A 54,978-nucleotide genomic window follows, 5' to 3' on the forward strand; every position below is an offset into this window, starting at 1 on the left:
GAGCTCGCCCGCGTCCAGGCCGAGCCCTCCGGGGCCGAGCGCGGTGGGGACTCTGGCGGCGGTGGCGCGGTCGGGTGCGCCGAAGTACTTGTACGTCACCCCCACGCGTCCCTCACCCCGCCTCTCGCCACCGCGACCGCCACGCCCCGTACCCGCTCCCGTACCCCCGCGTGCGGCCTCGGCGGGGCGGCGGGGGCCACCCGCGGCCTCGTCGTAGCCGTCCTGCGCCTCGGACACTCGGACCATCCTCACCGGAATTCGCCGGAATCGACAGACCCCCGCACGTCCGGCGTCCCACCGGTCGTGCTCCTTACCCGTCATGCGCCGCCGTACCCAGTCATGGCACGCGGCAGTCCTCTTCACACCCCTGAAACACCGGAGCTTGCGCACACCCGGAGTACACAGTCTGACTGGTCCGTGCGGCCGGGGTCGCCAGGACCCCCGTTGTACGGATAACCGTACAGACTTCGTCACCCGGATCATCGTTCCAGATGATGAGGTCCGACATGCAGAGGTGAAGGACACGATTTGAGACCATGTCTCCCGTGAGCTACCCCTACGAAGCCCCCCAGTCCCAGTCGCTCTTCGACCGCGCCTCGGTCGTCACGCCCGGCGGCGTGAACTCCCCGGTGCGCGCCTTCCGCGCGGTCGGCGGTACGCCGCGCTTCATGGTGTCCGGCAGCGGCCCCTACCTCACCGACGCGGACGGCCGCGAGTACGTCGACCTGGTGTGCTCGTGGGGCCCGATGATCCTCGGCCACGCGCACCCCGCGGTGATCGACGCCGTGCAGCGGGCCGTCGCGCACGGCACCTCCTTCGGCACGCCCGGCCAGGGCGAGGTCGAGCTGGCGGAGGAGATCGTCGCCCGGATCGCCCCGGTCGAGCAGGTCCGGCTGGTCTCCTCGGGCACCGAGGCGACCATGTCCGCGATCCGGCTGGCCCGCGGCTTCACCGGCCGGGCCAAGATCGTGAAGTTCGCCGGCTGCTACCACGGTCACGTGGACGCGCTGCTGGCCGCCGCCGGGTCCGGCGTCGCGACCTTCGGCCTGCCGGACACCCCGGGCGTCACCGGCGCCCAGGCCGGCGACACCATCGTGCTGCCGTACAACGACCTGGCCGCGGTCGAGCAGGCCTTCCGGGCGCACCCGGGCGAGATCGCCTGCGTGATCACCGAGGCCTCGCCCGGCAACATGGGCGTCGTCCCGCCGCTGCCCGGCTTCAACGGCGGTCTGGCCCGGCTCTGCCGGGAGAACGGCGCGCTGTTCATCTCGGACGAGGTGATGACGGGCTTCCGCGTCTCCAAGGCGGGCTGGTACGGCCTGGAGGCGGCGCACGAGGGCTGGGCGCCGGACCTCCTCACCTTCGGCAAGGTGATGGGCGGCGGCTTCCCGGCGGCGGCCTTCGGCGGCCGCGCGGACGTCATGGGCCACCTGGCCCCGGCCGGCCCGGTCTACCAGGCCGGTACCCTCTCCGGGAACCCGATCGCCACCGCGGCGGGCCTGGCCCAGCTGCGCGGCTGCACCGACGAGGTGTACGCCACGGTGGACCGGGTGGCCGCCGAGCTGTCGGCGATGGTCTCCGGCGCGCTGGCCAAGGAGGGCGTGGCGCACCGGCTGCAGACCGCCGGGAACATGTTCTCGGTGTTCTTCACCGAGGCCGCGGTGACCAACTACGACGAGGCGAGGACCCAGGAGGCGTTCCGCTTCAACGCCTTCTTCCACGCGATGCTCGCCGAGGGCGTCTACCTGCCGCCGTCCGCCTTCGAGTCCTGGTTCGTCTCGGCGTCCCACGACGAGCGGGCGATCGAGCGGATCGCCGCCGCACTGCCGGCCGCCGCCCGCGCGGCCGCCGAGGCCCAGCCCGCGTAGCCGCGGCCGACCACCAGGAGTACTGAGAAGTGAGCACCAACGACACCACCGTCGTCCACCTGATGCGACACGGCGAGGTGCACAACCCGGAGGGCGTCCTGTACGGCCGCCTGCCCGGCTACCGGCTGTCCGAGCTGGGCCGGCAGATGGCCGACCGGGTCGCCGAGGACCTGGCCGGCCGGGACATCACCCACGTGGTGGCGTCCCCGCTGGAGCGGGCGCAGGAGACCGCCGAGCCGATCGCCAAGTCGCACGGCCTGGACCTCGCGGTCGACGAGCGGCTGATCGAGGCCGACAACATCTTCCAGGGCAAGACCTTCGGGGTCGGCGACGGCTCGCTGAAGAACCCGGGCTACTGGAAGTACCTGACCAACCCGTTCAAGCCGTCCTGGGGCGAGCCGTACCTGGAGCAGGCGGTGCGGATGATGGGCGCGCTGGCCGCCGCCCGGGACGCCGCGCGCGGCCACGAGGCGGTCTGCGTCAGCCACCAGCTGCCGATCTGGATCGTGCGTTCCTTCGTGGAGCGCCGCCGGCTCTGGCACGACCCGCGCAACCGGCAGTGCTCGCTGGCCTCGCTGACCAGCTTCACCTACGAGGGAGACCGGATCGTGTCGGTCGGCTACCGCGAGCCGGCCCGCGACCTGCTGCCCGCGCACCTGGTCGGCAAGGGCGGGAAGAGCAAGCCGGTGGGTAAGAGCTTCGGCGCCTGACCGCCGTCGGGTGGTCCGGCCCAGCCGCAGGTCAGAGGGGGTTCGACACGGAATGTCGGACCCCCCCGAACCTGCCCGGCACTCCATGCGAAACTTTTCACATGTCTGGCATGACGCGCCCCCGTCCCCGTGTCGCCGCAGCGGCCGCCGCCACCGCCGCCGCTGCCGCGCTCGCCCTCAGCGGCTGCAGCTCCTCAGGTTCGTCGGCCAGCGGTGATGGCCAGATCGGCTTCGTCTCGGCCAAGGGCAGCAACATCTCCAAGGCCGCGGTGGGGCACCGCCAGGACGCGCCGGACCTCTCCGGCACCACCCTGGAGGGCACCCCGGTCAAGCTCTCCGACTACCGGGGCAAGGTCGTCGTCCTCAACGTCTGGGGCTCCTGGTGCGGGCCCTGCCGGGCCGAGGCGGACGACCTCCAGCGGATCTGGGACAAGTACAAGGACCAGGGCGTCCAGTTCCTCGGCATCAACACCCGGGACCCGGAGATCACCAACGCCGTCCGCTTCGAGCAGGAGCGGGGCGTCACCTACCCGAGCCTCTACGACCCGGCCGGGACGCAGCTGCTGAAGTTCCCCAAGGGCAGCCTCAACCCGCAGTCCGTGCCGACCACCATCGTGGTCGACCGGGAGGGCAGGCTCGCCGTGCGGGCCGTCGGCGGCCAGCTGGACGACGGCCTGGAGTCGATGCTCCAGCCGGTCCTCGCGGAGCAGCAGCAGTGAGTGCCGCGGCCCAACTCGCCGACACCACCGGGACCATCCAGAGCGGGGCGCTGCTGGTGGCCGCGCCGATCGCGCTGGTGGCCGGTCTGGCGTCGTTCTTCTCGCCGTGCGTGCTGCCGCTGGTGCCCGGCTACCTCTCCTACGTCACCGGCTTCTCGGCCGCCGACCTCGCCGACGCGCGCGGGGCCCGGCGCGGCCGGATGCTGCTCGGGGTGCTGCTGTTCATCCTCGGCTTCACCGCCGTCTTCGTCTCCACCGGCGCGCTGTTCGGCTTCTTCGGCTCGACCCTCCAGGAGCACCGGCGGGTCATCTCGATCGTGTTCGGCGCGCTGACCATCGTGATGGGCCTCGCCTTCATGGGCCTGGTGCCCGGGCTGAGCATGCGCGAGGTGCGCTCGCACCGCCGCCCGGCGGTCGGCCTGCTCGGCGCGCCGATGCTGGGCGTGGTCTTCGGCGTCGGCTGGACGCCCTGCCTCGGCCCGACCCTGGCCGCCGTCCAGAACCTGGCGCTCAACGAGGCCGACGCCGGCCGCGCCGCGCTGCTGATGACGGCCTACTGCCTGGGCCTGGGCGTACCGTTCGTCGTGGCCGCGGTGGCCTTCCGCCGGGCCCTGGGCGCCTTCGGCTGGGTCAAGCGGCACTACCCGCTCGTCATGCGGATCGGCGGCGGCATGCTCGTCGCGGTCGGTCTGCTGCTCGTCACCGGGGTCTGGGACTCGATGGTGAACGAACTGCAGTCCTGGACCGCCGACTTCCAGATCGGAATCTGACCGTGAGCAAGACCACGACCGATACCGAGCTGCCCCCCCAGGCGGTCGAGGACGCGGCCGAGCGGCTGACCAGCGCCCCGGTCGAGTCGGACGGCCCCGGTGGGATAGGGGCGTTCGGCTGGCTGCGCTGGATGTGGCGCCAGCTGACCTCGATGCGGGTCGCGCTGATCCTGCTCTTCCTGCTGTCGCTGGCCGCCATCCCGGGTTCGCTGATCCCGCAGAGCGGCCAGAACGAGTTCAAGGTCGAGACCTGGAAGGCCCGGCACACCACGGTCGCGCCGATCTACCAGAAGCTCCAGCTGTTCGACGTCTACAGCTCGGTCTGGTTCTCGGCGATCTACATCCTGCTGTTCGTCTCGCTGGCCGGCTGCATCGTCCCGCGCACCTGGCAGTTCGTCGGCGTGCTGCGCGCCCAGCCGCCGGCCGCGCCGCGCAACCTGACCCGGATGCCGGTCTACGCGGCCTGGCGCACCGAGGCGGACGCCTGGGAGGTGAACGCCGCCGCGCACCGGCTGCTGCGGCGCCGCCGGTTCCGGGCGAACCTGGCCGGCGGCGCGGTGGCCGCCGAGAAGGGCTACCTGCGCGAGGTCGGCAACCTGGTCTTCCACCTGTCGCTGTTCGCGCTGCTCGGCGGCTTCGCCTGGGCGAGCCTGGCCAGCGGCACCGGCGGCAAGCTGATGGTCGCCGGCGAGGGCTACTCCAACACGATCACCCAGCTCGACGACTTCACCGGCTCGCGGTTCTACGGCTCCCAGGACCTCGACCCGTTCTACCTGAAGCTCAACGACTTCACCTCGCGCTTCCAGACCAAGGGCGACCAGATCGGCGCCGCCCGGGAGTTCACCGCGAACGTCGAGTACTACTCCGGCAGCGACGCGTCGAAGCTGAAGCAGGGCTCGATCGAGGTCAACCACCCGCTGGAGATCGGCGGCAGCAAGGTCTACCTGATCGGCCACGGCTACGCCCCGGTGGTCACCGTGCGCAACGCCGCCGGAACGGTGGTCTACACCGGTGCGACGCCGTTCCTGCCGCAGGACCCCAACCTGACCTCCACCGGCGTCATCAAGGTCTCCGACTACGGCGAGAAGGACGGCAAGCGGACCCAGATGGGCTTCTCCGGCTTCTTCCTGCCGACCGCCCCGGTGGCCTTCGACGCCAACACCGGTCCGCGCTCGCTCTTCCCCGGCGACGCCGACCCGGCGCTGGTGCTGAACGCCTTCGCGGGCGACCTCGGCACCGACTCCGGCCTGCCGCAGAACGTCTACCAGCTCAACACCAAGAACCTGACGCAGCTGCAGCAGGACGGCAAGATCGCCAAGGTCCGGCTGAAGCCGGGCCAGGCGTGGGACCTGCCGGACGGCTACGGCAGCGTCACCTTCGAGGGCTACAAGCAGTGGGCCAGCTTCAACGTCTCGCACCGCCCGGGCAACGCGATCGCCCTGACCGGCGGCGTGCTGGCGATCCTCGGCCTGATCGGCTCGCTCTTCGTGCAGCGCCGGCGGATCTGGGTGCGCGCGGTGGCGCTGCCCGGCGGCGGCACCCTGGTCGAGCTGGCCGGGCTGGGCCGCAGCGAGTCGGCGAAGACCGCCGAGGAGCTGGCCGAGCTGGCGGTCGACCTCCAGGACGACGCTCCGGCGGCCGACGAGCCGGACTCCGGCGCGACCGGTCCCCACCGGCCGGATCAACCCGCCGAGGCCGCCGAGGCCGCCGAGGCCGCCGAGCCCGATCAACCCGCCGAGCCCGACGGGGCCGCAGCGCCCCCCGGGCCCTCGGCACCCGCAGACCCCGCAGTCCCTGCCGACCAGAACTCCAAGGAGTAGACGGTGCATCTCGCCTCGGCGGTCGACCCACAGCTGGCCGACCTGTCCAACAAGCTGATCTACTCGGCCATGGCCGTCTACCTGATCGCCATGTTCGCGTACATGTTCGAGTGGACGTTCGGTTCCAAGGGAGCCGTCGCCGTCCGTTCGTCCGCGCAGGCGGGCCTGGCCGAGACCGTCGCCGAGGCCGCGCCCGCGGCCGGGAGCGGCAAGAAGGTGACCGTCACGGTCGCCTCGGCCGGCGGCGGCACCACCACGCTCACCCGCACCGCGCTGGCGGGCGAGGGCGCGACGGTGGTCACCAGCGGGCGCGGCGACGGCGAGGTCGACGGCCCCGGCGCGGCCGGCACCAGCGAGAAGGCCGACCTGTCGGGCCGGATCGCGATCTCGCTCACGGTGCTCGGCGCCATGCTGCACGCGGGCGGCGTGGTCACCCGCGGCCTCTCGGTCTCACGCTGGCCGTGGGGCAACATGTACGAGTTCTCCTGCGCCTTCGCGCTCGCCATGACGGTGGCCTTCCTCGGCCTGCTGCTCACGAAGAAGCCGGTCCGCTGGCTCGGCCTGCCGGTCACCCTGGCGGTGCTGCTGACCCTCGGCATCGCCGTCTCGGTGCTGTACACCGAGTCCGAGCAGCTCGTCCCGGCGCTCCACTCGTACTGGCTGGCGATCCACGTCTCCACCGCGATCATCTGCGGCGGCGCCCTGTACGCGGCGTTCATCGCGACCCTGCTGTACCTCGGCAAGGGCTCCTTCGACAAGCGGATGGCGGCCGGCCTGGCCAGGGGCCCGCTCGGCACCTCGCCGTCGATCTGGCGCCGGCTGCCCGCCGCCTCCACGCTCGACAAGCTGTCCTACCGGATCAACGCCCTGGTCTTCCCGCTCTGGACCTTCACCATCATCGCGGGCGCGATCTGGGCCGAGGCCGCCTGGGGCAAGTACTGGGAGTGGGACCCGAAGGAGACCTGGTCGTTCATCACCTGGGTCGCCTACGCCTGCTACCTGCACGCCCGCGCCACGGCGGGCTGGCGGGGCCGCAAGGCCGCGTACCTCGCGGTGCTGGCCTTCGCCTGCTACCTGTTCAACTACTACGGCGTGAACATCTTCGTCACCGGCAAGCACTCGTACGCGGGGCTCTGACCGGGGCTGCACCACCCACCGGCCCGGCGCTCCGACCAAGGAAGCCGGGCCGTGGTGCGACAGGGGTAGTTCGTGCCGGCCACCCGGTCCGGCACGGGGAGGAACCGAGGAGGAAATCGCGCAATGGAGTGCGACGAGGTCATGCTGACCGTCCGAATCACCGCCGCCGAGCGCACGCTGCTCCGCAGACTCGCCCAGGGGCACCGCAGCGACGTGTCCGAGGTCGTGGCCGACGGCCTGCTGGACATCATTCCGACGCTCAGCTCGCAGGCGGACGCCTACCGGCTGCTGGGCGCCCTGACGGCCCCCGCGCCGTGCGCGCTGACCGTCTGGCTGCCGACGCCGCTGGCCGATCTGCTGGTGCCGGGGGCGGCCCGGATCGCCCAGGTGACGCAGGTGCGGATCGGCTCGGCCAGCGCCATGCTGGGCGCCGCGCTGCGGCTCTGGCTGGCCCAGGACCCGACCAGGCTGGCCGCCAACCTCAGCGTGATGCACGCCGGCCGCCCCGCGGCCCTGGTGGCCGCCTGAGGGTGCGGACGAGGGGCCTGCCGGCCGCCCGCCGGCCCCGGACACCGGTCCGGGGTCAGCTGGCGAGCGGCAGGCCCCTCGCGCGTCCGGAGCCGGCGGGGCGGGTGTCCCGGGCCTCCTGCCGGGCCGGCTCGGTCAGCAGCCGGCACTCGGCCGCCGTCCGGCCGTCCTGGACCAGCTGGACCCGGACCGGTACCCGCCGGCCGTCCGCGCCGCTCTCCCGGACGGCCCGCACCAGGCAGGGCCGGTCCAGCTCGATGAAGCGGTCGAACGAGGACAGCAGCTCGACCGGCACCACCGGCTCGGGGTGCCGCAGCCGCTGGGCGGCCTGCCGGGCGGCCTCCAGCACCAGCATCCCGGGGACGTGGTCGGCCGCCGGGTCGAACAGCACCGGGTGGCCGGGGTCCACCCGCAGCAGCCAGCTGTCCGGCGCGGGGGACGCGCCGAGCACCACGTCGGCGGACCGCTCGCGGCCGACGAGTTCGGGCGCGGTCGGCGCGGACAGCGCCGCGGCCCGCATCGAGGGCGCGCCGGACAGCCGGGGAGGCACCGCCCGGGGCCCCGGACCGCGCAGCCGGGCGTAGGCGGCGGGGGAGTGCACTCGTAGCTCTCCGGAGCCGTGGCCGACCGGACGGCCGTCCCGCTCGACCTCGACGTGCACCCGCAGCGAGGCCGGTCGGCCGTGCCGCATCCGGACGTCCTGGCAGCCGACCTTGAGCATCAGCGAAGCCGGTCCGGCGCCCACGGCGAGCCCGTCCAGCCCGGCCGGGCCGAGCGTGAAGCAGAGTTCGTCCAGCGTGAAGTGGTGGCCGCGCGGCACGCCGAAGCCGACGTGGCCGATCAGCAGACCGGCCTGGCGGACGGTCTCGGCCATCAGCAGCGGGTCGTGGTGCCGGTCGTCCGGCAGCCGGTAGAAGCCGTGCAGTCGCGGCCATTGGGCGCCCAGCAGGAAGTCGTAGGGGCCGGCCGACTGCCAGCCCGTGATGAGGACGTCGGAGACGCAGGAGCGGTGGACCAGGTGCCGGGAGACGGTCCGCTCGTGGAAGTCGTAGCCGGGACCGGGGTGGGCATAGGGGATGCCGGCGTCCGGATCTACGATCAATGGCATGACTGGCCCCACTCCCGGGTCTCGGCCGACCGGCCGCGCAGACGGCCTCGGTAAAACATACAGACCACCCGGTTTGCGCACTACTGGCGGGGTCGTCGCTGCCGAGCACTCCGCGTGACCACGGTACCCGCGGGCTGGACTGCGGGAACGTGCCGAGGGGAGAAGTCCGCGGCCCGGACGGGCGCCGATCCCCCCTGGACGGCGGCGTCGAGCGAGGGGCTAGATTAGATACCAACCATGCGGTTTGGGATGGCCCGTCCGCATGCGAGGCGTCGCACCATCGACGACGACGCCCTGAGAGCAGCCGGGCGAGCCGCGATCTCGCCGGCGCCGAGGCCGGAGGGGCCGAGTGGTCAAGCAGGAACGCGCGGGTCGGACCAGGCAGGCCGTCCTGCTCGCCGCGGCGGTCACCTTCGCGGACGCGGGGTTCGAGTCCGCCAGCCTGATCGACATCAGCCGCCGGGCGGGCGTCAGCAAGGGCGCGCTCTACTTCCACTTCGTCTCCAAGCAGGCACTCGCCGACGGCGTCCGGGCCGCGGCCGGGCGCGAGATCGGCTCGGCCGCGCTCCGCGCCCTGCGCGGTGGCGGACCGGCCCTCCAGGGCCTGATCGACTTCTCGCACGAACTGGCCCGGCTGCTCCGCGAGGACGTCGTCGTCCGGGCCGGAGTCCAGCTCGGCCAGGGCGCCCGGGGCGGCTCGGACGCCTGGCACAGCCTGACCGCCGTGGTCCGGCGGCTGCTGGAGCGCGCGGCGGCGGCCGGCGAGCTGCGCCCGGGGCTGGACCCGCGCCCGGCCGCCGAACTGCTCACCACCCTGGCGGCGGGGCTGGTGCTGCTCGCCCCCGAGGACGCCGACCGGCTCCGCCCGGAGGCGGTGCGGAGCCTGTGGGGAGCGGCGCTGCCCGCGCTGGTCCCGGGGGACCGCTGCGCCGCCTACCGGACCTGCGCGCCGTAGTGCCGCACCCCGCGGTCGGCGGCCGCCGCCGGATCAGCCGCCGCCCGCGCCCCGCTCGGCCACGCTGAGCCGGGCGAGCGCGTGCGGCTGGACCAGGCCCGGCAGCAGCAGCGTCCAGAGGTCGGTCATCCGCTGGAGGAGGTCCCGGCGGCCGGCCAGCACCTGGGAGCTCAGCTGGATCCCGGTCACCGCCCCGGTGATCACCCCGGCCGCCGCCGCGACGTCCAGGCCCGGGTGCAGGTCGCCGGCCTCCCGGGCCTGCTCCAGCAGCGCGCGTGCCGCGTCCGACCAGCCCTGGTAGGCCTCGATCTGCGGCTGGGTGAAGCTGCCGTGCTCGATCGTCAGCCGGATGCTGCCGCGCACCAGCGGATCGTCCAGCAGGGCGTGGGCGAAGGCGTACCCCAGGTCGATCAGGGTCTGCACCGGGCTGTCGGAGGTCGGCCGCCAGGTGGCGAGCCAGTCGGCCTGGCCCTCGATCACGGCCAGCGCCAGCTCCTCCTTGGAGTGGAAGTGGAAGTACAGCGCCCCCTTGGTGACGCCGGCCCGCTCCAGGATGTCCGCCATGGTGGCCGCGGCGTAGCCGCGTTCGTCGAAGACTTCGGCCGCGGCGAGGAGCACCGCCTGGCGGGTCGCCAGTGCCCGGGCCTGCCTGGCCATCGCAGCCTCCCTGGGTAGTTCGCACGCTCCGGCAGCGGCTGATCCTAGGGCCGCGACGGCGCGGAGATCACATACCGTCCAGTAGGTATTCTACCGAGCCGCCCCGGGCCCGACCGGGACCGTCCGGGGCCGGGGCGGGTCCGTCCGGGCCGGGACGCCCGGGGAGCGGGGCCCCGGTACGCCGACGGCCGGCCACCCGGGAGGGTGACCGGCCGTCGGGCGGGCGTGTCGGGCCGTCAGGCGGCCTGCTGCCAGCTGACCGGCGAGTAGTACGCCGGGCGGCGCTCCAGGCGCTGCCAGCTGGCGATCGGCTCGATCGGGGCGGCGGCGGCCGCGGCCTGCTGGGCGGCCGCGGCGCGGGCCAGCAGGACGGCGGTCAGGGCGGCGAGTTCCTCGTCGTCGAGGGAGCCGCGGACGATACGGACGAGAGGTTCGGCGGAAGCGGTCATGATTCGGTTTCTCCCCCGGCGCAAGTGTGGTGTGTGGTCGGTGGCGTGGTAACCGCGGTGCTACATCGGCGGGTTGCCGTGCTTGCGGGACGGCAGGTCCGCGTGCTTCGTCCGCAGCATGGCCAGCGAGGAGGCCAGGACCTGGCGGGTCTCGGCCGGGTCGATGACGTCGTCCACGAGGCCGCGCTCGGCCGCGTAGTACGGGTGCATCAGTTCGTTCTTGTATTCCTTGATCTTCTGCGCCCGCATCGCCTCGGGGTCCTCGGCACCGTTGATGTCCCGGCGGAAGATCACGTTGGCGGCGCCCTCGGCGCCCATGACGGCGATCTCGTTGGTCGGCCAGGCGAACGAGAGGTCCGCGCCGATCGAGCGGGAGTCCATCACGATGTACGCGCCGCCGTAGGCCTTGCGCAGGATGAGCTGGATGCGCGGCACGGTGGCGTTGCAGTAGGCGTAGAGGAGCTTGGCGCCGTGCCGGATGATGCCGTCGTGCTCCTGGTCGACGCCGGGCAGGAAGCCGGGCACGTCGAGCATGGTGACCAGCGGGATGTTGAAGGCGTCGCACATCTGGACGAAGCGCGCGGCCTTCTCGCTCGCGTTGATGTCCAGCACGCCGGCCAGCGACTGGGGCTGGTTGGCGATGATGCCGGTGACGTGGCCGTCGATCCGGGCGAGCACGCAGAGCACGTTGGTGGCCCAGCGCTCGTGGACCTCCAGGTACTCGCCGTGGTCGACGATCTCCTCGATCACCTTGCGCATGTCGTACGGGCGGTTGCCGTCGGCCGGCACCAGGTCGAGCAGCACGTCGTTGCGGCGGTCCACCGGGTCGTCGCTGACGACCGTCGGCGGCATCTCGCGGTTGTTCTGCGGCAGCAGCGAGAGGAGGTAGCGGACCTCCTCGATGCAGGACTGCTCGTCGTCGTACGCGAAGTGCGAGACGCCGGAGACCGCGGAGTGGACGTCGGCGCCGCCGAGGCCGTTCTGGGTGATCTTCTCGCCGGTCACCGCCTGGACCACGTCCGGGCCGGTGATGAACATCTGCGAGGTCTCGCGGACCATGAAGATGAAGTCGGTCAGGGCCGGGGAGTACGCGGCGCCGCCGGCGCACGGGCCGAGCATCACCGAGATCTGCGGGATGACCCCGGAGGCCCGGGTGTTGCGCTGGAAGATGCCGCCGTAGCCGGCCAGGGCGGTGACGCCCTCCTGGATGCGGGCGCCGGCGCCGTCGTTCAGCGAGACCAGCGGGGCACCGGCCGCGATGGCCATGTCCATGATCTTGTGGATCTTCTGCGCGTGGGCCTCGCCCAGGGCGCCGCCGAAGATCCGGAAGTCGTGGGCGTAGGTGAAGACGGTCCGTCCGTGCACGGTGCCCCAGCCGACGACCACGCCGTCGGTGTGCGGCTTCTTGGCCTCCAGGCCGAAGCCCTGGGCGCGGTGCCGGCGCAGCGGCTCCACCTCGCGGAACGAGCCCTCGTCGAGCAGCAGCTCGATGCGCTCGCGTGCGGTCAGCTTGCCCTTGGCGTGCTGGGCCTCGGTGGCCTTCTCGCTCGGGCCGCGGCGGACCTGGTCGCGCAGTTCGTGCAGCTCGGCGACCCGCCCGTGGGCGTCGGCCGCGATCTCGGGGATCTCGTCGCCGACCGGCGCCTCATGCACAACCGTCATCTCGAACCACTCCAAGGGTGAGGGAACTGTCCGACAGCCAACGTCTGCTGTGCCCCCGGCTGCGAATCACTTTCTTCACTTATGACTGTACGAGGGGCCGCACGCTGGTTTCGGCGTCGATTCCGTACAAGGTCGGGTCCGTTTAGATGTCAGGGCTGCACAGAAACCGGTCGGTGGGACTGCGTACGGTCGGTGTCCGTTCGATTACCCGAAGCTGTCGTCACGGCTTCCGGAAGATGATCTGAACATGAGGGAACGTGCAGGTCAGGGGCGTGCGCCGAGGGGCCGGGCGGGGCGCTCCGCAGAGGGCCGCCGACGGCCGCCGGGCGGTCGCGGCGGGCGCGGCGCAGCGGGTCGGGGCGTCCGCCACTCGTAGGGATGCGCCAAAAACACCGCAGCCCATCCGGAACCGGTCCGGCTGGGCTGTCCGGGGTAGCCGGGTCAGCTCTTCCGGCCGTCCTCCGGCTCGTCCTTGCCGCGCAGCTCCTCCTCGCGGCGGCGCAGATCGGCCTCCCACCGCTTGAGCATGTCCTCGTGCTTCTTGTCGTCCTTCTTCAACGAGGCGAGGAACTCGGGGTCGTCGTCCGGCGCGAGCGGCCGGCCGCCGCGCGGGCGCTCGTACTCCGGGGAGCCGCCGGGGCCGCCGGCCACCGCCGCGCCGCGCCGCTTGCCGGCCACCAGCCAGGCGATCGAGCCGACCAGCGGGAAGAGCAGCACGATGATCACCCAGACCACCTTGGGCAGGTGCTTCACCTCGTCCTCGGGCGTGGTCAGGCAGTCGATGAACGCCCACACCCAGAGGGCGAGCGGGAGTACGAAGGTCAGGATCCTCAGCACGGCGGCGATCTCCCCCGGCGACGGCGGTTTGCGGCGGGCGGCCCGGAAGCGGTGGACGGCTTCACGGGGGCCCTTGACCGAGCCAGGCTATCGGGTGGCGGATACTGGCTGGCATGGCATACGACGATCTCCGCTCGTTTCTGCGGGCCCTCGACCGCGAGGGCGATCTCAAGCGCATCAAGGCCGAGGTGGACCCCCATCTGGAGATCGGCGAGATCGTCGACCGGGTCCAGAAGGCCAAGGGCCCGGCCCTGCTGTTCGAGAACGTCAAGGGCTCGTCGATGCCACTGGCGATGAACGTCTTCGGCACCGAGGCCCGGCTCGCCAAGTCGCTCGGCCTCAAGGGGCCCGAGGACATCGCCGAGAAGATCGCGGGGCTGCTCAAGCCGGAGCTGCCGCAGGGCTTCACCGGCTTCCGCGACGCCTTCGGCAAGCTCGCCTCGATGGCCCACGTGCCGCCGAAGAACGTCAAGGACGCCCCGGTCCAGGAGGTCGTGCTCACCGGCGACGATGTCGACCTGGACGCCCTGCCGGCCCTGTTCACCTGGCCGCTGGACGGCGGCTCCTTCTTCAACCTGGGCCTGACCCACACCAAGGACCCGGACAGCGGCGTGCGCAACCTGGGCCTCTACCGGCTCCAGCGGCACGACCGGCGGACCATCGGCATGCACTGGCAGATCCACAAGGACAGCCGCAACCACTACGCGGTGGCCGCGAAGCGCGGCGAGCGGCTGCCGGTCGCGATCGCCTTCGGCTGCCCGCCGGCCGTCACCTACGCCGCCACCGCGCCGCTGCCCGGTGACATCGACGAGTACCTGTTCGCCGGCTTCGTGGCGGGGGAGCGGGTGCGGATGGTCGACTGCAAGACCGTCCCGCTGCAGGTCCCGGCCGACGCCGAGGTGGTGCTGGAGGGCTGGCTGGAGCCCGGCGAGATGCTGCCCGAGGGTCCGTTCGGCGACCACACCGGCTTCTACACGCCGCAGGAGCCCTTCCCGGCGCTGACGATCGACTGCGTGACGATGCGCCGCCGGCCGATCCTGCAGTCCATCGTGGTCGGCCGGCCGCCGACCGAGGACGGCCCGCTGGGCAAGTTCACCGAGCGGTTCTTCCTGCCGCTGCTGAAGATCATCATCCCGGACATCGTCGACTACGACCTGCCCGAGGCCGGCGGCTTCCACAACTGCGTGATCGTCTCGATCGACAAGAAGTACCCCAAGCACGCCCAGAAGACGATGCACGCCATCTGGGGCGCCCACATGATGTCGCTGACCAAGCTGATCATCGTGGTGGACTCCGACTGCGACGTGCACGACTACCAGGAAGTCGCCTGGCGGGCCTTCGGCAACGTCGACTACAGCCGGGACCTCACCGTCGTGGAGGGCCCGGTCGACCACCTCGACCACGCCTCCTACCAGCAGTTCTGGGGCGGCAAGGCCGGTATCGACGCGACCCGGAAGCTGCCCGAGGAGGGCTACACGCGCGACGGCGGCTGGCCGGAGATGGTCTCCTCCGACCCGGCCACCGCCGCCCTGGTGGACCGCCGCTGGAAGGAGTACGGGCTCTGATGAGTACCGCCGCCGCCCTCCCCGACGTCCCGCCCGGCAAGGTCAAGGCGTTCCTGCGGCTAGTGATGATCGAGCACTCGGTCTTCGCCCTGCCCTTCGCCTACATCGCCGCGCTGACGGCCATGTTCCTCGCCGACGAGCGGGTGCACTGGGCCGAACTGTTCATCGTCACGGTCTGCATGGTCGGTCTGCGGACCTTCGCGATGGCCGCCAACCGGATCATCGACCGCGAGATCGACGCCCGCAACCCGCGCACCGCCGGGCGTGAACTGGTCACCGGCGCGGTGTCGGTGAAGACGGCGTACATCGGCTCGGCGGTCGCGCTGGTGGTCTTCCTCGGCGCCGCCGCGCTGCTCAACCCGCTCTGCCTGGCGCTGGCGCCGGTCGCCGTCGTGCCGATGGTGGTCTACCCGTACGGCAAGCGGTTCACCGACTTCCCGCAGGCGATCCTCGGCCTGGCCCAGGCGATGGGCCCGGTCGGCGCCTGGCTCGCCGTCACCGGCTCCTGGTCCTGGGACGCGGTCGTGCTCGGCGTGGCGGTGGGCATCTGGATCGGCGGCTTCGACCTGATCTACGCCTGCCAGGACGTCGCCTCCGACCGGTCGGGGGGCGTGCGTTCGGTACCGGCGCGCTTCGGCGTCCCGGCGGCGATCCGCGGCGCCCGCGCCTGCCACGCGCTGACCACGCTGCTGCTCGGCTGGTACGCCGTGCTGACCGACGCCGGTCCGGCGTTCTGGGTCGGCCTGCTCGTGGTGGCCGGGGCGTTCGTCTACGAGCACACCATCGTGAAGCCCCACGACCTGTCGAAGCTGAACCGGGCGTTCTTCCAGACCAACGGCTTCGTCGGCATCTCGCTGTTCTTCTTCGCCCTGGTGGACCTGCTCCTGCGCGGTCTGGGGACCTGACCCGGATCCGCTCGTACCCGGCCGGGGCCCGGACGCCCCGGCCGGGCCCCGCCCGTCCTACCGGCCGGCGTCCTCGTCGAGGGTGTGCTTCACCAGGGCGTTGGCGTGGCCGTGGCCCAGACCGTGCTCGGACTTGAGCCAGCCGACCAGTTCGCCGTGCCTGGTCAGCGGCGAGGAGCGGATCAGCTCCTTCCAGTGCGCGACCGGCCGGCCGTACGTCTTCTCGATCGACGGGAAGTAGCTGGCGGGGCCCTTCACGGACGCGGTCACGGGAGTCTCCTGTCGGGGTGTTCGGTCGCCTTCGCGCGGTGCTTACGAGAGTTGGACCGGAGCGGACCGCCGAACTCATCGGTCCGCCGGAGTGACCCGCGTCACAGAGGTGCCCGGTACGCGCTCGGCCCGGCGCAGGACGCCCTCCGGGCCGCCATCGGCGCCGAGCTCGACGCGCTGCGCTGACGGCCCCCGGTATTCCCCCGTGGCCGCGCGATCACTCCATCCCGTGAACCCGGCCGCGCGGCCGACCGGCCCGGGCGGGGCCGCCGTTACGCTGCGCCCATGGACATCGTGATCCCGCTCTTCGACCGTTTCGAGCCGCTCGACGCGATCGGGCCGTACGAGATCCTCGGCCATGTCCCGGGCGCCGAGGTGCGCTTCGTCGCGCCCGAGCCGGGGCGGGTCACCGATGCGCTGGGGGCGCTGACGGTCGACGTCCCCACCCGGTACTCGGAGATCGGGTCCTGCGACGTGTTGCTCGTCCCCGGCGGCGCCGGGGCCCGGGCGCTGGTCGCCGACGAGGACTTCCTGGACTGGGTCCGGGCGGTGCACGGGGAGAGCGGGTTCACCACCTCGGTCTGCACCGGCGCGCTGGTGCTCGGCGCGGCCGGGCTGCTCAAGGGCCTCACCGCCACCACCCACTGGGCGGCGGTCGCCGAGCTGGAGGTTCACGGCGCCACCTACACCGCCGAGCGGGTCGTCCGCCACGACCGGATCATCACCTCGGCCGGGGTCTCCGCCGGCATCGACATGGCCCTGCGGCTCGCCGCCCTGCTCACCGACGACCTCACCGCCCAGGCCATCCAGCTCTGCACCGAGTACGACCCGCAACCCCCGTTCGACACCGGCTCGGTGGCCAAGGCCCCGGCCGCCGTCCTGGAGCGCACCCGCACCCTCGGCTGAGGAGCCGCCGCTACCGCGGGGCGTCGAGGCCGCGCCGGTACCGCAGACCGGGGCGGCTGTCGACGACGGTCTCCCCGGTCACGGTGAACCCGGTCCGCCGCAGCACCGCCCGCGACGCCGGGTTGTCGAGCGTGGTGACGGCGGTGAGCCCGGTCAGGCCGTACGCCGCGGCGGCCAGGCGGCACACCTCCTCGACGCCCGCCGTCGCCGCGCCCCGGCCGGCGGCCCGCTCGCCGATCCGGTAGCCGAGTTCGGCGCTCCCGGCCGCCGCGTCCACCAGGTTGACCCGGCCGAGCAGCTCGCCGCGCTCGTCGACCAGGAGGTGGAAGTGGCAGGCCCCGGCGTCCTGTTCGGCGAGCAGCGCGCGGTGCCGGTCGGCGAACGCCGCGAAGTAGTCGTCCCCGCGGTCGGGGACGGAGCGGGCGAAGTACTCCCGGTTCTCCCGTTCGAAGGCCAGCAGGGCCGGCGCGTGGTCGGCCCGCAACCGCTCCAGTCTCATCGTCATGCCCCGAGGCTAGGAGCGGCGTGGACCGGCCGTCCGCCCGGGGCCACGGGTTCGGCCCGCCGGCTCGCCGCTCCCTAGACTCGGAAGATCGTCGACCGGCGGGACGGGAGAGCACGCATGGGTACTGCCAGGATCGCGGTCGTCACCGCCACCGCCGCCGCGGAGTACGACGCCGACCTGCCGCTGATCGTGGACGCGCTGCGGGCGGGCGGTCTGGCGGCCGAGGCGGTGCCCTGGGACGCGGCCGCCCCGGGGTGGGGGGAGTTCGACCTGGCGGTGGTCCGGTCGACCTGGGACTACGCGGAACGCCTCGACGAGTTCCTGGCCTGGGCCGACACGACGGCCCGCGCCACCCGGCTGCGCAACCCGGCCCCGGTGGTGCGCTGGAACAGCGACAAGCGCTATCTGTCGGTGCTCGCCGAGCGCGGCGTCCCGGCCGTGCCGACACGGTTCGTCGCCCCCGGCGACCGCTGCGACGAGGCGGACTTCGACCTGGCCCCGGGGGTGGTGGTCAAGCCCGCCGTCTCGGCCGGGGCGCAGGACACCGCCCGCTACGAGCCCGGCCGGGCCGCCGACGCGCTCCGCCACGCCCGGATGCTGCTGGAGCGGGGGCGGACGGTGATGGTGCAGCCGTACCTGCCGCTGGTGGAGGAGGGGGAGCGCGCGCTGGTCTTCATCGCGGGAGCCTTCAGCCACGCGATCCGCAAGGGGCCCGTGCTGACCGAGCCCGGGGTGATCGACAACGACCGGATGCCCCACCCCGGCGTCACCCCGTACCTGCCGACCGAGGCGGAACTGCGCACCGCCCGAGCGGCGTTGGCGGCCGTCCCGGCCCCGGACGCCCTGCTGTTCGCGCGGGTGGACCTGGCGCTGAACGACGCCCGCGAGCCGGTGGTGATGGAACTGGAGCTGATCGAGCCGAACCTGTTCCTGCGGAGCGCCCCGCAGGGGCTGGCACGCCTGGTCGACGCGGTGGCCGTTCACTCGCAGGAGTGAGTCCCACCCTCCGGCCCGCGGAGGACAATGGCGGCTAACCGCCCGTCCGCCACCAGGGAGCGCCGTGATCGGCACACTGCAGTGCATCGTCCTCGACTGCCCGGAGCCGGCCGTGCTGGCCCGGTTCTACGCGGCTCTGCTCGGCGGCGAGGTGGACCGGCCGGACCCCCGGTGGTCGCTGGACGGCGCGTGGTCGACCCTGCACGTCGGGGGCGGCCCGGTGCTCTGCTTCCAGGGCGTGGCCGACCACCGGCCGCCGCGCTGGCCCGACCCGGCCCACCCGCAGCAGGCGCACCTGGACATCGACGTGCCGGACCTCGACCGGGCCGAGCGGGAGGTTCTCGCCCTCGGCGCCACCCGGCTGGGCGACGCCGGTGGTTGGAGGATCTACGCCGATCCCGCCGGCCATCCGTTCTGCCTGCTCCCGGCGGCCTCCGGGAGTGGCCCGCGGGCCTGACGGGAGCGGCCGGACTCAGCCGAGTGACAGCTCGTCACCGACGCTCAGGCGCCCGGGAGCCACCACCTCGGCGAGGGCGTCCAGCCGGCCGTCGTGGGCCTGGACGATGGCCTTGAGGATCTCCGGGGCGTGCGGCAGGCCGGGCTGGGCGACGGTGGTCATGGCGCAGCGCTCGCTGGCCCGGACGAAGGAGAGCCGGGCACCGGTGCCGGCGCCGCCCTCGCGGCCGAACCAGCCGTCCTCGACGAACGGCGGGGTGCCGGGCGGCGTCCGCAGCAGGATGTTGGGCCGGAACCGCCGCACGTCCACGACGACGGAGGGCGCGGCCCCGCAGACCCAGTCCAGGGTCGCGGTGGTGAGCACGCTGACCGGCAGCTGGTCGAAGTGCGAGACGGCGTCCTCGCGGGCGAGCGCGACGTCCGGGCGCTGGAGGTAGGCGCGCAGGAAGGCGGTGGGATCGGCGACCGGCCGGCCCAACGGGTCGAACAGCTCGGGGCCGTCGAGCCGGCGGCCGAGCCGGGAGGAGAGCCGCAGCAGGCCGTCCATCCGGCGGAAGCGCCGGGTGTTCTTGCCGGAGCCCAGCTTCCCGGCGCCGTCGCGCACCGCGTAGAGGCGGTCGCCGGCCAGGCCGCGCTCGTCCAGCTCGACGGAGTCGAGCCGCTCGCCGCCGGTGGACTTCACGGGGTAGCGCCAGAGCTGCTCGATCACTCCGATGATCTCTGCCATGGCGCGCAAGCGTAGCGGCGCCCGCCGGGGATGGTCTAGACCAAGTGCCGACGAGCGTCAGCCCAGTCGCGCCACCGCCCGGACGGGCGCGCCGTCGGCGGCCACCAGACGCAGCGGGAACAGCGACACCTCGACCGGCCGGCCGGCCTGCTGGGCGTCCAGCAGCGCCCGCAGATCGGTCAGGTTCTCGGCGATCACGCCCCCGCCGGAGGCCCCGAGCAGCACCCGGTGCGCGGCCAGCGTGGGCTCCGGGGCGGCGGGTTGGTCGTGCTCGTCGGTCAGGTCGGCCAGCAGCGCGGCGACCGCCGGGTCGCCCGGGCCCGGGTCGGGGGTGGGGTCGACGCTGAGCGCGTCCACCCCCACCGTCCGCACCCCGGCGGCGACGATCGCCTCGGCCGCCGCCGCGCTCAGGCTGGGATGGGCCAGGTAGACGTCGGTGCCCCAGTGCCGGGCCCAGCCGGTGGCCAGCAGCAGCACGGTGCCCTCGCCCGCCCGCTCCAGCGCCGGGGCGAGCTGCTCCGGCGTCACCTCGGCCCGCGGCTCCAGCCCCCGCAGGTCGGCGACGACGGCCGGCCCGGTGAACCGCTCCAGCGGGAGTCCGTCCAGGGTGGGCCAGGTGACGTCCACGTGGTACGGCGCGTCCACATGGGTGCCGGACTGCGAGCCGAGGTGCACGGCCAGCACGTTCACCCCGGCGGTGGCGGTGGTGAGCACGGGCGTCAGGACGACGGCCGGATCGCCGGGGTAGACCGGCATCGCGGTGGTCACCTGATGGGTGAGGTCGACGAGGGTCGCTGCCATGGCGCCCATCCTCGCAGGGGTGAACGCGGATGGGCCCGCCCCGGGGGCCGCCGTATAGAAAGGGGCCATGGGAACAGAAACGCGTCAGCCATGGGTGGTCGGGGTCTCGGGCGCCTCCGGTACGCCGTACGCCGCCTCGGTGATCCGGGCGCTGCTCGCCGCCGGGGAGCCGGTGGACCTCGTGGTCAGCCGGGCCGCCCGGCTGACCATCCTGGACGAGACCGGCATCTCCTTCCGGGACGCGCACTGGCGCGCCGACCTCGCGGCCTGGCTGGGCGGCGACGAGGGCCTCGACGACGTCCGGTACTGGTCGTCCGGGGACTTCGCGGCCGGGCCCTCCAGCGGCTCCTACCCGGCGAAGGGCATGCTGGTCGTCCCCGCGACCACCGGCGCGGTGGCCGGGATCGCGCTCGGCCTGAGCAAGGACCTGCTCCAGCGGGCCGCCAGCGTCACCCTCAAGGAGCGCCGGCCGCTGGTGGTCTGCGTCCGGGAGGCGCCGCTCAACGGGGTGACCCTGAAGCACCTGGTCGAGCTGGACGCGCAGGGCGCCGTCGTGCTCCCCGCCTCGCCCGGTTTCTACGCCGGCGGCTCCACCGTCCGCGAACTGGTCGATTTCGTGGCCGGCCGGGTCCTGGACGCCGTCGGCGTCCCGCACACGCTGTACCGGCGCTGGGAGGGCGAGTTGGGCGCGGCCGCCCGCCCGGCAGGCCAGGGCGGGTGAAGGCCGGGCCCGGGGGGAGTGGGCGGCCCCGGGGCAGGAGAGTATGTTCTCTGCGATATCCGGGTTGTTCCGCGCACGGCGCCTTTGAATCCGGATAATGATCTGTGGGTCTGGTGAGGTTCGGAAGGACGCGGACGGTATATGGACACGGTGGACAGACAGCTCATCCAGGCGCTCCGGGAGAACGGCCGCGCGTCCTACGCCGAGCTGGGCCGACTGGTGGGCCTCTCCGGCCCGAGCGTCACGGACCGGATCAACCGCCTGGAGCAGGCCGGGGTCATCACCGGCTACCGCGCGACGGTCAATCCGGCGTCGCTCGGCTTCGGCGTCACGGCCCTGATCGGCCTTCAGCTCACCGACGCGGCCGACCACGAGGACGTCGCGTTCCGGTTGAAGGACCTCGGCGAGGTCGAGGACTGCTGGTTCATCGCCGGGGACGACTCGTACATGCTCAAGGTCCGGGTCTCCGACGTGGAGGGCCTGGAATCGGTGGTCAAGCGGATCTCCGGCACGAAAGGCGTGGCCCGGACCCGTACGACCGTCGTACTCTCCACGAAGTGGGAGAACCGGGTGAGCGAACTCCCGATGGTCGAAGGCGAGTAACACGATGGCACTGGTCGGTCTGGAGGAGCTGCGCGCGGCTCGGCAGCGGATCGCCGGGGTGGCGGTCCGCACCCCGTTGGTCCCCGCCCCCTGGGCGGGCGCCGGCGAGCGCCGGCTCTGGCTCAAGCCGGAGAACCTCCAGCCGACCGGCGCCTTCAAGACCCGCGGTGCCTACAACCGCCTCGCCGCGCTCGACGACGAGGAGCGGGCCCGCGGTGTGGTCGCCCAGTCCAGCGGCAACCACGCCCAGGCGGTGGCGTACGCGGCCGGGCTGCTCGGCATCAAGGCCGTGATCGTGATGCCGGACACCTCTCCGGCGGTCAAGGTCGAGGGCACCCGCTCGTTCGGCGCCGAGGTGCTGCTGGTCTCGCCGGAGGAGCGGGACACCGTGCCCGGCGAGCTGGCCGAGCGGCACGGCTACGTCTGGGTGCCGCCCTACGACGACCCGTACATCATCGCGGGCCAGGGCACGGTCGGCCTGGAGATCGCCGAGGACGCCCCGGCCGAGCTGGACACCGTGCTGGTGCCGGTCAGCGGCGGCGGCCTGATCTCCGGCGTCGCGGCCGCCCTCAAGCTCACCCGCCCGGGCATCCGGGTGGTCGGCGTCGAGCCCGAGCTGGCCGCCGACGCCCAGGCCAGCCTGCGGGCCGGCGAGCGGCTGGCCTGGCCGGTCGCCGACACCTACCGGACCATCGCGGACGGGCTGCGCACCCCCTCCGTCGGCGAGCTGCCGTTCCAGCACCTCACCGCGTACGTGGACGACATCGTCACCGTCACCGAGGACGAGATCCGCGCCACGGTGGCCGTGCTGGCCCGGCGCGGCCGGCTGGTCGCGGAGCCCTCCGGCGCGGTCGCCCCGGCGGCGTACTTCCACCGCGCGGGCGAGATCGGTGGCCGCGCGGTGGCCGCCGTGGTCAGCGGCGGGAACATCGATCCGGCGCTGCTCGCGGAGCTGCTCGCGGCGTGACGCCGGCATAGGCGTACGCTCGTTCCGGCAACGATTCGAAGTCGGAGGAGGCGGGGCACCGCATGGACGCAGGGCTCAAGCGCGAGCTGGAGGCGAAGGTCTACGCGGGTGAGCGGCTGACCCGCGAGGACGGGATCACGCTCTACGAGAGCGACGACCTGGCCTGGCTGGGCGGTCTGGCCCACCACGTGCGGACGCGGAAGAACGGCGATGTCGTCCACTTCAACGTCAACCGCCACCTCAACATGACCAATGTGTGCAACGCGTCCTGCGCGTACTGCTCGTTCCAGCGCAAGCCGGGCGAGAAGGACGCGTACACGATGCGCATCGAGGAGGCCGTCCGCCTCGCCAAGGCGATGGAGGTCGACTCCCTCACCGAGCTGCACATCGTCAACGGGCTGCACCCGACCCTGCCGTGGCGCTACTACCCGCGCTCGCTGCGGGAGCTGAAGGCGGCCCTGCCGAACGTCTCGCTGAAGGCCTTCACCGCCACCGAGATCCACTGGTTCGAGAAGATCAGCGGCCTGCCGGCCGACGAGATCCTGGACGAGCTGATCGACGCCGGCCTGGAGTCGCTGACCGGCGGCGGCGCGGAGATCTTCGACTGGGAGGTCCGCCAGCACATCGTCGACCACGACACCCACTGGGAGGACTGGTCGCGGATCCACCGCCTCGCGCACAGCAAGGGCCTCAAGACGCCCTCCACCATGCTGTACGGCCACATCGAGGAGCCCCGCCACCGGGTCGACCACGTGCTGCGGCTGCGTGAGCTGCAGGACGAGACCGGCGGTTTCCAGGTCTTCATCCCGTTGCGCTACCAGCACGACTTCCACGACTCCAAGGACGGCGTCGTGCGCAACAAGCTGATGGCGCGCACCGAGATGGCCACCGGCGCCGAGGCGCTGAAGACCTTCGCCGTCTCCCGGCTGCTGTTCGACAACGTGCCGCACGTCAAGGTCTTCTGGGTGATGCACGGCGTCACCACCGCGCAGCTGGCGCTCAGCCACGGCGCGGACGACATGGACGGCTCGGTCGTCGAGTACAAGATCACCCACGACGCGGACAACTTCGGCACGCCGAACAAGCTCGGCCGCGACGACCTGCTCGGGCTGATCCGGGACGCCGGGTTCCGCCCGGTGGAGCGCAACACCCGCTACGAGGTCATCCGGGAGTACGACGGCCCGGACCTGACGCGCCGGGAGACCCCGCAGGCGATGCGCCTCTGACCGGTCCCCGACCGGCTTCCACCGCCTCCCGGGCCGCCCGTCGGCCCGGGAGGCGGTGTTCTTCACCGGGTCCGCACAGGCCCCCGGGTTTCCCAACCGGGTCCGGGTTTGGCAGGATCAGCGCCATGTCCGGTTCCCATCGCGCCACCGCGTACCCGTCGTACGAGCCGATGCACGAGCCGGTGTACGAGGTGCCGCAGCAGTCCTACGGGGTCTACGAGCAGCAGTCCCACCAGGGCTGGGACGCTCCCGCGCAGGCCGTGGCCGACCCGAACCAGCCGTTCCACGACGGCTGGAACGGCTACCCGCAGCAGGACCACTGGAACCACCAGGCCCACCAGGACCACTCAAACCACCAGGCGGTCTACGTCCCGCAGGCCACCGCCGCCGAGGGCTACGACGCCTACGACCGGCCGTTCCAGCCCCAGCCCGTCGAGCCGGCGGCGCCGCTCGCCGCCGCACCGGTCCGGCCCCGGGGCCAGGCACCCGCGGCCGACCCGGCCGCCGCCGGTCCCCGGGCGGCCGCCCGCGGCCACCGCCGCAAGCCCAAGAAGAAGCGCGGGGGCAAGGCCGTGACCGCCGGCACCGCGATGCTGCTCGCGGCCGCCGCGGGCTGGTACACCGTCGGCCAGGACTCCGGCCACCCGGGCGTGACCGCCGCCGACGGCCCCGGTCCGGAGGGCGTCTCCGCCCCGGACCAGCCCTCCCCGGCCGCCGCCGCGCCGGCCGCCCAGGCCGCGAGCGACCGGCACACCGGGGCCCCCGCCGCCGACCGCAGCGAGTCCCGCCCGGACGGCTCGGTGGCCGCGATACCCGGTCTGGGGGCCGCCTTCACCGCGCGGATACCCGCCGAGACCACCCAGGTCGTGCTCGCCTCCGGTCAGGACAAGGACGCCAACCGGACCGCCGTCACGCTCTGGACCCGCACCGCCGAGGGCCGCTGGCTGGCCGGCGAGACCTGGCAGGGGCACAACGCCAACAAGGGCTGGACCACCGACCACAACGAGGGCGACCTGCGCAGCCCGATCGGGGTCTTCTCGCTCACCGACGCGGGCGGCCGCAACGCCGACCCCGGCAGCCGCCTCCCGTACGACAAGGACGCCAACTTCGTGGTCTCCGGGAAGGGCTTCGCGGGCGAGTCGCTGGCCGGCTCCTTCGACTACGTGATCGCGATCAACTACAACCGGGTGCCCGGCAACTCGCCGCTCGACCCGCGGCGCCCCAGCGGCTCCTCCAAGGGCGGCGGCATCTGGATCCACGTCGACCACGGCGGCCCGACGCACGGCTGCGTCTCGGTGCCCGAGGACAAGATGGCCCAGCTGATCCGCACCCTCGATCCGGCGGCCCATCCGGTGATCGTGATGGGTGACTCGGCCTCACTGGCCGCCTGAACCGGCCGTCGGGGCCGCCGCCACTCCCCAGGCGCCGCAACGGCCCTTGTCGGCCTCCTACAGCTTCCGGGGGCGGATCCTGTAGCCGGTCGCGCCCCGCTGACCAGCGGGTAACCCGGTTGAGTGGCTGTATGAGCGGTTCGCGCATTGTGGCACTCGGCCACTACCAGCCCCCCAAGGTCCTCACCAACGACGACCTGGCGGTGCTGGTCGACACCGACGACGAGTGGATCCGCAGCCGGGTGGGGATCCGGACCCGCCACATCGCCGAGGGTGAGACCCTGGTCGACCTGGCCACCGAGGCGGCCCAGAAGGCGCTGGCCAACAGCGGCCGCTCGGCCGCCGAGATCGACCTGGTCGTGGTCGCCACCTGTACCGCGGTCGAGCGCAGCCCCAACACGGCCGCCGCCGTCGCCGCCCGCCTCGGCGTGCGCGCGCCCGCCGCCTACGACATCAACACGGTCTGCTCGGGCTTCTCCTACGCGCTGGCCACGGCCGACCACGCGATCCGGGCCGGTGCGGCCACCCGCGCGCTGGTGATCGGCGCCGAGCGGATGTCGGACACCCTCGACTGGACCGACCGGACCACCTGCGTGATCTTCGGGGACGGTGCCGGCGCGGCGGTGGTGGAGGCCCAGGAGGAGGGCGCCGAGCCGGGCATCGGCCCGGTGGTCTGGGGCTCGGAGCCGGAGAAGAGCGACGCCGTGGTGATCACCGGCTGGGATCCGGTGATCAGCCAGCAGGGCCAGTCGGTGTTCCGCTGGGCCACCACCCAGATCGCCCCGCTGGCCCGGAAGACCTGCGAGAAGGCCGGCATCGACCCGTCCGAGCTCAAGGGCTTCGTGCCGCACCAGGCGAACCTGCGGATCATCGACGCGATCGCCGCCAAGCTGGGCGCGCCCGACGCGGTGGTCGCCCGGGACGTCGTGGTCTCCGGCAACACCTCGGCCGCGTCCATTCCGCTGGCCTTCTCCAAGATGGTCGAACGCGGCGAGCTGTCGCCCGGCGACCCGGTGCTGCTGTTCGGCTTCGGCGGCGGCCTGGCGTACGCCGGTCAGGTCGTCCGCTGCCCCTAGCGGCCCCCGGAGCACCCCAGGGCACCCCAGGGCGCCCCTGGGTGCCCGCCGCGGCCCCTCCGGGCCCCGGGCGTCCCCGGGAGGCCCGGAAGCCCCCTCTCACACGCACATGCCGGTGGGCGGGCACCCTGCACGGGTGCCCGCCCACCGGCATGTCTGGCACGCTGCGGCACGTCGGCGGACCTCCCCCGAGGACACGGCCGCCGTCCGTCGTTCCCCGGACAGGAGGCCGGGGCTGCGTGCGGAGCGGATGGGTGGGTAGGCGGGATCGGTCTACTTGGGCGGCTTCTTGCCGGTGACACCCAGGTACACCAGGGGAGCGAGGTTGGGCTTCAGGTCCTTGACCTTGACGCCCCACGAGGTGAACGCCTTCTGGTGCTCGGCCGCCGAGGCGAGCAGCGAGACCAGCGAGCCGGCGACGGCGGCCGGGTCGAGCGACTTGTCGGCCTGGCCCTTCGTCTGGAGCTCCTTGACGGCCTCCGTGAGGGGCTTGGCGACCGCGTTGAGGACCGTCATGCGGATCTTGAAGAACCGCTTGTCCCCTTCGGCGGCACCGAGCGTGACCACTCGGAGAATGGCGTCGTTCTTGCGCCAGAAGGCGAGGAATCCGTCGACCAGTTCTTCCGAAGTGGTCGTGCCGGACTTCCCTGCCCAGGACTTTCCGGCCACCAGCTCTTTGAGGGTGTCGGAGTCCTTGGCCATTTCCTCGGCGATTTCGAGGACTGCGCCCTCGACATCCGGGAAGTACTGGTAGAAGGTCGCGGGGGAGGTACCCGCCATACGGGCGACGTCGATGACCTTGACGTCCCGATAGGGCGACGTGCTGAGCATCTCGCGGAGGCAGTCGAGCAGCTTCTGCCGCGTCTCCTGTCCGCGTCGCCCGGCGACGCGACCGTCGACGGTGCGAACTTGTCCTGTCATGCCGTCAGCTTACCGTGGCACGATCTTGGCGCGATTCGGTGATGCGACTATTACTCCGCACGGGGGGTTGCTATAGGGGGCGTGAACGACTTCGGACGGATATTCATCGGGCTCCGGAGGCGCCTGTTGAAGCCCCCCCGTGTGCTTATGACCCCACAGCGTGACGGACCCTCCGCTGAGGGGTGGTCGAGTGACAGAGCGTGACGACCGCGGCCGGATCCGAGGTGCCCGAAAAAGAGTTGCGGGCATCTCGTGTGCAAGCCGCAGGCGGAGCGGGCGTCAGAATCCGGCCGTTCCGGCGGCACTGACCGGACGGTGAGCCGGAGGGGCCTCTGGGCGGGGGAGGTTGGAGTTGACCGGGGCGGCATTGGAGAATCGGCTGCGGCACCCCGTGGCGGGTGCGGAAGACGGGGAGGTGGCAGCGGAGTGGACCAGCTGACGGCGCACGATCCGAGGCGGATCGGGCCCTTCGAGGTGCTGGGGCGGCTCGGCGCGGGCGGGATGGGCCTGGTCTACCTGGCGCGCTCCGCGTCCGGCCGGCGAGTGGCCATCAAGACCGTCCGGGGGGAGCTGGCCGAGGACGAGCTGTTCCGGGTCCGTTTCGCCCGGGAGATCGCGGCCGCCAAGACGGTGGGCGGGTTCTACACCGCCGCCGTGGTCGACGCCGACGCCGACGCCCGGGTGCCCTGGCTGGCCACCGCGTACGTGCCGGCGCCGTCCCTGGAGGACCTGGTCACCGAGTGCGGGCCGCTGCCCGCGGGGGCGGTGCGCTGGCTGGTGGCGGGCATCGCGGAGGCGCTCCAGTCCATCCACGCGGCCGGGCTGGTCCACCGTGACCTCAAGCCCTCCAACGTGCTGGTGGTCGAGGACGGTCCGCGGGTGATCGACTTCGGCATCGCCGCCGGCGTCTCCAGCACCCGGCTCACCATGACCAACGTCGCGGTCGGCACCCCGGCGTACATGTCGCCGGAGCAGGCCCGGGACAGCCGTGGCGTCACCGGGGCCAGCGACGTCTTCTCGCTCGGGTCGCTGCTGGTCTTCTGCGCCACCGGGCACCCGCCGTACCGGGGCGCCAACCCGGTCGAGACGGTCTTCCAGCTGCTGCGCGACCAGCCCGACCTCTCCGGCCTGCCGGCCGAGCTGGTGGACCTGGTGCGCGCCTGCATGCGGCCCTCCCCGGAGCACCGGCCCTCGCCGGCGCAGATCCAGGCCGAGCTGGCCCCGCACCTGTTCTCCCGTGACGACGCCTCGGGCGAGGCGGGGGACTGGCTGCCGGCCAACGCGCTGGAGCTGATCGAACGCAAGCGCGGCCGCCGCCCGGCCCCGGCGCCCGCCCCCGCTCCGGCGCCCGCGCCGGTGCCGCCGCAGCCGGCCCCGCCGCCCCACCAGCACCAGGCGCTGCCGCCCCAGCGCCCCGCGCAGGACGACCCGCGCACCCGGCACCCCGCCGAGCGGTACGCGCCGCCCGCGCCCGGGCCGGTGCACGCGCTGCCCGGGCCGGACACCGAGGCCGCCACCGAGAAGCTCGCCGCCCCCCGCCGCCACCGGGCCCCGGTCGCCGGGGAGAGCGCCGCCGAGGTCCGGCTGCCCGGGGCCTCGGTCCGGATAGGCCCGGGTCCGCGCGCCGAGCAGGCCGGGCCGGGGGCCGCGCCCGCCGAGACGGACTGGGTCCGCCGGGCCACGCCGCCGCCGGTCCAGGCCGCCCGCTGGCGCCCCTGGCGGTTCCGGATGTCCAACGACGTCTGGGGCACCCCGGTGGTCGCCGACGGCACGCTCTTCGTCTCCAGCTTCGAGGTGCACGCCCTGGACGTCGCCTCCGGCCAGCGCCGCTACAAGACCCGGGACGTCGCCTGGGCGCTCGCGGTGGACGCCGGCCGGGTGCACGCCGCCGACGGCCCGCACCTGTACACGGTGGACGTCGCGGACGGCACCGAGCGCTGGCGCAACTCGCTGGACGGCTGGGTCTACTCGCTGGACGCCGCCGACGGCGTGCTCTGCTGCGGCGTCCGGGGCGGCGGGGTGCAGCTGCGCTCGGCGGCCGGCGGCGCCGAGCTGTGGCGCGCCGACGACGCCCAGCAGGACTACGAGAACCCGCAGTCCGGGCCGGCCCTGGTGGGCGGCGCCGCGTACTACTACGGCGGCGGGCGGCTGCGCTGCGTCGATCCGCGCGGTGCGGGCCTGCGCTGGTCCTTCCCGGTGGGCGAGGACGTGCCGTCGCGCCCCGCCGAGCGGGCCGGCGTGCTGTACGTGACGGCCGGCACCCGGGTGTACGCCCTGGACGCGGCCAGCGGCGCCGAGCGCTGGCGCTTCGAGGCGCCGGTGGTGCTCTTCACCCCGCCGACGCTGGACGCGGACGCGGTCTACGTCGCCGACTACCTCGGCACGGTCTACGCGCTCGACGCGGCGACCGGCCGGGACCGCTGGCGCGCCGCCACCGGCAACCGGCAGGGCGCCGAGCCGGTGGTCGTCGGGGACGGCATGGTGCTGGTCGGCAGCGGGGACGTGCTCTACGCGTTCGAGGCGGCCACCGGCCGGGAGCGCTGGCGCTACACCGCGCGGGGCGAGATCGTCGGCTCGCCGGCGGTCGCCGACGGCCTGGTCCACCTGGGCAGCCGCGACCACTCGCTGCACACCCTGGACCTGGTGAGCGGTCAGCTGCGGTGGGAGCTCGGCACCAAGGGCGAGCTGACCGGCTCGCCGGTGGCGGTCGGCGGGCGGGTCTTCGTCGGCAGCAAGGACCGCTGCGTGTACGCGCTGGACGCCTTCTACGGCACGGCGGTGCCCTCGCACTGAGCCGCTGTCCCGAACGCCCCGCAGGCGGGACCCGGAGGGCCGGCCCTACCGCCTGCGGGCCCCCGGGTGCCGGGCGCACCAGCCCTCCCAGGCCGAGGTCACCATCTCCTCGACCCCGTGGCGGGCCGTCCAGCCCAGCTCGCGGTGGATCAGCTCGGCGGAGGCGACCACCCGGGCCGGGTCGCCGGCGCGGCGCGGGGTGACCTCGCCGGTGGTGTCGTAGCCGGTGACCCGGGCGATCACGTCCAGCATCTCCCGGACGCTGACGCCCTCGCCGCGGCCGATGTTGAGGACCAGCGAGGTCTCGCCGGGCGGGTCGGCGGCGAGCCGCCGGGCGGCCGCCACATGGGCCGAGGCGATGTCCCGGACGTCGATGAAGTCGCGGACGCAGGTGCCGTCCGGGGTGGGGTAGTCGGCGCCGAAGATCAGTGGGGCGCGCCCGGCGGTGAGCCGTTCGAAGACCATCGGGATCAGGTTGTAGGCGCCCTCGTCGGAGAGCTCGGGCGAGGCGGCGCCGGCCACGTTGAAGTAGCGCAGCGAGACGGTGGAGATGCCGTGCGCCCGGCCGACCGCGGACACCAGCCACTCGCCGGCCAGTTTGGTCTCGCCGTAGGGGTTCATCGGGGCGCAGGGGGCCGTCTCGGTGACCAGCTCGACGTCGGGCATGCCGTAGACGGCGGCGGAGGAGGAGAAGAGGAAGCGCGGCACCCCGGCCTCGGCGACGGCCTCCAGCACGTTCTGCAGGCCGGTGAGGTTCTCCCGGTAGTAGAAGAACGGCCGCTCCACCGACTCGCCGACGCGCTTCTTCGCCGCGAAGTGCAGCACGCCCGCGATGTCCTGGGAGCGCAGGGCGGTGTCCAGCGCGACGCGGTCCAGGGTGGAGCCCTCGATCAGGGTGACTCCCCGCGGCAGCCGGGCGCGGTCGCCGGTGCTGAGGTCGTCCAGTACCGCCACCCGCTCGCCGGCCTCGACCAGCTGGTGCACCACGTGCCTGCCGATGTACCCGGCACCACCGGTGATCAACCAAGTCATGGCGTGAATCCTAGGGCTTGTCCGCCTTGCCCCAGGTCGTGCCCGGTGACGGGCGCGTCGGGGCAATGATTCGGACATATCGGTGAAATGCTGACAAAGATCTCTGTGATCTCGATGGTTCCGCACGGATCTCGACGGCCCCGGTACGGCCGATGGAATCGGAGGCAGCCCAGGTGAACCGAAAGAAGGAACCCACCCGCCCGCTCCCGGCCGGGCCGCGCCCCACCGGCCCCCGGGCGTTCGGCGGGCGACTGACCGGGCCGGCGGCCGTCGCCGCGCTGACCGCGCTGACGGTGGCCGGGTGCAGCAGCGGATCGTCCTCCTCCTCGTCGACCGCCACCACCCCCGGCGCGTCCTCGTCGTCCTCCGCCCAGCCGGCCGGCGGCAACCAGCTCCAGGACGCCTACCAGAAGGTGATCGCCGACGTGCTGCCCTCGGTGGTGCAGATCACCACCGCGACCGGGCTCGGCTCCGGGATCGTCTACGACAACAAGGGCGACATCGTCACCAACGCCCACGTGGTCGGCACCGCCACCACCTTCACCGTCACGCTGGCCAACAGCACCAAGGCCCTGGACGCCACGCTGGTCGCCTCCTACCCGGACTCCGACCTCGCGGTGATCAAGCTGACCAGCCCGCCGAGCGCCCTCAAGCCGGCCGTCTTCGGGGACTCCGCCAAGGTCGAGCTGGGGCAGATCACCCTGGCGATGGGCAGTCCGCTGGGCCTGTCCAGCAGCGTCACCCAGGGCATCGTCTCGGCCACCGGCCGGACCGTCTCGGAGCCCCAGGGCGGTGGTTCGCCGGGCGCCACCATCGGCAACATGGTGCAGACCTCGGCGGCGATCAACCCGGGCAACAGCGGCGGCGCGCTGGTCAACCTGAACAGCCAGGTGATCGGCATCAACACGCTCGCCGCCACCGAGCCGGAGGCCAACGGGGCCGCCGCGCCCGGAATCGGCTTCGCCATCCCGGCGTCCACCATCACGAGCATCGCCGACCAGCTGATCAAGGACGGCAAGGTCACCAACTCCGGCCGGGCCGCGCTGGGGGTCACCGCCCGGACGTACTTCGACCAGAACTTCCGCCCGGCCGGGGCCGTGGTGGTGGCCGTCAGCGCGGGCGGGCCGGCCGCCTCGGCGGGGCTCCAGCCCGGCGACGTGATCACCAGGGTCGGCGACGCCACCGTCGACTCGCTGAACGGGCTCACCAGCGCGCTCGCCTCGCTCACCCCGGGGACCACGACGACCGTCGGCTACACCCGGGACGGCCAGGCCAAGACCGCCGACGTCACCCTCGGCACGCTGGAAACGCCCTAGGGCCGGGCGGGACAAGCCCTGGCCCCCCGGGTCCCCGGCGGCGGCCGCCCGCGCACCGCGCAAGGGTCGGCGGGCGGCCGCCGCACGGGTACGGGCCGGGCTCCGTCACTGCCTCGACGGAGTCCCGGCCCGTTGTCGTGTCCGGCGGGGGGTGCCCGGAGGAACGGTCAGCGGCGGGCGGCGCGGGTGCGCCAGGGGAGCTCGATGGTGACCGTGGTCGGCCCGCCGTCCGGGCTCTCCACCAGGAACACCCCGTCCACCGCCCGGATCCGTTCGGCCAGCCCGGCCAGGCCGCTGCCCGGGTAGGCGGCCGCGCCGCCCTTGCCGTCGTCCCGGACCAGCAGCATCAGCTGGTCGCCGGCCCGCCAGGCGTCCACCGTGGCGGAGCGGGCGCGGGCGTGCTTCGAGATGTTGGTCAGCAGCTCGCTGACGGTGAAGTAGGCGATGCCCTCGACCGCCGAGTCCGGGCGCTCCGCCGTGCCGTCGGCGGCGGTCAGCTCGACGTGCACCTTGACCCCGTCCGGCACCGTGCAGCGGGCCGCCACCGCGGAGAGCGCCGCGTCCAGCCCCCGGTCGGTGAGCACCGCCGGGTGGATGCCCCGGGCCAGGTCGCGCAGCTCCTGCAGGGCCAGCTTCACCTCGCCGTGCGCGGCGCCGACCATCCGGGCCGCGGCCGCCACGTCCTCGGGCGTCTCGGTCTCGCTCAGCTTCTCCTTGGCCATGCCGAGGTCCATCGCCAGGGCCACCAGCCGGGCCTGGGCGCCGTCGTGCAGGTCGCGCTCGATCCGGCGCAGGTCGGCGGCGGCAGTGTCGATCACCGTGCCGCGGTCGTCCTCCAGCTCCCGCACCCGCTCGGAGAGCGCGGCCGGGTAGAGCAGGACCTCCACCAGCATCCGGTCGATCGCCGCCTGGAATCGGACCACCCAGGGCAGCACCGGCCAGCCGACGATCACGCAGATCAGCGTCACCGCGAAGCTCAGCAGGCCCCAGGGCAGCAGCAGCACGTTGTAGAGCGCCGAGCGCCAGCTGAGCGGGTCGGTGAGGTAGGCGATCGCGTAGCCGGTGATCCCCGGCCGGTTCCGGCGCACCGGCTCCGGCTCGCGCACCTCGGAGCCGAGCACCGAGCGGGCCCGGCGGCGGGCGAGGGCGCCCAGGAGTCGGCATCCGGCCAGCCCGGCGGCCAGCAGCGGCAGGCCGATCACGGTGATGGAGAGCGCCAGCCCGACGGAGAGCAGGACGACGGTGAAGACGAACCCGGCGAGGCCGAGCGGCAGATTGAGCATCAGCTGCCCGGCCTGCCGCCACATCCGCGCGCCGTACAGCGGGGCGCGCTCGGGGCCCGCGTCCTGCTCCTTGAGGGCATCCGCGGCGCGGCGGTGCAGTGGCTTCATGTCGGATCTACCGTCCCTTGGGGTCGAGCTGGTGATCCAAGCTTCCCCGGTCGGGGGCGCGCGGGGCCATGGGGGTGATACGTCTTCCCACCCGGGGGTTATCCCCACCCCCGGCCGGGGCGGCCGGCGGGCGCGGTCGTCCACCGAATGTCCATCGGCCGTCTTGCGGATCGGGCGGGATGCGGTGCTCCACGGCCGTGCACTTAGACTCACGCATTGGCGATGGTTATGACCGTGTAAAGAAACGTCGTAGAACTGCCGTGAGGGCGGTTTTCCCAGGCGATGTGGAGGCGAGGGGCATGGAGGGGCAGCCGGCAGCTGCCGTCGCGGCCGACCCGGCCGCCGGCAGCGGCTACTTCGACGCGTACGCCGCGATGGGCCTGCTCGCCGTCGTCGGCGTGCTCTTCGTCGCCGTGGCGTTCACCGCCAACCGGCTGCTGCGGCCGGTGGTGTACTCGCCGGAGAAACTCCTCGCCTACGAGTGCGGCGTGGACCCGGTGGGAGAGGACTGGGCGCACACCCAGATCCGCTACTACGTCTACGCCTTCCTGTACGTGATCTTCGCGGTGGACGCGATCTACCTGTTCCCGTGGGCGACCGTCTTCGCCGCCGCCGGCTACGGCGCCGGGACGCTGATCGAGATGTTCGTCTTCATCGGCTTCCTCGCGGTCGGGCTGCTCTACGCCTGGAAGAAGGGCGTTCTGGAATGGACGTGACCCACAACCACTCGCACGCGCACGGCGCCGAGGGGGCCGGAGGCCCGGTACCGCTCGGTCTGCCGGACCCGTCGCGCCCCGGTGCGGCCGTCGGGCGGAGCAGCCTCGGCCCGCTCGCCCGGCTGGCGCCGGACCCGGTCAAGGTCGTCCTGAACTGGGGCCGCCGCTACAGCCTCTGGTGCTTCAACTTCGGCCTCGCCTGCTGCGCGATCGAGTTCATCGCCGCGTCGATGGCCAAGCACGACTTCATCCGGATGGGTGTGATTCCGTTCGCGCCCGGCCCCCGGCAGGCCGATCTGATGATCGTCTCGGGGACGGTGACCGACAAGATGGCGCCCGCCGTGAAGCGCCTCTACGAGCAGATGCCCGAGCCGAAGTACGTCATCTCCTTCGGCGCCTGCTCCAACTCCGGCGGCCCCTACTGGGACTCCTACTCCGTCACCAAGGGCGTCGACCAGATCATCCCGGTCGACGTCTACGTGCCCGGCTGCCCGCCCCGGCCGGAGGCCCTGCTCCAGGGCATCCTCAAGCTCCAGGAGAAGATCGCCGCCGAGTCGCTGCCCGGCCGGTACGCCGCGCCCGCGAGCGCGCTGCGCCGCCCGCTGGTGGCCGGCCCCGCGCCGTCCGAAGGAGGCGTCTCGTGAGCACCGCCGAGCAGTTCGCGGCGTCGGTCGGCGAGTGGGCCACCGGCGCCGAGGCGTACGGGCTGGTCACCGTCGACGTGCCCGCCGAGCACTGGATCGAGGCGCTCACCGCGGCCCGGGACGTCCTGGGCCTGCGGTTCTTCGACTGGCTGAGCGCCGTCGACGAGCTGGCCGAGGGCTTCTCGGTGGTCGCCCACCTGGCCGCCGCGGACGGCCCCGGGGTGCGGCACCTGGCGCTGCGCACCAGGGTGGCGCGGGCGGGGGCCGCCCTGCCGACCGCCGTCGAGGTGTACGCGGGCGCCGGCTGGCACGAGCGCGAGACGCACGAGATGTTCGGCATCGACTTCCCCGGGCACCCCCACCTGGTCACCCTGCTGCTGCCGGACGGCTTCGAGGGGTTCCCGCTGCGCAAGGAGTTCGTGCTCGCGGCCCGGGTCGCCAAGGCCTGGCCGGGCGCCAAGGAGCCGGGCGAGTCCGACCACGGTGACGGACCGGCGCGGCGCAAGATGCAGCCGCCCGGCGTCCCGGACCCGAACGAGTGGGGCCCGCTCAAGGGCACCCTGCCGCCGGTGGCCGAGCGGCCCGCGCGCGGTGCGCGGGCGGCCGGCGCGGCGGCCCGTACGCCCCGGGCCGGTGCGGCCGCCGCTCCGGCCGAGGGCGGGCCCGCCGTCCGGGCCGACCGGCCGCGCCGGACCAGGTCGGTCGACGCGGGCTCGGTGAGCCAGGCCGCCGAGACCGTCGCCGAGGGAGCCGCCGCCGAGGCGGCGCCACCGGTGCGGGCCGACCGGCCGCGCCGGACCAGGTCCGTCACGGACGGCTCGGCGAGCCAGGCCCCCGCCGGGGAGCCCGTCGTGGAGAGCGCCGATCCGAAGCCCGGGCGGCCGGCGCCGGCCCGGACCCAGTCCGCGGACGCGCCCTGGCACGCCCCGGTGCCCGCGCACGGCTCCGAGGCCGAGGGCACTGCCGCGCCCGAGAGCGCACCAGAGACCGAGGCCGCCGCCGCGCCCGAGGCGCCCGGCGAGGCGGCCGGTGCGACCGGACCGGAGGACGGGAAGCGCGCGGAGGACGGGACGAAGGAGACGCCGGCCGACCCGGCCGACCAGGACGGAGACAGCACGTGAACCTGCTCGACACGCTGCTGCGCTGCGTCGCCACCCTCGTCGTCTTCCTCACCTTCCCCCTGGTCATCGGCCAGACCGAGCACAAGGTGATGGCGCACATGCAGGGCCGGCTCGGTCCGATGTACGCCGGCGGCTTCCACGGCTGGGCGCAGCTCGTCGCCGACGGCGTGAAGTTCGCGCAGAAGGAGGACATCGTCCCGGCCGGGGCGGACCGCAGGATCTTCCAGCTGGCGCCCGCCGTCTCCCTGCTGCCCTACCTGTTCGTGCTGCTCGCCATCCCCGTCGGGCCGGACGGCCTCGTCGGCCAGGCGATCGACGCCGGCCTCTTCTTCGTGCTGGCCGTGATGGGCGTCGGCGTGATCGGCAAGCTGATGGCCGGCTGGGCCTCGGCGAACAAGTTCTCGCTGCTCGGCGGTCTGCGGACGGCCGCGCAGCTGATGTCCTACGAGCTGCCGATGGTGCTCGCGGCCGCCTCGGTGGCGATGGCGGCCGGCACGCTCTCGCTCCCGGGGATCCTGGACGCCTGGCAGTGGTACTGGATCCCGTGGCAGCTCATCGGCGCCTTCGTCTTCTTCACGGCCGGTCTGGCCGAGCTCCAGCGCCCGCCGTTCGACATGCCGGTGGCCGATTCGGAGATCATCTTCGGCGCGTACACCGAGTACACCGGGCTGCGCTTCGCGCTCTTCCTGCTCTCCGAGTACGTCGGGATCCTGGTGGTCTCCGGGCTGACCGCGGTGCTCTTCCTGGGGGGCTGGCACGGTCCGCTGCCGGACGAGCTCGGCTGGCTCTGGACGATCCTGAAGACCTTCGCGCTGGCCTTCGTGGTCATCTGGCTGCGGGTCACCTACCCGCGACTGCGGGAGGACCAGCTGATGCGCTTCGCGTGGCTCGTGCTGATCCCGCTGGCCCTCGTCCAGCTCGCCCTCACCGGCATCATCAAGGTGGCGATCTCATGACCGAGCGCAGCGAGCTCGTGGCCGACAGGCGTGCGGGGGCCGACGCCCCGGCCCGGCGGAGCGGGGTGGGCGCATGAGCTTCCCCGGCTCCGGACTGGCCAAGGGCCTGGCCGTCACCCTGCGGACGATGACGAAGAAGACCGTCACCGCGCAGTACCCCGACGTGCAGCCCGCGCTGCCGCCGCGCTCGCGCGGCGTGATCGCGCTGCTGGAGGAGAACTGCACGGTCTGCATGCTGTGCGCCCGCGAGTGCCCGGACTGGTGCATCTACATCGACTCCCACAAGGAGACGCTGCCGGCCGCCGACCCGAACGCCCGCGCCCGGACCCGCAACGTGCTGGACCGCTTCGCCATCGACTTCTCGCTCTGCATGTACTGCGGGATCTGCATCGAGGTGTGCCCGTTCGACGCGCTGTTCTGGTCCCCGGAGTTCGAGTACGCGGAGACCGACATCCTGGAGCTGACCCACGAGCGGGACAAGCTCCGCGAGTGGATGTGGACGGTGCCGGCGCCGCCGGCGCTGGACCCGGCGGCCGAGGAGCCCAAGGAGATCGCCACCGCGCGCAAGGCCGCGGACAAGCTGGCCGCCGCCGCCTCGGCGGCGCCGGAGGAGGGTGACCCGCGATGAGTGCCGCCCTGCTGACCGCGGCCGGGTCGCTGGACCCGGCCGCCCGCTCGTTCCTCTCCCCGACCGGGGTCGAGATCGTCTTCCTGCTGGTCGGCGTCGCCGTGCTGGGCTCGGCCGTGATGGCCGTGACCACCAGGCAGCTGGTGCACGCCGCGCTCTGGCTGGTGGTCGCGCTCGGCGGCCTGGCGGTGGAGTTCCTGCTGCTCACCGCCGAGTTCATCGCCTGGGTGCAGGTGCTGATCTACCTCGGCTCGGTGGTCGTCCTGGTGCTGTTCGGGCTGATGCTCACCCGGGCGCCGATCGGGCGCTCGCCGGACGCCGACTCGGGCAACCGCTGGGTCGCCCTGGTGGTGGCGCTGGCCACGGCCGGGACGCTGGTGACGCTGCTCGTCGACGCCTTCCGGACGTCGTGGATCGACCTCGGCGGGGGCGGCGGTTCGGCGCAGGCCACGGGTACCAGCCTGTTCCGGACCTGGGTGCTGCCCTTCGAGGCGCTCTCGGTGCTGCTGCTGGCCGCGCTGGTCGGCGCGATCGTGCTGTCGCGCGGCGCAGGCCGGCGGGTGCCGCCGCCCCGGGCCGCCAAGCTGCGCGCGGGCCGGCCGGTGGGCTCCAACGGGACGGTCGCCGCCACCGCGCCGAAGGCCCCGGCCGAGCCCGCGGCTCCCGCTTCGACGACCTCGGCGGAGGAGAGCTGATGCATCTCGCCTACCCCGTCGTGCTCGCCGCGCTGCTGTTCAGCGTCGGCGTGTACGGCGTGCTCGCCCGGCGCAACGTCGTCCTGGTGCTGATGTCCGTGGAGCTGATGCTCAACGCCGTCAACCTCAACCTCGTCGCCTTCGACGCCTGGCTGCGGGACTCCCTGCACGCCGGCCAGGCGCTCACCCTGTTCACCATCACCATCGCCGCCGCCGAGATCGGCCTCGGGCTCGCCATCGTCCTGCTGCTCTTCCGGGCCCGGGGCACCGCGGACATCGACCGGGCCACCGCGCTCGGTGATCCCGCCGAGTCCGCCGAGGAGGCGCCGGCCGGCGCCGGGGCACTGAAGGGCCAGGCCGCCGCATGAACCTCGCCCTGCCCGTCCTCGTCCCCGTCCTGCCCGCGCTCGGATCGGCCGCCACCCTGGCCGTCGGCAGGCGCGCGCCCGGTCTGGCCCGGCCGCTGGCGATCGTGCCGGTCGCCGTCTCGGCCGTGCTCGCCCTGGTGGTCGCCCTCCAGCTGGGCACCGGCCAGGTGCTGGAGGCCGGCACCCGGCTCACCCCGACCGGCGGGCCGGACCTCACGCTCGGCCTCTACCTGGACGGCTACAGCTCGCTGATCTCCGTGCTGGTCGGCCTGGTCGCCACCTGCGTGCAGGTGTACTCGACCGCCTACCTCAAGGACGACCCGCGCTACCCGTCGTACGCGGCGCTGGTCTCGCTGTTCACGGCGGCGATGTTCCTGGTCGTCTACTCGGGCGACCTGATCGTGCTGCTGGTCGGCTGGGAGGTCATGGGCATCTGCTCGTACTTCCTGATCGGCCACCACTGGGAGACCGCGGACGCCCGGTCGGCCTCGCTGAAGGCCTTCCTGGTCACCAAGCTCGGCGACGTGCCGTTCCTGTTCGGCATCTTCCTGCTCGGCGCCGACGCCGGCAGCTTCCGGATCTCTGACGTCCTGGCGGCCGCCGCCGAGGGGCGGCTCGGCCACCCGACGCTGACCGCGCTGCTGCTGCTCGCCGGCGTGGCCGGCAAGAGCGCGCAGTTCCCGCTGCACACCTGGCTCCCGGACGCGATGGCCGGTCCGACGCCGGTCTCCGCGCTGATCCACGCCGCCACCATGGTCGCGGCCGGCATCTACCTGGTCGCCCGGCTGCTGCCGGTCTTCCTGCTCTCCGGCGCGGCGCTGGTGGTGCTCGCGGTGATGGCCGCCGTGACGATGATCGGCTCGGCGCTCTGCGCGCTCGCCCAGGACGACCTGAAGCGGGTGCTCGCCTACTCGACGGTCGGGCAGCTCGGCTACATGGCCGGCGCCCTGGCCGCCGGTGACCGCGAGGCCTCCGTCTTCCACCTGGTCAGCCACGGGGCGTTCAAGGCACTGCTGTTCCTCGCGGCCGGTGTGGTGATCCACGCCGCGCACACCAACTCGATCTCCGCGATGTCCCGGATGCCGGGGCTGCGCAAGCGGGTGCCGGACGCCTACTGGACGATGGGCATCGCGCTCGTCGCCCTGATCGGGCTGCCGCCGTTCTCCGGCTTCTTCAGCAAGGAGGCGGTGCTGACCGCCGCCGAGCACGCGGCCAACGGCGAGGCGCTGACCAACGGCCTCGGCCCGGTGTCCGCGGTACCGCAGGCGGCCGGCTGGATCGTGCTGATCTCGGCCGCGCTCACCGCCCTGCTGACCGCGGCGTACGCGGCGCGGCTGTTCCTGGTGGCGTTCCACAGCCCGGCCGCCGCCGGGGCCGCCGCCCCCGCCGCGCCCGCCTCGCCGGCGGACCACGAGGCCGACGCGCCCTACTCGCCCGAGGTGGACGAGGCCGACCCGGCCATCGCCGAGCCGCCCGCGATGCGCTGGCCGCTCTGGGTGCTGGCCGTCCCGACCATGGCCTTCGGCGTGACGAGCCTGCGCTCGGACTGGCTGCCCGCGCTGCTGGACGGCGGCTCGCTGCGGCCCTCGGCCGTCACCGCCGTGACCGGCACCGGCCTCGCCGTGGTCGGCGCGCTGCTGGCCTACGGGGCCTGGCGCTCCGCCACCGCCCGGCTCGGCGCCGGCCTCCCGCCCGCCGCACCGCTGGGCCGGGTGCCCGAGCAGGCCGGCGCCCCGGCCGCCGAGGTGATCGTCGCCGACCCCGGCCGCACCCTGCTCGGCCCGCTGTTCGGGCCGGCCCGGCACGGCTTCGGCGTCGACCGGCTCTACAGCGCGCTGTTCGTCCGGCCGGTGACCGCCGCCGCCCGGCTGGTCCGCTTCCTCGACCGCGAGGTCGTCGAGACGTACGTGCGCGGCAGCGGGACGGCGGCCGGCCTGCTCGGCCGGGCCGTCCGGCTCGCCCAGACCGGGAACGCGCAGACCTACCTCAGCGCGCTGCTCGCCGGCGTCGTCCTGCTGGCCGTCCTGGTGGCGGTGTAGCCGGATGGACCAGAACAGGCAGCCCCGCCGCCCAGCCCCGCCGACCGCAGCCCGTAGGAGCCCCCGATGAACGCAGTCCTCATCGCCCTCCTGGTGCTGCCGCTGGCCGGGGCCGCGCTGACCCTGGTACCGGCGTTCGGCGCCGACCCGGCCGCCGCCGACCGGCGCGCGCTGCGGCTGAACACCGTGGTCACCGGCGCCGTCCTGGTGCTCGGCATCGTCCTCGCGGCGGGCTTCGACCACGACGGGCCCGGCCGGATGCAGGCGACCACCGACGTGTCCTGGATCCCGGCCATCGGCGTGCGCCTCCACCTCGGCGTGGACGGCGTCTCGCTCCCGCTGATCGTGCTGACCGCGCTGCTCACCTTCCTCTGCGCGCTGTACTCGGAGAAGCGGCTGCCGACCGGGGAGGGCGTCCCCTCGGCCCGGGCCTTCACCGGGCTGTTCCTCCTGCTCGAAGTCGGCATGCTCGCCACCTTCGCGGTGCTGGACCTGCTGCTCTTCTTCCTGGCCTTCGAGATCGTGCTGATCCCGATGTACTTCCTGATCGCCCGCTGGGGGACCGGGGCGAAGGTGCCGGCCGCCAACCGGTTCATCCTGTACACGCTGCTCGGCTCGGCGGTGATGCTGCTCGGCTTCCTGCTGGTCGGCAGCAAGGCGGGCACCTTCGACATGCAGGCGCTGGCCGCCGCGCACGGCAGCGGCCTGAGCCACACCACCCAGGTGGTCGCCGCCCTGGCGATCATGGTCGGGCTGGTGGTCAAGGCCCCCGCCTGGCCGCTGCACAGCTGGCTCCCGGACGCGCACACGGCGGCCCCCACGGTCGGCTCGGTGCTGCTCGCCGGCGTGCTGCTGAAGATGGGGACGTACGGCCTGGTCCGGGTCCTCCTCCCGGTCGTCCCGGACGGTACCGCGACGCTCGCCCCCTACCTGGGCGCGTTCGCCGCCGTCGGTATCGTCTACGGCTCGCTGGCCTGCCTCGCGCTGGTCCGGCCCGGGGCCAAGGGCGACCTCAAGCGCCTGATCGCCTACTCCTCCGTCGGCCACATGGGCTTCGTGCTGCTGGGCATCGCCTCCCTCACCCCGGTGGGCGTCAACGGCGCGCTGTTCGCCAACATCGCCCACGGGCTGATCACCGGCCTGCTGTTCTTCGTGGTCGGGGCCCTGAAGGACCGCTACGGCACGGCGGACCTCGACACCCTGGCCGGCTCCACCGGGGCCGCCCTCTACGGACGGGCCCCGCGGATCGGCGCCCTGCTGGCCTTCGCCGCCGTCGCCAGCCTCGGCCTGCCGGGGCTGGCCGGCTTCTGGGGCGAGCTGCTCGCGATGTTCGGCGCGTTCGACCCGGCCGAGGGCCTCTCGCGCCCCGCGTTCGTCACCTACATGGTGCTGGCCGGCCTGGGCACCCTCCTCACCGCCGGGTACCTGCTGATGGTGGTCAAGCGCGTCTGCATGGGCGACCCGAAGCAGCCGGCCCCGGTGGCCGAGCTCGCCGACCTGCGCCCGTACGAGGCCGTCAGCTGGACCCCGCTGGCCGCCCTCACCCTGCTCGCCGGCCTCTGGCCCGCGCTCCTGCTCGGTCTCTCCGACCCGGCCGTCAAGCACCTCCTCGGGGGTGGCTGACATGCTCGGACCCCAGCTCGCCGCACTCGGACCTCACTCCACGGGGCAGCCCACTGTGACCTCCCTCGCCGTAGCCGACCCGGGCAGCCTGATCCAGTCCGTGGACTGGGTGGCGATCGCGCCCCCGCTGATCGCCGCGCTGGCCGCCCTCGCGGTGCTGGTCACCGACCTCTTCCTGCCCGCGCGCCACCGCAAGCTGCTCGGCGCCCTGGCCGTGGGCGGCCTCGCCCTCGCGCTGCTCGCCCTGCTCCCGCTCACCGGCGGCTCGCCCCGGAGCACCTTCTGCGTGCGGGACGCCGGCTGCTCCTACGTCGCGGACCACTTCGCGCTGGTCTTCCAGCTGCTCGCGCTCGGCGGCGCGCTGATCGCCGCACTGCTCTCGACGCACACCGTGGACGGCCCGGCATCGGACGACCGCTCCGCCGGGGGGCTGCCCGGCGGCGAGTACTGGTTCCTGCTGCTCTCCAGCGCCACCGGCGCCGCCCTGCTGCCCGCCTCCCGGGACCTCGCCACCCTGGTGGTCGCCCTGGAGGTGGCCTCGCTGCCGGCCTTCGCCCTGGTCGCGCTGCGCCGGGACGGCCGGGGCGCGGAGGCCGCGCTGAAGTTCTTCCTCTCCTCCGTCACCGCGACCGCGGTGACGCTGCTCGGCATCGGCTTCGTCTACGCCGCGAGCGGCAGCCTGCACCTGGGCGCCGTCGCCGAGGGCCTGGCCCACGCGCCCGCCCAGCTCAAGCCGCTGGCCGAGGCCGGCGCGGTGCTCACCCTGGTCGGCTTCGCCTTCAAGGTCGCCGCCGTCCCGTTCCACTTCTGGGTGCCCGACACCTACGTCGGCGCCCCGCTGCCGGTGGCCGGCTACCTCTCGGTGGTCGGAAAGGCGGCCGGCCTCTCCGGCCTGGCGCTGGTCACCACGATCGCCTTCCGGCCGTACGCGCACACCTGGGGCCTGGTGCTCGCGGTGCTGGCCGCCGTCACCATGACGGTCGGCAACGTGGGCGCGCTGCGCCAGCGGTTCGACACCCGGTACAGCGCGGTGCGGCTGCTCGCCTGGTCCTCGGTGGGCCAGGCCGGGTACCTGCTGGTGCCGCTCGCCGCCGCCGGCTACGCACGGACCGGGGCGGACAGCCTGGGCGCCACCGCCGCGTACGCGCTGATCTACGGCGTGGTGAACCTGGGCGCCTTCGCGGTGGTCGCCGCCGTCGGCCGCCGGGCCGGGACGAGCGTGGACGAGTTCCGCGGCCTGTTCGCCCGGCGCCGCTGGACGGCCCTGGCGCTGGCCTTCTTCCTGCTCTGCCTGGCCGGGCTCCCGCCCGGGGTGATCGGCCTGTTCGGCAAGGTGGTGGTGTTCCGCGCCGCCGTCGACGCCGGGCTGGGCTGGCTGGCCGTGGTGATGGCCGTCAATGTGGTCATCGCGCTGTACTACTACCTGCTGTGGACGGCGCGGCTCTTCGCCCCGGCGCCGTCGCAGGACGCGGTCACCGCCGTCGCCGAGCGCTGGCTGCCGGCCTCGCTGACGGCCACCCTGGGGCTCACCGCCTCGGTGGCCGTGGTGCTCTCGGTGGCCCCGCAGCTGGTCCTCCAGGTGGTCGGCGGCACGCTGTTCTGAGGCCGCCGGCCGGGGCGGGCGGCTGGGCGGTCCGGGTGTAGCGGTGGTCACAAGGGAACAAGGCCGCCGGGCTCGCCCGTTGAGCGGGCAGAGGGACGAGGCAGCGAGGGCTTCCCCACCGCACCATTGGAGGGCCTGCCGTGCACCGCCGGCACAACGGACTGAGGACCGCCGCACTGCTCGGCGGCCTCTCGGCGCTGATCCTGGTGATCGGCAGCTTCTTCGGCCGCACCGGCTTCGTGATCGCCCTGCTGGTCGCGCTCGGGACCAACGCCTACGCGTACTGGAACAGCGACAAGCTCGCCCTGCGCGCCATGCGGGCCCGCCCGGTGAGCGAGATCGAGGCGCCGCGGCTGTACCGGATCGTCCGTGAGCTCTCCACCTCGGCCCGCCAGCCGATGCCGCGGCTGTACATCTCCCCGACCCCGGCCCCGAACGCCTTCGCCACCGGCCGCAACCCGCGCAACGCGGCGGTCTGCTGCACCGACGGCATCCTCCAGCTGCTGGACGAGCGGGAGCTGCGCGGGGTGCTCGGCCACGAGCTGAGCCACGTCTACAACCGGGACATCCTGATCTCCTCGGTCGCCGGCGCGCTCGCCTCGGTGGTGATGTTCCTGGTGAACTTCGCCTGGCTGGTGCCGTTCGGCCGCAGCGACGACGACGACGGCCCCGGGCTCTTCGGGATGCTCGCGATCATGATCCTGGGGCCGCTCGCCGCCTCGCTGATCCAGCTGGCCGTCAGCCGCTCCCGGGAGTACCAGGCCGACGCCGACGGCGCCCGGATCACCGGCGACCCGCTCGCCCTGGCGAGCGCCCTGCGCAAGCTGGACGTCGGCACCCGGCAGCTGCCGCTGCCGCCGGAGCCGCAGCTCCAGACGGCCAGCCACATGATGATCGCCAGCCCGTTCCGCCCGGGCGAGGCCGGGACGAAGCTCTTCTCGACCCACCCGCCGATGGCGGAGCGGATCGCCCGACTGGAGCGGATGGCGGGCTACCGGGGCTGACGGGGGCCCGCCTGCCCCGCGCCCCCGCCCGCCCGCTCGGCGGCCGGCCGCGTTCAGCCGGTGAGACCCTCGTAGGCCCGGCGCAGCCGGTGGACGCCCTCGGCGATCCGGGCCGGGCTGTCGACGGCGGCATAGCTCAGCCGCAGGTGGGGCGCCGGCGGCTCGGCGGCGTAGTAGGGGCTCCCGGGGGCGACCAGCACCCCGGCGTGCAGCGCGGCGGTGGCCAGCGCGGCCTCGTCGGTGCCCTCCGGCAGCCGCAGCCAGAGGTGGTAGCCCCCGGGCCGGTGCGGGCCGAGCAGACCGGGGAGCTCGCGGCGCAGCGCGGCCACCGTGAGCGTCCGGCGGTCGCGCAGCTCGGCGCCGAGGGTGCGCAGGTGGCGCGCCCAGCCCGGGTCGGCGACCAGTTCCAGTGCCGCCTCCTGGAGCGGCCGGGGCACGAAGAAGCTGTCCACCACCTGGGTCGCCCGCAGCCGCCGCAGGGCGGGGCCGCGGGCGGTCAGCGCGCCGACCCGCAGATTGGGCGAGGTGGCCTTGGTCAGCGAGCGCAGGTGGACCACCACGCCGTCCGGGTCGTCGGCGGCGAGCGGGCGCGGCAGCGCGGGGGAGTCGGCGTGGACCAGCCGGCGGGCGAAGTCGTCCTCGACGACGAACGCGCCGGCCGTCCGGGCGATCCGCAGCACCTCGGCGCGCCGCTCGGGGGAGAGCACCGCGCCGGTCGGGTTCTGGAACAGCGGCTGGCAGACGAAGACCCGGGCCCGGGTGGCGTCGAAGGCCGCCGCCAGCAGGTCGGTGCGCACGCCGTCCTCGTCCACCGGGACGGGGACCGGCCGCACGCCCGCCGCGCGGGCGACCGCGAGCGTCCCGGGGTAGGTCGGCGACTCCACCAGCACGGGTGCGCCCGGGGCGGCCAGCGAGCGGATCGCGACGGTCAGCGCGCTCTGCCCGCCCGCCGTGACCAGGACGTCGCCCGCGCCCAGCGGCCCGCCGTTCCCACCGATGTCCCGGGCGAACCAGGCGCGCAGTTCGGTCAGCCCGTCGACCGGCGGGCGCTCCCAGGCGCCGGGCCGCCGGCCGGCCCGGGCCAGGGCGGCGGCCAGCAGCCGCTCCGGCTGGAGCGAGGCGTGCGGGTAGCCGCCGTTCAGGTCGACCACGTCGGGCGGCGGGACGTTCAGGGTGGCGAACAGCGCGCCCGCGCCCCGGTCGCGCGGGCCCGCGTCGGCGCTCAGCGCGAGCTCCTGCCAGGAGAGGTCGCCGGGCCGGGCGGTCGGCGCGGCGAGCGGCGAACCGCCGCCGGTGGTGCCGCCCGCGAAGGCGGCGGCCCGGAAGACCCCGGCGCCCGGCCGGGAGACCACCAGGCCCTCGGCCGCCAGCACGGCGATCGCCCGGGAGACCGTCACCGGGCTGACCTGGTGGCGCTCCATCAGGGCCCGGCTCGACGGCAGCTTGCGTCCCTCCGGGTAGCGCTCGACCTCCCGGCGCAGGCTGTCGGCCAGATCGGTCACGCTGCTACGCTCGTTCATGACGGCACAAGATAGCGCTACCCGCCCGATCGCGATAGCACCGCAGGCACCGATCGGCTCCGGCAGCTCCGGCAGCTCCGGCGGCTCCGGTACGGCCCTGGCGGCCCTCGGCGTCCTCTCCTTCTCCTTCAGCTTCCCCGCGACCGCCTGGGCCCTGTCCGGTTTCGGTCCGTGGACGGCGACCGGCCTGCGCGGCGCCGTGGCCGGGCTGCTCGCCGCGCTCTGCCTGGCGGCCGCCCGCGTCCCCCTCCCCGCGCGCCGGCACTGGCCCGGGCTGCTGGTGGTCTCGGCCGGCTGCGTGCTGGGCTTCCCGCTGCTCACCACGCTGGCGCTGCGGGCCTCCTCGACCGCCCACTCGGCTGTGGTCATCGGTGTGCTGCCGCTCGCCACCGCCGCGTTCTCGGCGCTGCGCACCGGCCGGCGCCCGTCCCGGGCCTTCTGGTGCGCGGCGCTGGCCGGTGCGGCGGCCGTGCTCGCCTTCACCCTGCTGCAGAGCCACGGGCGGCCGACCACCGCCGACCTCTACCTGTTCGCCGCGCTGGTGGTCTGCGCGGCCGGGTACGCGGAGGGCGGGCGGATCTCGCGGGAGCTGCCGGGGTGGCAGGTGATCGCCTGGGCGGTTGTCGCGGCGCTGCCGGTCACCGTGGTGACCACGGCGCTGGCGCTGCCGGGCGAGCCGGTGCACCCGGGGGTGAAGGCGCTGGCCGGGCTGGCGTACACGGCGGCGGTGTCGCAGCTCGGCGGGTTCGTGCTCTGGTACCGGGGGATGGCGGCGATCGGGGTGCCGAGGGCCAGTCAGCTCCAGCTCGCCCAGCCGCTGCTGACGCTGGTCTGGGCGGTGCTGCTGCTGGGCGAGGAGCTGCCGGTGGCGGCGCCGGTCACCGCGGTGGTGGTGCTGGTCTGCATCGCGGTCACCCAGCGCGCCCGCAGCTGAGACGGCCCGCGCCCGTACCGGCGGTGCGGTACGGGCGCGGGGCGGGTCGGTGCGGCCGGTCAGTACACGTCGTCCTCCGGCCGGTAGACGCAGAGCGCCCAGATGATGAAGACGTCCAGGGCGATCACCACGATCGACCAGAGCGGGTAGTACGGCAGGGCCAGGAAGTTGTCCAGGGCGCTCAGCGCGGTGAGGAACACACCGGCCCAGCGGGCCCAGGCGGCGCCCTTGAGGACGAAGGCACCGACCACCGCGACCAGGGCGCCGATGACGATGTGCACCCACCCCCACCCGGTGAGGTCGAAGCGGAAGACGTAGCGCGGGGTCGAGACGAAGATGTCGTCGTCGGCGACCGCCATGATGCCCCGGACCGCCTCCATGAAGCCGTTGATGAGCATCAGCACACCCGCGAACATCACCAGGCCGGGGGCCCAGTCACGGAACCGGTCGGCCGATGGCGGCGGGGGCGGCGCCCCGGTGCCGGAGCGCCAGGGCGGGGGCTGGTCGGGGGTGGGCGACGAGGTGCTCATGGACTCCTCCTGGGCCGCGGGCCGGCGTCGTCGGCGGTACCCGGCCGGAGCCGGACCGACGGCCAACAGGCGCACGGAAAGGGGTACGGGCCTCGACCGTCCGCCGCGGCCGGGCGCCGGGCAACCGGACCGCGCCTGTTCGGGTGACCGGCCACGCGCGCCCCCGGCGGGGCCGGGCGGCGGCTGGTAGTCGTTGTCCGACTGCTGTCCGGGCCCGGGCCGGCGGGCTCGACCGGGGCCCGGCCCCGAGTACGGAAGGTGCGCCGCGTGACTCTCCTGCCGAAGGACGCCGTGGAGCGGGCTCCGCGCCCGTCGCGCACGCCGCGACTGGACCGCCGGCGGGCGGCCGCGCGCCGACGGCGCGGCCGGGCCCTGGTGGGCTGGCTCACCACCACCGACCACAAGCGGATCGGCACCCTGTACATCACCACCGCGTTCCTGTTCTTCCTGCTCGGCGGGCTGATGGCGATGCTGATGCGGATCGAGCTGGCCCGGCCGGGGCTGCAACTGCTCTCCAACGAGGAGTTCAACCAGCTCTTCACCATGCACGGCACGATCATGCTGCTGATGTTCGCGACCCCGCTGTTCGCCGGCTTCGCCAACTGGATCATGCCGTTGCAGATCGGCGCGCCCGACGTGGCCTTCCCCCGGCTGAACGCGCTCGCCTACTGGCTCTACCTGTTCGGCTCGCTGATCGCCCTCTACGGCTTCGTCACCCCGGACGGCGCGGCCGACTTCGGCTGGTTCGCCTACGCGCCGCTGAACAGCGCCGAGCACAGCCCGGGCCTCGGCGCGGACCTGTGGATCATGGGCCTGGCCTTCTCCGGCTTCGGGACCATCCTCGGCTCGGTCAACTTCATCACCACGATCGTCTGCCTCCGGGCCCCCGGGATGACGATGTTCCGGATGCCGATCTTCGTCTGGAACATCCTGCTCACCGCCGTCCTGGTGCTCTTCGCCTTCCCGGTGCTGGCGGCCGCGCTGCTCTGCCTGGAGTCGGACCGCAAGTTCGGCTCGCACGTCTTCGACGCGGCGAACGGCGGGGCGCTGCTCTGGCAGCACCTGTTCTGGTTCTTCGGGCACCCGGAGGTGTACATCATCGCGCTGCCGTTCTTCGGCATCGTCACCGAGATCATCCCGGTCTTCAGCCGCAAGCCGGTCTTCGGCTACTCCGGGCTGATCGCCGCCACCATCGCCATCACCGGCCTGTCGATCACGGTCTGGGCGCACCACATGTTCGTCACCGGCCAGGTGCTGCTGCCGTTCTTCTCGATCATGACGATGCTGATCGCGGTGCCGACCGGGGTGAAGTTCTTCAACTGGATCGGCACCATGTGGAAGGGCTCGCTGAGCTTCGAGGCCCCGATGCTCTGGACGGTCGGCTTCCTGGTCACCTTCCTGTTCGGCGGGCTGACCGGGGTCCTGCTCGCGGCGCCGCCGATCGACTTCCACGTCTCGGACTCGTACTTCGTCGTCGCCCACTTCCACTACGTCGTCTTCGGCACCGTGGTCTTCGCGATGTTCGCCGGCTTCCACTTCTGGTGGCCCAAGTTCACCGGACGGATGCTGGACGAGCGGCTCGGGCGGATCCACTTCTGGACGCTCTTCGTCGGCTTCCACGCCACCTTCCTGGTGCAGCACTGGCTGGGCGCCGAGGGCATGCCCCGCCGCTACGCCGATTACCTGGCCTCGGACGGCTTCACCACGCTGAACACCGTCTCCAGCATCGGCTCCTTCCTGCTCGGCATCTCCACCCTGCCGTTCCTCTACAACGTCTGGCACACCGCGCGGTACGGCCGCAGGGTCACCGAGGACGACCCGTGGGGGTACGGGCGGTCGCTGGAGTGGGCCACCTCCTGCCCGCCGCCGCGGCACAACTTCGTCACCCTGCCCCGGATCCGCTCGGAGTCCCCGGCCTTCGACCTGCACCACCCCGGGATCGCCGAGCTGGACCGGCGGCAGAACGCCCGTGAGCCGCTGGTCTGAGCGGGCCGGTGGGCGGCCGGGGGCCGGCGGCCGCTCGTTAGGATGAGAGCGCGTCCCGCCGGCTGCGGGGCGCGGCATCCGGAGGGAGTGGCCGTCATGGCAGAGGAGAGGCACGCCCCGGCGGCCGGGGATCCACGGGCCCGCCGGCGAGGCCAGGGCGAGCTGGAGGCCCAGGTGCTGGCGGTGCTCCAGCGGGCGCCCGGCCCGGCCACCGCGGTCTGGGTTCAGGAGCGCCTGGACGGCGGCCTGGCGTACACCACCGTGATGACCATCCTGTCCCGGCTGCACGCCAAGAAGGCCGTCTCGCGGACCCGTTCGGGCCGCTCCTACCTCTGGCAGGCGTCCTCCGACGCGGCCGGGCTGGCCGCACTGCGGATGCGCCGGATGCTGGACGGCGAGCCGGACCGGGACGCCGTCCTGGCCAGCTTCGTCACGGCCCTGCTGCCGCACGACGAGGAGCTGCTGCGGACGCTGCTGGACAGCGCCGGTGCCGACCCGGCAGTGGCCGACCACGAGAGCTGACCCGTGGGCGTCTTCGTCTTCCTCCCGCTCATCCTCCCGCTGACCGCCGTCCCGATCGCCCGGCTCACCGAACAGCACCTGCATCCGCGCGGGGCGTCCCGGCTGCTGACCGTGATCAGTGCGGTGATGGCCCTGTGCAGCGCCGTCTGCCTCGGTCTGACCGGGGTGGTGGGCACCGCCCAGATCCCGGGCAACCCGCTGCCGGACAGCTGGTCCGACCCGGAGGTGCGGGCGGCGCTGCCCTACCACGAGACGGTCGGCACGGCGGCGATCTGCGTCCTGGCCGTGGTGGCCGCGGCCTGTCTGCGCACGGTGGTGCGACACCTGAGGATCCGGGCCCGGGCCCGCCGGGCGCTCGGCCGCGACCTCGGCGGCACGACCGGGTACGGACTCGCCGGGACCGCCGGGTACGGACTCGGCGGCACGCCCGGCGGGCTCCCGGACGACCTCGCGGTGCTGCCGGACGACCGGCCCTACGCCTACGCGCTGCCCGGCTCGCCGGGGCGGGTGGTGGTCTCCACCGGGATGCTGGCCGGGTTGGCGGCCGACGAGCGCGAGGCGCTGCTCGCGCACGAGCGGGCGCACCTGGAGCACCGGCACCACCGCTATCTGCTGATCACCCAACTCGCGGGCTGCGTCAACCCGTTCCTGCGGCCCCTGCAGCAGGCGGTGGCGTACAGCGCGGAGCGGTGGGCGGACGAGGAGTCGGCCCAGGCGGTCGGCGACCGGCGGATCACGGCCCGGGCGGTGGCCCGGGCGGCGCTGGTCTCGCACCGGGCGCCCGCTCCCGGCTTCGCCGCCTTCGCCGCGCCGGGGGCCGTGCCCGGCCCGGTGCCGCGCCGGGTGGCCGCGCTGCTCGGCCCGGTGCCGTCCTCGCGGAACTGGCCGCCGGCCCACACCCGGGCGGGCCTCGCGGCCATGGTGGCGGCGATCGGCACGGCCGCGTCGGCGCTCTGCGCGGTCAACGCGGCGGTGGCGCTGCTGCTGGTGCTGAAGGCCGTCACCCCGCTGTAGGGGCCCGGCGCTGTAGGGGCCCGGCACCGGCGGACCGCGCGTGGCGGGCCGGTTCGGCGGTCGGTTCGGTCGTCGGTCCGGCGGGCGGGTCGGCGGGCGGCGGCGTAGACACGGCGGACAGCGGGCATGGCACGTCATAGGGGTCGGCCGTCCGTCGTGAGAGGGTGCCCACCATGAAGGTGATCGAGTTCGTCCTGAACGCCATCTGGCTGATCTTCTGCGGGATCTGGATGGCGCTCGGCTACGTCATCGCCGGCATCATCTGCTGCGTCCTCATCGTCACGATCCCGTTCGGCATCGCCTCGTTCCGGATCGCCGGTTTCGTGATCTGGCCGTTCGGCCGGACGACGGTGGAGAGGCCGGAGGCCGGGGCGGCGTCCTGCGTGGGCAATGTGATCTGGCTGGTGTTCGCGGGCTGGTGGCTGGCGCTGGCGCACATCGCGACGAGCATCCCGCTGTTCGTGTCGATCATCGGGATCCCGTTCGGCTGGGCCAACCTCAAGATGATCCCGATCTCGCTGATGCCGCTGGGGCGCGAGGTGGTACCCACCGACGAGCGGTTCGGCGCGCGCTGAACCGCCCCCGCGGGCCGGTTGCCGGCCCTCCGGCGGTCCCGGCCCCGGTCACTCCACGGCCTCGCGCAGCCGCCGGAACTCCCGCGCCAGCGCGTCCAGGGTGTAGTGCGCGTTGAGTCCGCTCGGGTTGGGCAGCACCCAGACCTCGGTCTCCCCGAGGCCCTCCGGCTGCCGGCCGACCGCCGCCGTCCGCCGGCCGAAGGCCGTCCGGTACGCGCCGATGCCGAGCACGGCCAGCGCCCGCGGGCGCAGCGCCAGGACGCGGGCGGCGAGCGCGGCGCCGCCCTCGCGCAGTTCGTCGGCGGTGAGCTCGTCCGCCTTGGCGGTGGCGCGCGGGGCGACGTTGGTGATGCCGAGGCCGAGGTCGAGCAGCTCGCGCTGCTCGTCCGGGCGGAACTGGCGCGGGGTGAAGCCGGAGCGGTGCAGCGCGGGCCAGAACCGGTTGCCCGGCCGGGCGAAGTGGTGACCGGTGGCGCCCGACCAGAGGCCGGGGTTGATCCCGCAGAACAGCACCCGGAGCCCGGGGCCGGCGATGTCCGCGATGGTGCTGTCGCGAGCGGCGAGCAGCTGGTCCTGCGTGGGCTTCCTGGGCGTCTCGGTCACCCGCCCAGTCTGCCGGTGGCGGCCGCCGGCCGGGTACGGGGGTGGTGCGGTCCGCACCCGGCCGGGCGGCGCGGCTACCCCGGTACGGCCACCGCCAGCAGCCGGGCCCGGCGCCGTGCGCGCAGCCACCGCACGCCGTAGACCACCGCCGCCGCGTACGCCCAGCCGGCGAGGACGTCGACGATGAAGTGCTCCGCCCCGTAGACCAGGGTGAACGCCATCGCGAGCGGGTACGCGACCAGCAGCACGCGGACCCACCGCGCGGCCGTCGGCCAGAAGAAGAACAGCAGCATCGCCGGGTACGCGGAGTGCAGCGAGGGCATCGCGGCGACGTCGTTGGCGAACCGGCTGCCGTTCTCGAAGACCGACCCGGCCCGGGGCAGCCCGCTCTGCGTCAGCACGTCCGACACCACCCGGGTGAGCGCCGGCATGTGGCCCTCCTGCGCGGTGAGCCACGGCGGGTCGGCCGGGAACAGGATGTACGTCGCGAAACCGGCGAAGGTCAGCGCGAGGTAGCAGGTGAGCAGGTGCCGGAACCGGTCGTGGCGGCGCCGCCAGAGCACGGCCAGCACCACGAAGATCATGAAGAAGTGCGACATGTAGACCAGGACCGCCGCGTAGTCGTACCAGTGCGGCGAACCGGCGGTGTAGAGCCCGTGCTGCAGCCGGACCGTCCAGGTCTCACCGAAGCCGAGCAACTCGTCCGCGCGCAGCTGCGGCCGCCAGTGCGGGGCCCACGGGGTGTGCGCACCGTACCCGCGCAGCAGCGAGTACGCCCAGACGACGGCCATCACCGGCACCCAGTCGCGCAGCACCAGCAGGAAGCCGCGCGTCCCGTGGCCGCTGTGCACGGCGGCGGCCAGCAGCGCGCCGATCAGCCAGCAGAAGACCACGTCGTTGGAGTACGGCAGGCCGTACGCGCGCACGTACCAGAGCAGGGCGACGAGGTAGAGCGGCCACGCCAGGAGCCGCAGCCGCGTCAGTGCGCTGGCGCGCGCACCGGGCAGCGGCCGGGTCACCGGACGCAGCCGCCCGGCGCTCGCGGGTGGGGGCGGCGCCGGGCGGAGCAGTTTGGTCATGCCAGCCGAAGCTAGCAAGGCATTCTTTGAGAACTCTTCACGCGAACGGCCTGTCGTCCAGCAAAGACTCAGAAAGACGCCGGACAGCGGAACGGCCTGGCCCGCGCCGCACGGCCCCGTGCGGCGCCGTGCGGGCGGACTCCGCCGCAGGTCGCGGGGCCGGTCGGCAGTGGTCAGGAGACGGTGGTCAGGAGACGGTGCCCAGCTCGTGGGGCGTGTTGTTGAACCGCCGGCCGCCCTGGTCGGTCACCGTCACGATGTCCTCGATCCGCACCCCGAAGCGGCCGGGCAGGTAGACACCGGGCTCGATCGAGAAGCACATCCCCGGGACGAGCGGCTGCTCCTCGCCCTCGACCAGGTAGGGCGGCTCGTGCGTGGTGATGCCGATGCCGTGCCCGGTGCGGTGGATGAAGTACTCGCCGTACCCGGCCTCGGTGATCACCCGGCGGGCGATCCGGTCGATCTCCTGGCAGGTCACGCCGGGCCGGACCGCCTCGAACGCGGTCTGCTGCGCCTGCCGGACGACGTCGTGCACCGTCCGCAGCTCGGCCGGGACGTCCGTGCCGACGTGCACCGTCCGGGTGGTGTCGGAGCCGTAGCCGTCCTTGAGGCCGCCGAAGTCCAGGACGACGGTGTCCCCGGCCTCGATGACCCGGTCACCCGCCTCGTGGTGCGGGTTGGCGCCGTTGGGGCCGGAGCCGACCACGGTGAAGTCGACCTGGCTGTGCCCGTACTGGATGAGCAGGGCGCTGAGGTCGGCGGCCACGTCGGTCTCCCGCCGGCCGGCGAACCGCACCTCCAGGATGCCGCGGTAGGCGGCGTCCGCGGCGCCGCCGGCCGCGGCCAGCCGCTCCAGCTCGTCGGTGTCCTTGACCGCCCGGAGCATCGGCAGCGCCTCGGTGAGCGAGGTCCAGCCGGCGCCCGGCAGGGCGGCCTGGAGGCCGAGCAGGTGCATCGCCCAGGCGTTGTCCGAGACGCCGTAGCGGCCCGCGGGGTCGAGCAGCGGGACGGCGGTGTCGTAGGGGCTCTC

The 54,978-nt window shown here is 73.5% G+C and carries 55 protein-coding genes (2 of these 55 only partly in view); 37 read left to right on the forward strand and 18 right to left on the reverse strand.

Annotated features, from left to right (window positions below; genetic code table 11):
* A protein-coding gene (locus tag ABT263_RS00765) for a hypothetical protein (protein WP_380383597.1) crosses the window boundary here: on the reverse strand, window positions 1-246 show its start. It extends 384 nt beyond the left edge of the window; the window shows 246 of its 630 coding nt (coding positions 1-246); its start codon is at window positions 244-246; its stop codon lies off the left edge, out of view.
* A gap of 290 nt (window positions 247-536) precedes the next feature.
* Between ABT263_RS00765 and hemL the strand changes: the two genes are divergently transcribed.
* The 7 genes from hemL to ABT263_RS00800 all read left to right on the forward strand — a co-directional run bounded on the left by hemL (window position 537) and on the right by ABT263_RS00800 (window position 7,552).
* The gene (hemL, locus tag ABT263_RS00770) at window positions 537-1,868 is read left to right on the forward strand and encodes a glutamate-1-semialdehyde 2,1-aminomutase (RefSeq protein WP_352286241.1); all 1,332 of its coding nucleotides are present in this window, start codon (window positions 537-539) and stop codon (window positions 1,866-1,868) included.
* Between the two features lie 62 nt (window positions 1,869-1,930).
* Window positions 1,931-2,578: a histidine phosphatase family protein gene (locus ABT263_RS00775; protein ID WP_329492147.1), complete on the forward strand. Its 648-nt coding sequence runs from the start codon at window positions 1,931-1,933 to the stop codon at window positions 2,576-2,578.
* A 110-nt stretch (window positions 2,579-2,688) separates the two neighbouring features.
* Window positions 2,689-3,297 carry a TlpA disulfide reductase family protein gene (locus ABT263_RS00780; protein ID WP_329488257.1) on the forward strand — a complete coding sequence of 203 codons (609 nt, stop codon included), beginning with the start codon at window positions 2,689-2,691 and terminating at the stop codon, window positions 3,295-3,297.
* On the forward strand, window positions 3,294-4,067 hold the full coding sequence (locus ABT263_RS00785) for a cytochrome c biogenesis CcdA family protein (RefSeq protein ID WP_329488256.1): 774 nt from the start codon (window positions 3,294-3,296) through the stop codon (window positions 4,065-4,067). The genes ABT263_RS00780 and ABT263_RS00785 overlap by 4 nt, the downstream gene beginning before the upstream one ends.
* 2 nt (window positions 4,068-4,069) lie before the next feature.
* Window positions 4,070-5,887, forward strand: a complete 1,818-nt coding sequence (resB, locus tag ABT263_RS00790; protein WP_352286243.1) for a cytochrome c biogenesis protein ResB — start codon at window positions 4,070-4,072, stop codon at window positions 5,885-5,887.
* Between the two features lie 3 nt (window positions 5,888-5,890).
* Window positions 5,891-7,024 carry a c-type cytochrome biogenesis protein CcsB gene (gene ccsB, locus ABT263_RS00795; protein ID WP_352286245.1) on the forward strand — a complete coding sequence of 378 codons (1,134 nt, stop codon included), beginning with the start codon at window positions 5,891-5,893 and terminating at the stop codon, window positions 7,022-7,024.
* 123 nt (window positions 7,025-7,147) lie between these two features.
* The gene (locus tag ABT263_RS00800; protein ID WP_329488253.1) at window positions 7,148-7,552 is read left to right on the forward strand and encodes a hypothetical protein; all 405 of its coding nucleotides are present in this window, start codon (window positions 7,148-7,150) and stop codon (window positions 7,550-7,552) included.
* Window positions 7,553-7,607: 55 nt separating this feature from the next.
* Here ABT263_RS00800 and ABT263_RS00805 read toward each other — a convergent pair whose 3' ends face one another.
* Window positions 7,608-8,660: a ScbA/BarX family gamma-butyrolactone biosynthesis protein gene (locus ABT263_RS00805; RefSeq protein WP_352286247.1), complete on the reverse strand. Its 1,053-nt coding sequence runs from the start codon at window positions 8,658-8,660 to the stop codon at window positions 7,608-7,610.
* A 349-nt stretch (window positions 8,661-9,009) separates the two neighbouring features.
* Between ABT263_RS00805 and ABT263_RS00810 the strand changes: the two genes are divergently transcribed.
* Window positions 9,010-9,615, forward strand: a complete 606-nt coding sequence (locus ABT263_RS00810; RefSeq protein ID WP_352286249.1) for a ScbR family autoregulator-binding transcription factor — start codon at window positions 9,010-9,012, stop codon at window positions 9,613-9,615.
* A gap of 33 nt (window positions 9,616-9,648) precedes the next feature.
* On the opposite strand, the gene ABT263_RS00815 is transcribed toward ABT263_RS00810, so the two are convergent.
* The 4 genes from ABT263_RS00815 to ABT263_RS00830 all read right to left on the reverse strand — a co-directional run bounded on the left by ABT263_RS00815 (window position 9,649) and on the right by ABT263_RS00830 (window position 13,220).
* The gene (locus tag ABT263_RS00815) at window positions 9,649-10,272 is read right to left on the reverse strand and encodes a ScbR family autoregulator-binding transcription factor (RefSeq protein ID WP_329488249.1); all 624 of its coding nucleotides are present in this window, start codon (window positions 10,270-10,272) and stop codon (window positions 9,649-9,651) included.
* Between the two features lie 236 nt (window positions 10,273-10,508).
* Entirely contained in the window at window positions 10,509-10,721 is a 213-nt protein-coding gene (locus ABT263_RS00820) for an acyl-CoA carboxylase epsilon subunit (protein ID WP_329488248.1), read from the reverse strand.
* A gap of 60 nt (window positions 10,722-10,781) precedes the next feature.
* Window positions 10,782-12,383 carry an acyl-CoA carboxylase subunit beta gene (locus ABT263_RS00825; RefSeq protein WP_329488246.1) on the reverse strand — a complete coding sequence of 534 codons (1,602 nt, stop codon included), beginning with the start codon at window positions 12,381-12,383 and terminating at the stop codon, window positions 10,782-10,784.
* Between the two features lie 441 nt (window positions 12,384-12,824).
* Window positions 12,825-13,220: a PLD nuclease N-terminal domain-containing protein gene (locus tag ABT263_RS00830; protein WP_352286251.1), complete on the reverse strand. Its 396-nt coding sequence runs from the start codon at window positions 13,218-13,220 to the stop codon at window positions 12,825-12,827.
* A 113-nt stretch (window positions 13,221-13,333) separates the two neighbouring features.
* Here ABT263_RS00830 and ABT263_RS00835 point away from each other — a divergent pair, with 113 nt between their 5' ends.
* Window positions 13,334-14,785, forward strand: a complete 1,452-nt coding sequence (locus ABT263_RS00835; protein WP_329488243.1) for a menaquinone biosynthesis decarboxylase — start codon at window positions 13,334-13,336, stop codon at window positions 14,783-14,785.
* Window positions 14,782-15,690: a menaquinone biosynthesis prenyltransferase MqnP gene (gene mqnP / locus ABT263_RS00840; RefSeq protein WP_352286388.1), complete on the forward strand. Its 909-nt coding sequence runs from the start codon at window positions 14,782-14,784 to the stop codon at window positions 15,688-15,690. Before ABT263_RS00835 ends, mqnP begins: the two co-directional genes overlap by 4 nt.
* A 57-nt stretch (window positions 15,691-15,747) precedes the next feature.
* Here the strand turns inward: mqnP and ABT263_RS00845 are convergent, their stop codons facing one another.
* Window positions 15,748-15,960, reverse strand: a complete 213-nt coding sequence (locus tag ABT263_RS00845; protein WP_329488242.1) for a DUF4287 domain-containing protein — start codon at window positions 15,958-15,960, stop codon at window positions 15,748-15,750.
* A gap of 285 nt (window positions 15,961-16,245) precedes the next feature.
* Between ABT263_RS00845 and ABT263_RS00850 the strand changes: the two genes are divergently transcribed.
* On the forward strand, window positions 16,246-16,866 hold the full coding sequence (locus ABT263_RS00850) for a DJ-1/PfpI family protein (protein WP_352286253.1): 621 nt from the start codon (window positions 16,246-16,248) through the stop codon (window positions 16,864-16,866).
* 10 nt (window positions 16,867-16,876) lie between these two features.
* Here the strand turns inward: ABT263_RS00850 and ABT263_RS00855 are convergent, their stop codons facing one another.
* On the reverse strand, window positions 16,877-17,371 hold the full coding sequence (locus tag ABT263_RS00855) for a GNAT family N-acetyltransferase (protein ID WP_352286255.1): 495 nt from the start codon (window positions 17,369-17,371) through the stop codon (window positions 16,877-16,879).
* A 117-nt stretch (window positions 17,372-17,488) separates the two neighbouring features.
* On the opposite strand from ABT263_RS00855, the gene ABT263_RS00860 reads away from it, so the two are divergent.
* Window positions 17,489-18,367 (forward strand): ATP-grasp domain-containing protein, encoded by an 879-nt coding sequence (locus ABT263_RS00860; protein ID WP_352286257.1) that lies wholly within the window; start codon window positions 17,489-17,491, stop codon window positions 18,365-18,367.
* 64 nt (window positions 18,368-18,431) lie between these two features.
* A complete protein-coding gene (locus tag ABT263_RS00865; protein ID WP_352286258.1) occupies window positions 18,432-18,824 on the forward strand; it encodes a VOC family protein in 393 nt (130 codons plus the stop codon).
* Between the two features lie 15 nt (window positions 18,825-18,839).
* Here the strand turns inward: ABT263_RS00865 and ABT263_RS00870 are convergent, their stop codons facing one another.
* Both ABT263_RS00870 and ABT263_RS00875 read right to left on the reverse strand, forming a co-directional pair.
* Window positions 18,840-19,550, reverse strand: a complete 711-nt coding sequence (locus ABT263_RS00870; RefSeq protein ID WP_352286260.1) for an MOSC domain-containing protein — start codon at window positions 19,548-19,550, stop codon at window positions 18,840-18,842.
* A 57-nt stretch (window positions 19,551-19,607) separates the two neighbouring features.
* Complete coding sequence (locus ABT263_RS00875) at window positions 19,608-20,351, reverse strand: cyclase family protein (protein ID WP_352286262.1); 744 nt, start codon at window positions 20,349-20,351, stop codon at window positions 19,608-19,610.
* 67 nt (window positions 20,352-20,418) lie between these two features.
* Here ABT263_RS00875 and ABT263_RS00880 point away from each other — a divergent pair, with 67 nt between their 5' ends.
* The 6 genes from ABT263_RS00880 to ABT263_RS00905 all read left to right on the forward strand — a co-directional run bounded on the left by ABT263_RS00880 (window position 20,419) and on the right by ABT263_RS00905 (window position 26,335).
* Window positions 20,419-21,072, forward strand: a complete 654-nt coding sequence (locus ABT263_RS00880) for a UbiX family flavin prenyltransferase (protein WP_352286264.1) — start codon at window positions 20,419-20,421, stop codon at window positions 21,070-21,072.
* 141 nt (window positions 21,073-21,213) lie between these two features.
* Window positions 21,214-21,675, forward strand: a complete 462-nt coding sequence (locus tag ABT263_RS00885; RefSeq protein ID WP_329488232.1) for an Lrp/AsnC family transcriptional regulator — start codon at window positions 21,214-21,216, stop codon at window positions 21,673-21,675.
* A 4-nt stretch (window positions 21,676-21,679) separates the two neighbouring features.
* The gene (locus tag ABT263_RS00890; protein ID WP_352286266.1) at window positions 21,680-22,642 is read left to right on the forward strand and encodes a threonine ammonia-lyase; all 963 of its coding nucleotides are present in this window, start codon (window positions 21,680-21,682) and stop codon (window positions 22,640-22,642) included.
* 62 nt (window positions 22,643-22,704) lie between these two features.
* Window positions 22,705-23,868 (forward strand): aminofutalosine synthase MqnE, encoded by a 1,164-nt coding sequence (gene mqnE / locus ABT263_RS00895; RefSeq protein ID WP_352286268.1) that lies wholly within the window; start codon window positions 22,705-22,707, stop codon window positions 23,866-23,868.
* A gap of 125 nt (window positions 23,869-23,993) precedes the next feature.
* A complete protein-coding gene (locus ABT263_RS38830; RefSeq protein ID WP_502885732.1) occupies window positions 23,994-25,259 on the forward strand; it encodes a L,D-transpeptidase family protein in 1,266 nt (421 codons plus the stop codon).
* A gap of 131 nt (window positions 25,260-25,390) precedes the next feature.
* Window positions 25,391-26,335 carry a beta-ketoacyl-ACP synthase III gene (locus ABT263_RS00905; RefSeq protein ID WP_329488228.1) on the forward strand — a complete coding sequence of 315 codons (945 nt, stop codon included), beginning with the start codon at window positions 25,391-25,393 and terminating at the stop codon, window positions 26,333-26,335.
* A 273-nt stretch (window positions 26,336-26,608) separates the two neighbouring features.
* Here ABT263_RS00905 and ABT263_RS00910 read toward each other — a convergent pair whose 3' ends face one another.
* Window positions 26,609-27,256 (reverse strand): TetR family transcriptional regulator, encoded by a 648-nt coding sequence (locus ABT263_RS00910; protein ID WP_329488227.1) that lies wholly within the window; start codon window positions 27,254-27,256, stop codon window positions 26,609-26,611.
* A gap of 426 nt (window positions 27,257-27,682) precedes the next feature.
* Here ABT263_RS00910 and ABT263_RS00915 point away from each other — a divergent pair, with 426 nt between their 5' ends.
* Window positions 27,683-30,049, forward strand: a complete 2,367-nt coding sequence (locus ABT263_RS00915; protein WP_352286270.1) for an outer membrane protein assembly factor BamB family protein — start codon at window positions 27,683-27,685, stop codon at window positions 30,047-30,049.
* A 45-nt stretch (window positions 30,050-30,094) separates the two neighbouring features.
* On the opposite strand, the gene galE is transcribed toward ABT263_RS00915, so the two are convergent.
* On the reverse strand, window positions 30,095-31,081 hold the full coding sequence (gene galE / locus ABT263_RS00920) for a UDP-glucose 4-epimerase GalE (protein WP_352286272.1): 987 nt from the start codon (window positions 31,079-31,081) through the stop codon (window positions 30,095-30,097).
* Between the two features lie 173 nt (window positions 31,082-31,254).
* On the opposite strand from galE, the gene ABT263_RS00925 reads away from it, so the two are divergent.
* Entirely contained in the window at window positions 31,255-32,397 is a 1,143-nt protein-coding gene (locus tag ABT263_RS00925; protein WP_502885733.1) for a S1C family serine protease, read from the forward strand.
* Between the two features lie 167 nt (window positions 32,398-32,564).
* On the opposite strand, the gene ABT263_RS00930 is transcribed toward ABT263_RS00925, so the two are convergent.
* The gene (locus ABT263_RS00930; RefSeq protein ID WP_502885734.1) at window positions 32,565-33,788 is read right to left on the reverse strand and encodes a sensor histidine kinase; all 1,224 of its coding nucleotides are present in this window, start codon (window positions 33,786-33,788) and stop codon (window positions 32,565-32,567) included.
* A 299-nt stretch (window positions 33,789-34,087) separates the two neighbouring features.
* Here ABT263_RS00930 and ABT263_RS00935 point away from each other — a divergent pair, with 299 nt between their 5' ends.
* From ABT263_RS00935 to htpX, 11 genes are all read left to right on the forward strand, one after another.
* Complete coding sequence (locus ABT263_RS00935) at window positions 34,088-34,504, forward strand: NADH-quinone oxidoreductase subunit A (protein WP_329488224.1); 417 nt, start codon at window positions 34,088-34,090, stop codon at window positions 34,502-34,504.
* Window positions 34,495-35,148, forward strand: a complete 654-nt coding sequence (locus ABT263_RS00940; protein WP_352286274.1) for an NADH-quinone oxidoreductase subunit B — start codon at window positions 34,495-34,497, stop codon at window positions 35,146-35,148. The genes ABT263_RS00935 and ABT263_RS00940 overlap by 10 nt, the downstream gene beginning before the upstream one ends.
* Window positions 35,145-36,269 carry an NADH-quinone oxidoreductase subunit C gene (locus ABT263_RS00945; RefSeq protein WP_352286276.1) on the forward strand — a complete coding sequence of 375 codons (1,125 nt, stop codon included), beginning with the start codon at window positions 35,145-35,147 and terminating at the stop codon, window positions 36,267-36,269. The genes ABT263_RS00940 and ABT263_RS00945 overlap by 4 nt, the downstream gene beginning before the upstream one ends.
* Window positions 36,270-36,271: 2 nt before the next feature.
* The gene (nuoH, locus tag ABT263_RS00950) at window positions 36,272-37,225 is read left to right on the forward strand and encodes an NADH-quinone oxidoreductase subunit NuoH (protein WP_329492143.1); all 954 of its coding nucleotides are present in this window, start codon (window positions 36,272-36,274) and stop codon (window positions 37,223-37,225) included.
* A 73-nt stretch (window positions 37,226-37,298) separates the two neighbouring features.
* Complete coding sequence (locus ABT263_RS00955) at window positions 37,299-37,853, forward strand: NuoI/complex I 23 kDa subunit family protein (protein WP_329488219.1); 555 nt, start codon at window positions 37,299-37,301, stop codon at window positions 37,851-37,853.
* A complete protein-coding gene (locus ABT263_RS00960; protein WP_329488218.1) occupies window positions 37,850-38,548 on the forward strand; it encodes an NADH-quinone oxidoreductase subunit J family protein in 699 nt (232 codons plus the stop codon). The genes ABT263_RS00955 and ABT263_RS00960 overlap by 4 nt, the downstream gene beginning before the upstream one ends.
* Entirely contained in the window at window positions 38,548-38,916 is a 369-nt protein-coding gene (gene nuoK, locus ABT263_RS00965; RefSeq protein ID WP_352286278.1) for an NADH-quinone oxidoreductase subunit NuoK, read from the forward strand. The genes ABT263_RS00960 and nuoK overlap by 1 nt, the downstream gene beginning before the upstream one ends.
* Window positions 38,913-40,955 (forward strand): NADH-quinone oxidoreductase subunit 5 family protein, encoded by a 2,043-nt coding sequence (locus ABT263_RS00970; protein WP_352286280.1) that lies wholly within the window; start codon window positions 38,913-38,915, stop codon window positions 40,953-40,955. Before nuoK ends, ABT263_RS00970 begins: the two co-directional genes overlap by 4 nt.
* A gap of 66 nt (window positions 40,956-41,021) precedes the next feature.
* The gene (locus ABT263_RS00975) at window positions 41,022-42,578 is read left to right on the forward strand and encodes a complex I subunit 4 family protein (RefSeq protein ID WP_329488215.1); all 1,557 of its coding nucleotides are present in this window, start codon (window positions 41,022-41,024) and stop codon (window positions 42,576-42,578) included.
* A gap of 1 nt (window position 42,579) precedes the next feature.
* Entirely contained in the window at window positions 42,580-44,181 is a 1,602-nt protein-coding gene (locus ABT263_RS00980) for an NADH-quinone oxidoreductase subunit N (protein WP_352286282.1), read from the forward strand.
* Window positions 44,182-44,321: 140 nt separating this feature from the next.
* Window positions 44,322-45,185: a zinc metalloprotease HtpX gene (gene htpX / locus ABT263_RS00985; RefSeq protein WP_329488213.1), complete on the forward strand. Its 864-nt coding sequence runs from the start codon at window positions 44,322-44,324 to the stop codon at window positions 45,183-45,185.
* Between the two features lie 53 nt (window positions 45,186-45,238).
* Here htpX and ABT263_RS00990 read toward each other — a convergent pair whose 3' ends face one another.
* A complete protein-coding gene (locus ABT263_RS00990) occupies window positions 45,239-46,705 on the reverse strand; it encodes an aminotransferase-like domain-containing protein (RefSeq protein WP_352286284.1) in 1,467 nt (488 codons plus the stop codon).
* Here ABT263_RS00990 and ABT263_RS00995 point away from each other — a divergent pair.
* Window positions 46,704-47,639: a DMT family transporter gene (locus ABT263_RS00995; RefSeq protein ID WP_352286286.1), complete on the forward strand. Its 936-nt coding sequence runs from the start codon at window positions 46,704-46,706 to the stop codon at window positions 47,637-47,639. The two genes, ABT263_RS00990 and ABT263_RS00995, sit on opposite strands and share 2 nt — an antisense overlap.
* A gap of 59 nt (window positions 47,640-47,698) precedes the next feature.
* On the opposite strand, the gene ABT263_RS01000 is transcribed toward ABT263_RS00995, so the two are convergent.
* Entirely contained in the window at window positions 47,699-48,169 is a 471-nt protein-coding gene (locus ABT263_RS01000) for a DUF7144 family membrane protein (RefSeq protein ID WP_352286288.1), read from the reverse strand.
* Between the two features lie 327 nt (window positions 48,170-48,496).
* Here ABT263_RS01000 and ctaD point away from each other — a divergent pair, with 327 nt between their 5' ends.
* The 4 genes from ctaD to ABT263_RS01020 all read left to right on the forward strand — a co-directional run bounded on the left by ctaD (window position 48,497) and on the right by ABT263_RS01020 (window position 52,266).
* The gene (ctaD, locus tag ABT263_RS01005; protein ID WP_352286396.1) at window positions 48,497-50,155 is read left to right on the forward strand and encodes an aa3-type cytochrome oxidase subunit I; all 1,659 of its coding nucleotides are present in this window, start codon (window positions 48,497-48,499) and stop codon (window positions 50,153-50,155) included.
* Window positions 50,156-50,251: 96 nt separating this feature from the next.
* Window positions 50,252-50,677: a BlaI/MecI/CopY family transcriptional regulator gene (locus ABT263_RS01010; protein WP_329488209.1), complete on the forward strand. Its 426-nt coding sequence runs from the start codon at window positions 50,252-50,254 to the stop codon at window positions 50,675-50,677.
* Between the two features lie 3 nt (window positions 50,678-50,680).
* The gene (locus ABT263_RS01015) at window positions 50,681-51,691 is read left to right on the forward strand and encodes a M56 family metallopeptidase (protein WP_352286290.1); all 1,011 of its coding nucleotides are present in this window, start codon (window positions 50,681-50,683) and stop codon (window positions 51,689-51,691) included.
* A 173-nt stretch (window positions 51,692-51,864) separates the two neighbouring features.
* Window positions 51,865-52,266 carry a YccF domain-containing protein gene (locus ABT263_RS01020; protein ID WP_329488206.1) on the forward strand — a complete coding sequence of 134 codons (402 nt, stop codon included), beginning with the start codon at window positions 51,865-51,867 and terminating at the stop codon, window positions 52,264-52,266.
* A 48-nt stretch (window positions 52,267-52,314) separates the two neighbouring features.
* Here the strand turns inward: ABT263_RS01020 and mug are convergent, their stop codons facing one another.
* From mug to ABT263_RS01035, 3 genes are all read right to left on the reverse strand, one after another.
* Window positions 52,315-52,869: a G/U mismatch-specific DNA glycosylase gene (mug, locus tag ABT263_RS01025; protein WP_329488205.1), complete on the reverse strand. Its 555-nt coding sequence runs from the start codon at window positions 52,867-52,869 to the stop codon at window positions 52,315-52,317.
* 74 nt (window positions 52,870-52,943) lie between these two features.
* A complete protein-coding gene (locus tag ABT263_RS01030) occupies window positions 52,944-53,948 on the reverse strand; it encodes a phosphatase PAP2 family protein (protein WP_352286291.1) in 1,005 nt (334 codons plus the stop codon).
* Between the two features lie 187 nt (window positions 53,949-54,135).
* Window positions 54,136-54,978, reverse strand: partial view of an aminopeptidase P family protein gene (locus tag ABT263_RS01035; RefSeq protein WP_352286293.1) — the 3' portion only. The gene runs 276 nt beyond the window's last position; only the last 843 of its 1,119 coding nucleotides appear in the window; its start codon lies off the right edge, out of view — the gene reads right to left on this strand; it ends in the stop codon at window positions 54,136-54,138.

Origin of the sequence: Kitasatospora sp. NPDC001603, assembly GCF_040298365.1 — a bacterium.
Taxonomy (GTDB): Bacteria; Actinomycetota; Actinomycetes; order Streptomycetales; family Streptomycetaceae; genus Kitasatospora.

Bases quoted from the DNA above. Each gene is read 5' to 3' on its own strand.
- hemL (WP_352286241.1), top strand. From the start codon at position 537: ATGTCTCCCGTGAGCTACCCCTACGAAGCCCCCCAGTCCCAGTCGCTC.
- ABT263_RS00775 (WP_329492147.1), top strand. From the start codon at position 1,931: ATGCGACACGGCGAGGTGCACAACCCGGAGGGCGTCCTGTACGGCCGC.
- ABT263_RS00780 (WP_329488257.1), top strand. From the start codon at position 2,689: ATGACGCGCCCCCGTCCCCGTGTCGCCGCAGCGGCCGCCGCCACCGCC.
- ABT263_RS00800 (WP_329488253.1), top strand. From the start codon at position 7,148: ATGGAGTGCGACGAGGTCATGCTGACCGTCCGAATCACCGCCGCCGAG.
- ABT263_RS00805 (WP_352286247.1), bottom strand. From the start codon at position 8,660: ATGCCATTGATCGTAGATCCGGACGCCGGCATCCCCTATGCCCACCCC.
- ABT263_RS00815 (WP_329488249.1), bottom strand. From the start codon at position 10,272: ATGGCCAGGCAGGCCCGGGCACTGGCGACCCGCCAGGCGGTGCTCCTC.
- ABT263_RS00820 (WP_329488248.1), bottom strand. From the start codon at position 10,721: ATGACCGCTTCCGCCGAACCTCTCGTCCGTATCGTCCGCGGCTCCCTC.
- ABT263_RS00825 (WP_329488246.1), bottom strand. From the start codon at position 12,383: ATGACGGTTGTGCATGAGGCGCCGGTCGGCGACGAGATCCCCGAGATC.
- ABT263_RS00835 (WP_329488243.1), top strand. From the start codon at position 13,334: ATGGCATACGACGATCTCCGCTCGTTTCTGCGGGCCCTCGACCGCGAG.
- ABT263_RS00850 (WP_352286253.1), top strand. From the start codon at position 16,246: ATGGACATCGTGATCCCGCTCTTCGACCGTTTCGAGCCGCTCGACGCG.
- ABT263_RS00855 (WP_352286255.1), bottom strand. From the start codon at position 17,371: ATGACGATGAGACTGGAGCGGTTGCGGGCCGACCACGCGCCGGCCCTG.
- ABT263_RS00860 (WP_352286257.1), top strand. From the start codon at position 17,489: ATGGGTACTGCCAGGATCGCGGTCGTCACCGCCACCGCCGCCGCGGAG.
- ABT263_RS00870 (WP_352286260.1), bottom strand. From the start codon at position 19,550: ATGGCAGAGATCATCGGAGTGATCGAGCAGCTCTGGCGCTACCCCGTG.
- ABT263_RS00875 (WP_352286262.1), bottom strand. From the start codon at position 20,351: ATGGCAGCGACCCTCGTCGACCTCACCCATCAGGTGACCACCGCGATG.
- ABT263_RS00880 (WP_352286264.1), top strand. From the start codon at position 20,419: ATGGGAACAGAAACGCGTCAGCCATGGGTGGTCGGGGTCTCGGGCGCC.
- ABT263_RS00885 (WP_329488232.1), top strand. From the start codon at position 21,214: ATGGACACGGTGGACAGACAGCTCATCCAGGCGCTCCGGGAGAACGGC.
- ABT263_RS00890 (WP_352286266.1), top strand. From the start codon at position 21,680: ATGGCACTGGTCGGTCTGGAGGAGCTGCGCGCGGCTCGGCAGCGGATC.
- mqnE (WP_352286268.1), top strand. From the start codon at position 22,705: ATGGACGCAGGGCTCAAGCGCGAGCTGGAGGCGAAGGTCTACGCGGGT.
- ABT263_RS38830 (WP_502885732.1), top strand. From the start codon at position 23,994: ATGTCCGGTTCCCATCGCGCCACCGCGTACCCGTCGTACGAGCCGATG.
- ABT263_RS00905 (WP_329488228.1), top strand. From the start codon at position 25,391: ATGAGCGGTTCGCGCATTGTGGCACTCGGCCACTACCAGCCCCCCAAG.
- ABT263_RS00910 (WP_329488227.1), bottom strand. From the start codon at position 27,256: ATGACAGGACAAGTTCGCACCGTCGACGGTCGCGTCGCCGGGCGACGC.
- galE (WP_352286272.1), bottom strand. From the start codon at position 31,081: ATGACTTGGTTGATCACCGGTGGTGCCGGGTACATCGGCAGGCACGTG.
- ABT263_RS00930 (WP_502885734.1), bottom strand. From the start codon at position 33,788: ATGAAGCCACTGCACCGCCGCGCCGCGGATGCCCTCAAGGAGCAGGAC.
- ABT263_RS00935 (WP_329488224.1), top strand. From the start codon at position 34,088: ATGGAGGGGCAGCCGGCAGCTGCCGTCGCGGCCGACCCGGCCGCCGGC.
- ABT263_RS00940 (WP_352286274.1), top strand. From the start codon at position 34,495: ATGGACGTGACCCACAACCACTCGCACGCGCACGGCGCCGAGGGGGCC.
- ABT263_RS00955 (WP_329488219.1), top strand. From the start codon at position 37,299: ATGAGCTTCCCCGGCTCCGGACTGGCCAAGGGCCTGGCCGTCACCCTG.
- ABT263_RS00960 (WP_329488218.1), top strand. From the start codon at position 37,850: ATGAGTGCCGCCCTGCTGACCGCGGCCGGGTCGCTGGACCCGGCCGCC.
- nuoK (WP_352286278.1), top strand. From the start codon at position 38,548: ATGCATCTCGCCTACCCCGTCGTGCTCGCCGCGCTGCTGTTCAGCGTC.
- ABT263_RS00970 (WP_352286280.1), top strand. From the start codon at position 38,913: ATGAACCTCGCCCTGCCCGTCCTCGTCCCCGTCCTGCCCGCGCTCGGA.
- ABT263_RS00975 (WP_329488215.1), top strand. From the start codon at position 41,022: ATGAACGCAGTCCTCATCGCCCTCCTGGTGCTGCCGCTGGCCGGGGCC.
- ABT263_RS00980 (WP_352286282.1), top strand. From the start codon at position 42,580: ATGCTCGGACCCCAGCTCGCCGCACTCGGACCTCACTCCACGGGGCAG.
- ABT263_RS00995 (WP_352286286.1), top strand. From the start codon at position 46,704: ATGACGGCACAAGATAGCGCTACCCGCCCGATCGCGATAGCACCGCAG.
- ABT263_RS00990 (WP_352286284.1), bottom strand. From the start codon at position 46,705: ATGAACGAGCGTAGCAGCGTGACCGATCTGGCCGACAGCCTGCGCCGG.
- ABT263_RS01000 (WP_352286288.1), bottom strand. From the start codon at position 48,169: ATGAGCACCTCGTCGCCCACCCCCGACCAGCCCCCGCCCTGGCGCTCC.
- ABT263_RS01010 (WP_329488209.1), top strand. From the start codon at position 50,252: ATGGCAGAGGAGAGGCACGCCCCGGCGGCCGGGGATCCACGGGCCCGC.
- ABT263_RS01020 (WP_329488206.1), top strand. From the start codon at position 51,865: ATGAAGGTGATCGAGTTCGTCCTGAACGCCATCTGGCTGATCTTCTGC.
- ABT263_RS01030 (WP_352286291.1), bottom strand. From the start codon at position 53,948: ATGACCAAACTGCTCCGCCCGGCGCCGCCCCCACCCGCGAGCGCCGGG.